At 62.6% G+C, this 57401-nt stretch carries 48 protein-coding genes and 2 tRNA genes (1 of these 50 running past the window's edge); 18 read left to right on the top strand and 32 right to left on the bottom strand.

The genetic code is table 11. The features are described from left to right. Positions 1-120 precede the first annotated feature (120 nt). The 9 genes from ACK5NW_RS03335 to ACK5NW_RS03375 form a co-directional block, all read right to left on the bottom strand. Positions 121-2235 (bottom strand): TonB-dependent receptor, encoded by a 2115-nt coding sequence (locus ACK5NW_RS03335; RefSeq protein ID WP_416925037.1) that lies wholly within the window; start codon positions 2233-2235, stop codon positions 121-123. Positions 2236-2554: 319 nt separating this feature from the next. Further along, positions 2555-3580, bottom strand: coding sequence for a helix-turn-helix transcriptional regulator (locus ACK5NW_RS03340; protein WP_416925039.1), 1026 nt, complete (start codon positions 3578-3580; stop codon positions 2555-2557). Then, complete coding sequence (locus ACK5NW_RS03345; protein WP_416925041.1) at positions 3577-4788, bottom strand: M20 aminoacylase family protein; 1212 nt, start codon at positions 4786-4788, stop codon at positions 3577-3579. The genes ACK5NW_RS03340 and ACK5NW_RS03345 overlap by 4 nt, the downstream gene beginning before the upstream one ends. Positions 4789-4808: 20 nt before the next feature. After that, the gene (locus ACK5NW_RS03350) at positions 4809-5795 is read right to left on the bottom strand and encodes a Bug family tripartite tricarboxylate transporter substrate binding protein (protein WP_416925043.1); all 987 of its coding nucleotides are present in this window, start codon (positions 5793-5795) and stop codon (positions 4809-4811) included. A gap of 67 nt (positions 5796-5862) precedes the next feature. Continuing rightward, on the bottom strand, positions 5863-7113 hold the full coding sequence (locus ACK5NW_RS03355; RefSeq protein WP_416925045.1) for an MFS transporter: 1251 nt from the start codon (positions 7111-7113) through the stop codon (positions 5863-5865). Further along, complete coding sequence (locus tag ACK5NW_RS03360; RefSeq protein ID WP_416925047.1) at positions 7110-11108, bottom strand: amino acid adenylation domain-containing protein; 3999 nt, start codon at positions 11106-11108, stop codon at positions 7110-7112. The genes ACK5NW_RS03355 and ACK5NW_RS03360 overlap by 4 nt, the downstream gene beginning before the upstream one ends. Positions 11109-11158: 50 nt before the next feature. Beyond that, positions 11159-11395, bottom strand: coding sequence for a phosphopantetheine-binding protein (locus ACK5NW_RS03365; protein WP_416925049.1), 237 nt, complete (start codon positions 11393-11395; stop codon positions 11159-11161). A gap of 3 nt (positions 11396-11398) precedes the next feature. Beyond that, positions 11399-13057, bottom strand: a complete 1659-nt coding sequence (locus tag ACK5NW_RS03370) for a (2,3-dihydroxybenzoyl)adenylate synthase (RefSeq protein WP_416925051.1) — start codon at positions 13055-13057, stop codon at positions 11399-11401. Positions 13058-13073: 16 nt separating this feature from the next. Next, complete coding sequence (locus tag ACK5NW_RS03375; RefSeq protein ID WP_416925053.1) at positions 13074-14303, bottom strand: MFS transporter; 1230 nt, start codon at positions 14301-14303, stop codon at positions 13074-13076. 211 nt (positions 14304-14514) lie between these two features. Between ACK5NW_RS03375 and ACK5NW_RS03380 the strand changes: the two genes are divergently transcribed. Genes ACK5NW_RS03380 through ACK5NW_RS03395 form a run of 4 tightly spaced genes read left to right on the top strand, consistent with a single transcriptional unit; the run spans position 14515 to position 18555 of the window. Beyond that, on the top strand, positions 14515-15744 hold the full coding sequence (locus ACK5NW_RS03380; protein WP_416925055.1) for an ABC transporter substrate-binding protein: 1230 nt from the start codon (positions 14515-14517) through the stop codon (positions 15742-15744). Beyond that, the gene (locus tag ACK5NW_RS03385; RefSeq protein ID WP_416925057.1) at positions 15741-16811 is read left to right on the top strand and encodes a FecCD family ABC transporter permease; all 1071 of its coding nucleotides are present in this window, start codon (positions 15741-15743) and stop codon (positions 16809-16811) included. Before ACK5NW_RS03380 ends, ACK5NW_RS03385 begins: the two co-directional genes overlap by 4 nt. Beyond that, positions 16808-17653 carry an ABC transporter ATP-binding protein gene (locus tag ACK5NW_RS03390; RefSeq protein ID WP_416925059.1) on the top strand — a complete coding sequence of 282 codons (846 nt, stop codon included), beginning with the start codon at positions 16808-16810 and terminating at the stop codon, positions 17651-17653. Before ACK5NW_RS03385 ends, ACK5NW_RS03390 begins: the two co-directional genes overlap by 4 nt. A 2-nt stretch (positions 17654-17655) precedes the next feature. After that, positions 17656-18555, top strand: a complete 900-nt coding sequence (locus ACK5NW_RS03395; protein WP_416925061.1) for an alpha/beta hydrolase — start codon at positions 17656-17658, stop codon at positions 18553-18555. A gap of 21 nt (positions 18556-18576) precedes the next feature. Here the strand turns inward: ACK5NW_RS03395 and ACK5NW_RS03400 are convergent, their stop codons facing one another. The 11 genes from ACK5NW_RS03400 to yegQ all read right to left on the bottom strand — a co-directional run bounded on the left by ACK5NW_RS03400 (position 18577) and on the right by yegQ (position 32497). After that, positions 18577-18972: a DsrE family protein gene (locus ACK5NW_RS03400; RefSeq protein ID WP_416925063.1), complete on the bottom strand. Its 396-nt coding sequence runs from the start codon at positions 18970-18972 to the stop codon at positions 18577-18579. After that, a complete protein-coding gene (locus tag ACK5NW_RS03405; protein ID WP_416925065.1) occupies positions 18969-19454 on the bottom strand; it encodes a glycine cleavage system protein H in 486 nt (161 codons plus the stop codon). Before ACK5NW_RS03405 ends, ACK5NW_RS03400 begins: the two co-directional genes overlap by 4 nt. 236 nt (positions 19455-19690) lie before the next feature. After that, a tRNA-Sec gene (locus ACK5NW_RS03410) sits at positions 19691-19786 on the bottom strand. 151 nt (positions 19787-19937) lie between these two features. Then, complete coding sequence (gene selB / locus ACK5NW_RS03415; protein WP_416925067.1) at positions 19938-21869, bottom strand: selenocysteine-specific translation elongation factor; 1932 nt, start codon at positions 21867-21869, stop codon at positions 19938-19940. 216 nt (positions 21870-22085) lie between these two features. Further along, on the bottom strand, positions 22086-23468 hold the full coding sequence (locus ACK5NW_RS03420) for an NAD(P)/FAD-dependent oxidoreductase (RefSeq protein WP_416925069.1): 1383 nt from the start codon (positions 23466-23468) through the stop codon (positions 22086-22088). 43 nt (positions 23469-23511) lie between these two features. Then, positions 23512-24987, bottom strand: a complete 1476-nt coding sequence (selA, locus tag ACK5NW_RS03425) for an L-seryl-tRNA(Sec) selenium transferase (protein ID WP_416925071.1) — start codon at positions 24985-24987, stop codon at positions 23512-23514. Beyond that, complete coding sequence (gene fdhE, locus ACK5NW_RS03430) at positions 24988-26019, bottom strand: formate dehydrogenase accessory protein FdhE (protein ID WP_416925073.1); 1032 nt, start codon at positions 26017-26019, stop codon at positions 24988-24990. Positions 26020-26115: 96 nt separating this feature from the next. Then, positions 26116-26775: a formate dehydrogenase subunit gamma gene (locus tag ACK5NW_RS03435; RefSeq protein WP_416925075.1), complete on the bottom strand. Its 660-nt coding sequence runs from the start codon at positions 26773-26775 to the stop codon at positions 26116-26118. 16 nt (positions 26776-26791) lie between these two features. Continuing rightward, positions 26792-27733, bottom strand: coding sequence for a formate dehydrogenase subunit beta (gene fdxH / locus ACK5NW_RS03440; RefSeq protein WP_416925077.1), 942 nt, complete (start codon positions 27731-27733; stop codon positions 26792-26794). Between the two features lie 13 nt (positions 27734-27746). Further along, the gene (gene fdnG, locus ACK5NW_RS03445) at positions 27747-30827 is read right to left on the bottom strand and encodes a formate dehydrogenase-N subunit alpha (protein WP_416925079.1); all 3081 of its coding nucleotides are present in this window, start codon (positions 30825-30827) and stop codon (positions 27747-27749) included. Between the two features lie 263 nt (positions 30828-31090). Then, positions 31091-32497, bottom strand: a complete 1407-nt coding sequence (gene yegQ / locus ACK5NW_RS03450; protein ID WP_416925081.1) for a tRNA 5-hydroxyuridine modification protein YegQ — start codon at positions 32495-32497, stop codon at positions 31091-31093. A 124-nt stretch (positions 32498-32621) separates the two neighbouring features. On the opposite strand from yegQ, the gene ACK5NW_RS03455 reads away from it, so the two are divergent. The 5 genes from ACK5NW_RS03455 (at position 32622) to ACK5NW_RS03475 (ending at position 38865) form a co-directional block, all read left to right on the top strand. Next, complete coding sequence (locus ACK5NW_RS03455; protein WP_416925083.1) at positions 32622-33260, top strand: DUF3617 domain-containing protein; 639 nt, start codon at positions 32622-32624, stop codon at positions 33258-33260. Positions 33261-33475: 215 nt separating this feature from the next. Continuing rightward, positions 33476-36388 carry an aconitate hydratase gene (locus tag ACK5NW_RS03460; protein WP_416925085.1) on the top strand — a complete coding sequence of 971 codons (2913 nt, stop codon included), beginning with the start codon at positions 33476-33478 and terminating at the stop codon, positions 36386-36388. Positions 36389-36482: 94 nt separating this feature from the next. Then, positions 36483-37682 carry an FAD-dependent monooxygenase gene (locus tag ACK5NW_RS03465; RefSeq protein ID WP_416925087.1) on the top strand — a complete coding sequence of 400 codons (1200 nt, stop codon included), beginning with the start codon at positions 36483-36485 and terminating at the stop codon, positions 37680-37682. Between the two features lie 98 nt (positions 37683-37780). Beyond that, positions 37781-38299, top strand: a complete 519-nt coding sequence (locus tag ACK5NW_RS03470) for an antitoxin Xre-like helix-turn-helix domain-containing protein (protein ID WP_416925089.1) — start codon at positions 37781-37783, stop codon at positions 38297-38299. A gap of 41 nt (positions 38300-38340) precedes the next feature. Continuing rightward, positions 38341-38865, top strand: a complete 525-nt coding sequence (locus ACK5NW_RS03475) for an RES family NAD+ phosphorylase (RefSeq protein ID WP_416925091.1) — start codon at positions 38341-38343, stop codon at positions 38863-38865. A gap of 124 nt (positions 38866-38989) precedes the next feature. On the opposite strand, the gene ACK5NW_RS03480 is transcribed toward ACK5NW_RS03475, so the two are convergent. The 4 genes from ACK5NW_RS03480 to ACK5NW_RS03495 form a co-directional block, all read right to left on the bottom strand. Further along, positions 38990-40561, bottom strand: a complete 1572-nt coding sequence (locus tag ACK5NW_RS03480) for a carotenoid oxygenase family protein (RefSeq protein WP_416925093.1) — start codon at positions 40559-40561, stop codon at positions 38990-38992. A gap of 12 nt (positions 40562-40573) precedes the next feature. Continuing rightward, on the bottom strand, positions 40574-41008 hold the full coding sequence (locus ACK5NW_RS03485) for a DUF2141 domain-containing protein (protein WP_416925095.1): 435 nt from the start codon (positions 41006-41008) through the stop codon (positions 40574-40576). 230 nt (positions 41009-41238) lie between these two features. Next, positions 41239-42621, bottom strand: a complete 1383-nt coding sequence (locus ACK5NW_RS03490) for a class II 3-deoxy-7-phosphoheptulonate synthase (RefSeq protein WP_416925097.1) — start codon at positions 42619-42621, stop codon at positions 41239-41241. A 93-nt stretch (positions 42622-42714) separates the two neighbouring features. Next, positions 42715-43620, bottom strand: coding sequence for an AEC family transporter (locus ACK5NW_RS03495; protein ID WP_416925099.1), 906 nt, complete (start codon positions 43618-43620; stop codon positions 42715-42717). 163 nt (positions 43621-43783) lie between these two features. Between ACK5NW_RS03495 and ACK5NW_RS03500 the strand changes: the two genes are divergently transcribed. From ACK5NW_RS03500 to ACK5NW_RS03510, 3 genes are all read left to right on the top strand, one after another. After that, positions 43784-44749, top strand: a complete 966-nt coding sequence (locus ACK5NW_RS03500) for a tripartite tricarboxylate transporter substrate binding protein BugE (RefSeq protein ID WP_416925101.1) — start codon at positions 43784-43786, stop codon at positions 44747-44749. 196 nt (positions 44750-44945) lie between these two features. Beyond that, on the top strand, positions 44946-45872 hold the full coding sequence (gene xerD, locus ACK5NW_RS03505) for a site-specific tyrosine recombinase XerD (RefSeq protein WP_416925103.1): 927 nt from the start codon (positions 44946-44948) through the stop codon (positions 45870-45872). A 61-nt stretch (positions 45873-45933) separates the two neighbouring features. After that, positions 45934-46010, top strand: a tRNA-Arg gene (locus tag ACK5NW_RS03510). A 113-nt stretch (positions 46011-46123) separates the two neighbouring features. Here ACK5NW_RS03510 and ACK5NW_RS03515 read toward each other — a convergent pair. The 6 genes from ACK5NW_RS03515 to ACK5NW_RS03540 form a co-directional block, all read right to left on the bottom strand. Further along, positions 46124-46420, bottom strand: a complete 297-nt coding sequence (locus tag ACK5NW_RS03515; RefSeq protein WP_416925105.1) for a hypothetical protein — start codon at positions 46418-46420, stop codon at positions 46124-46126. Then, complete coding sequence (locus ACK5NW_RS03520; RefSeq protein ID WP_416925107.1) at positions 46398-46847, bottom strand: hypothetical protein; 450 nt, start codon at positions 46845-46847, stop codon at positions 46398-46400. Before ACK5NW_RS03520 ends, ACK5NW_RS03515 begins: the two co-directional genes overlap by 23 nt. A gap of 36 nt (positions 46848-46883) precedes the next feature. Beyond that, complete coding sequence (locus tag ACK5NW_RS03525) at positions 46884-47552, bottom strand: hypothetical protein (RefSeq protein ID WP_416925109.1); 669 nt, start codon at positions 47550-47552, stop codon at positions 46884-46886. Positions 47553-47602: 50 nt separating this feature from the next. Further along, the gene (locus tag ACK5NW_RS03530; protein WP_416925111.1) at positions 47603-48988 is read right to left on the bottom strand and encodes a hypothetical protein; all 1386 of its coding nucleotides are present in this window, start codon (positions 48986-48988) and stop codon (positions 47603-47605) included. Between the two features lie 191 nt (positions 48989-49179). Continuing rightward, entirely contained in the window at positions 49180-49512 is a 333-nt protein-coding gene (locus ACK5NW_RS03535) for a hypothetical protein (protein ID WP_416925113.1), read from the bottom strand. A 179-nt stretch (positions 49513-49691) separates the two neighbouring features. Next, positions 49692-51113, bottom strand: a complete 1422-nt coding sequence (locus tag ACK5NW_RS03540) for a tyrosine-type recombinase/integrase (RefSeq protein ID WP_416925115.1) — start codon at positions 51111-51113, stop codon at positions 49692-49694. A gap of 337 nt (positions 51114-51450) precedes the next feature. Between ACK5NW_RS03540 and ACK5NW_RS03545 the strand changes: the two genes are divergently transcribed. Then, on the top strand, positions 51451-52080 hold the full coding sequence (locus ACK5NW_RS03545; protein WP_416925117.1) for a riboflavin synthase: 630 nt from the start codon (positions 51451-51453) through the stop codon (positions 52078-52080). Between the two features lie 25 nt (positions 52081-52105). Here ACK5NW_RS03545 and ACK5NW_RS03550 read toward each other — a convergent pair whose 3' ends face one another. Next, positions 52106-53077 (bottom strand): DUF808 domain-containing protein, encoded by a 972-nt coding sequence (locus ACK5NW_RS03550; protein ID WP_416925119.1) that lies wholly within the window; start codon positions 53075-53077, stop codon positions 52106-52108. A 40-nt stretch (positions 53078-53117) separates the two neighbouring features. Then, complete coding sequence (locus tag ACK5NW_RS03555) at positions 53118-54188, bottom strand: tRNA dihydrouridine synthase (protein ID WP_416925121.1); 1071 nt, start codon at positions 54186-54188, stop codon at positions 53118-53120. 177 nt (positions 54189-54365) lie between these two features. Between ACK5NW_RS03555 and ACK5NW_RS03560 the strand changes: the two genes are divergently transcribed. From ACK5NW_RS03560 to ACK5NW_RS03580, 5 genes are all read left to right on the top strand, one after another. Continuing rightward, positions 54366-54947: a FecR domain-containing protein gene (locus ACK5NW_RS03560; RefSeq protein ID WP_416925123.1), complete on the top strand. Its 582-nt coding sequence runs from the start codon at positions 54366-54368 to the stop codon at positions 54945-54947. Beyond that, entirely contained in the window at positions 54944-55528 is a 585-nt protein-coding gene (locus ACK5NW_RS03565; RefSeq protein ID WP_416925125.1) for an OmpA family protein, read from the top strand. The genes ACK5NW_RS03560 and ACK5NW_RS03565 overlap by 4 nt, the downstream gene beginning before the upstream one ends. A 17-nt stretch (positions 55529-55545) precedes the next feature. Further along, positions 55546-56052 carry a pyridoxamine 5'-phosphate oxidase family protein gene (locus ACK5NW_RS03570; protein ID WP_416925127.1) on the top strand — a complete coding sequence of 169 codons (507 nt, stop codon included), beginning with the start codon at positions 55546-55548 and terminating at the stop codon, positions 56050-56052. An 89-nt stretch (positions 56053-56141) separates the two neighbouring features. After that, positions 56142-56795 (top strand): RluA family pseudouridine synthase, encoded by a 654-nt coding sequence (locus ACK5NW_RS03575; RefSeq protein ID WP_416925129.1) that lies wholly within the window; start codon positions 56142-56144, stop codon positions 56793-56795. A 174-nt stretch (positions 56796-56969) separates the two neighbouring features. Then, positions 56970-57401, top strand: partial view of a Bax inhibitor-1 family protein gene (locus ACK5NW_RS03580; protein ID WP_416925137.1) — the 5' portion only. Its footprint extends 252 nt past the window's final position; only the first 432 of its 684 coding nucleotides appear in the window; it begins with the start codon at positions 56970-56972; the stop codon falls past the right edge of the window.

Genomic DNA, 57401 nt, shown 5'->3' on the forward strand with positions numbered 1-57401 from the left:
TCGGGCGGTCTGCTGCGTTGCAAATCCTCGCGATACCGCCAGGTATCGCTGCGGTTTGCGCCTTGCAGCCCATCCCGATCCGCATCCCACACCCCTCACGCTCAGACTTTGAACACGCTCTTAGAACGCTGCCTTGATGCCAACGCCAAACTGGCGTGGCGCAATGACCGAGGCGGCAATGCCGCCGGCTGATCGGTCATCGTATTTCCAGGTGGCGGTGCGCTTGTCAAACACGTTGTTGACCCAGGCGAACAGCTCCCAGTGCCTGCCTGCCCGGTAGGACATGCGGGCGTTGGCCACCGTGTAGGACGCGATGCGGTAGGCGGGCAGGTTCTCGTCGGTAGAGTGGTAGCCGTCGGTGTGACGCACGTCAAAGCCCACCATCCAGGCGGGCGTGATGAACCAGTCCACGCCCAGGTTGAGCATGTAGCCCGGTGCGCGGCCAAACTCCTTGCCCTCCAGCAGGTCGCCATTGGCGGCGGAAAAACGCGTGATCTTGGTTTTCAGCAAGCCCATGGCGCCGCGCAGTCGCAGACGATCGGTGGCTTGGTAGTCGGCGTTCATCTCCAGCCCGTAAGAGCGCGCCTTGTCGGCGTTGTAGACCACGTTGCCGTACAGCAAACCGTTCAGATAATCGGGCAGCAGACGTTGGGAATTTTTAAAGTCGCTATAAAACAGGTTGCCCGTCAGCAGTAGCTTGCCGCCCATCAGACTGGCGCGGCTGAACAGCTCATAATTCCAGACTGATTCTTCCTTGAAAGTGACGGTCTTTGCCTCGGCAAAGCTGACGCCCACGCCGCCTGGGTTGTAGCCCTTGTTGACCAGCGCACCGACGGTTACGTCCTTGCTGACGTCGTAGGCCAGCGACAACTTGGGCAGCACGGCGTCGAATGTTTGCCGGTAATCCATGGCCGTGCGCATGAAAGGTGTGGTGCCCGATCGCTCGATGCGGTCACGCTGATAGCGCAGGCTGCCGGTGAGTAGCCAGCGGTCGGCAAAGCGGCGACGCACTTCACCAAACAGGCCGAGATTGGTTTTCTTGTCGTCAAAGCTTGAAAAGCCGCGCGACCACAAATCGTCGTCGGATTTTGTGCGATTCAGAAACAGCCCGACCACGCCGCTCCACGGCGATTGCGGGGTGTCGAAAGTCAGGCGTGTTTCGTTGGACACGGTTTCCTGCGATATTTCGGCCCCGCCATTGGTGACCGGAATGATTTCCCGGCGCACGTTCAGATGTGAAAAATCGGTGATGTTGTTCAGCCGCAGGCCGCCACCAAAGTCGTACGACACATCGGCAATGGCGCTGTTGTTCCATTGCTTGAAGTTGGGCATGCTGGCCGTGCGGCTGTCGTAGTCGTCATAGGGCGGGGACGCCGCCTCTGAAGTGGGCCGATTGCCTTGCGTGTGCGACAGCGTCAACTTGGCTTGCAAGCCCGGCAGTGCTGCTGGTCGCCACAGTGCTTTGAAGCGGGCTTGCCTGGCACTGAAGTCGGGGTCCACGACGGCGGTGGCGAAAGCCGGGTTGGTGTAGTTGATAAAGGTATCGCGCGATGAATAATCCAGCGCCATGCGCACGGCCAGTTCCTGGTCGATCACCGGGCCTGACCAGAGCACCGAGGCGCGCCGCATCTGGTCGCTGCCGATCTGGGCCTGTGCGGCGATTTCGCGGTGAAAAGTGGGGTCTTTGGTGCGCACCACCATCGCCCCGGCAATGCTGTTGGCCCCTTGCGAGATGGTTTGCGGGCCGCGAAACACCTCGATTGACTCCACATCCCAGATCGATGTGGAACCAAACACCAACTGGTTGTAGCCCAGATAGCGTCCGTCCACGTTGATGGTGGCGCGCGGCACGGTGCCCGCCAGAAAGGCGGGGGCACCGAAGAGGGGGCCTTGCGTGTCCTGGCCTCGGATCACCGGCGCGCTGACCGTGTCGGGAAAGATAACGTTGGGCACGAAGCCCATGGCGTCCTGCACGGAATCAAGCTCTGGCCTCTGCGCGATGTCTTCAGCCCCGATGACAGTTACCGACGATGCGGTTTCTCGCAGGCTGCGGTCCATGCGCTCGCCAGTGACCACCACCGTATCGAGTGAGCGCACGGCCTCAGGCGACGAGGCCGTATTGGTGGGCGTGCTAACGCTGTCTGGCGTGGTGGTTTGGGCCATGGCGGCGAAGCAGCACAGCAAGGAAGCGGCCATTGCTGTGGCATTGAGCACAAAGGGGTTGAAAGTGGTCATGATGAAACGCTGAACGACTGTGAATGGCGCGCGCCTTGAGCAGGCACATGAGCCGGGATGCTTTGATCAGCCAAAGACAAATGAGAGTAATTCGCGGTTCATAAAAAATACCACCAAATGGGAAATATCAACCCCTCAGGCGGAAATTCGATGTCGCTCGCAAGCGGTGCAGGCAAGTGGATCAGGTGTCGGCCATCAGGCCTTTGAATGCACATTTGACACGCAAAAACAGGCTCTGTCGCCTATCACTTCAGGATAAGCAGCTATGAATTTTGTAGATTTTTATGGATGAGTGCGGCACTCCAGAGGTCAGTCGCTGCTACTGCAACGCTGTTGGCCGTATGCCATGTATGCGCTGGAAGGCGTCTGAGAACTTGTCGGCGCGCGCATAGCCGCAGGCCAGGGCGGCCTGCTGGATGGTGCATTGTCCCGATTCAATCAAGGCGCGCGCATGCCGCATGCGCAACTGCCGCTGATAACTGGCGATGGTGTGGCCGGTGCGCAGGCGAAACAGCTCTTTCAGGTAACACTCGTTGATGCCCACTTGGCGCGCCAGTTGCGCGATGGTGATGGCCTGGCTCCACTGCGCATCAATGATGTCAACGGCTTCGTCCACGGCGCTGTGCCAGCGCTGGGCGAAGGCTTTCCCAGGAGAAAAAACGGACGGGATGTTTTGCAGACTGCCATCAGCGCGAAGCAGCCGCAATAGCAAATCGAGGCCGAGCGCTTCCAGCTCCAGGCGTGCCAGCAAGTTGACATCGGCAGGCAGGCCCAGCATGCGGGTGGCGGTGTGGCGCAGATGGCGCCGCAGCTCGGCATGCGGGCGCAGCGTGGCGCAGCCCTCAGGCGGACTCAGGTGTGCAAGATTGACGCCTTGTTGCGCCAGCGTCTGCACCATGCTGCAGGGCAGCTCCAGCGCCACGGCCATCTGGTGGCTGCCATCTGCAAGCTGCCACTCCAGTGGGCCTGGATCACTGTGGCGCACCAGCACGTCACCAGCCTGCCCAGTCATGGGTTGGCGGTTGTGGGGGCGTAAAACGCCGGTGTCTTGCAACAGGATGTTCAGACGCAAGCTGTCGGGGAATGCTTGATAGCGCTCGGTGCGTGGGTGTGACAGGTGGCAGTCGATGCGGCTGATGGTCAGGCCATTGGCGAAAGCGTGCATGTCGATCCAGCCGCGACCCACCGCAGGATGTGGGTGGTAGCGGTGATACGGCTGGGAGCCGAGTTGGCTGGATGCGGGAGGCGGGGCCGGAATGAAGGGCGAAGTGCTGCGACTGAAATAGCTGCGGTGCTGCAAATCTAAAGCTACAGACTCTTGCGGCAAAGAAGGCGGTTGAGTCATGGGCGGCGTGATGTGGTGCGCGGCGCAGTCAGCCAGCGCTCGGCCAGGCGCACCAGGTAGCTGGCCCCCACGGGCAACAGGGCGTCGTTGAAGTCGTAGCTGGTGTTGTGCACCAGACAAGGCCCCTGGCCGTGGCCGGTGTCGCGGTGCGCGCCTTCGCCGTTGCCGATGAAGCAATAGCTGCCGGGCACTTGTTCGAGCATGAAGGCAAAGTCTTCGGCGGCCATGATGGGCGTTTGGGTAATCAGCCGTTCGGGGCCGACCAGATCGCGCAGAACCTCGCGCGCGAAGGCGGTCTCATGCGCATGGTTGATGGTGGCGGGGTACAGGCGTTTGAATTCAAAGTCGCATGTGGCACCGAAGGCGGCGGCGGTGCCGTGTGCGACTTCGCCCATGCGTTGCTCGACCATGTCCAGCGTCTCGCGCGTGTAGGTGCGCACGGTGCCTTGCAGCTCGCAAGTGTCAGGGATCACGTTGGGGGTGTCGCCTGCGTGGATCATGGTGACGGAAATCACTGCGATTTCGCTCGGTTGGCGGTTGCGGCTGATGATGGTTTGAAAGCCTTGCACGATTTGTGCGACGACAGGAATGGGGTCGACCGCCAGGTGCGGCATGGCGGCATGCCCGCCCTTGCCACGCACCAACACGCGAAACTCGTTGCTGGAAGCCAGCACCGGCCCTGCCGAGGCGGCAAAGTGCCCGGCGGGAATGCCGGGCATGTTGTGCATGCCGAACACGGCCTCGACGGGAAAGCGCTCGAACAGGCCGTCTTGCATCATCACGCGCGCGCCGCCGCCATGCTCTTCGGCGGGCTGAAAGATCAGCACCACGGTGCCGTCAAAGCGCCGCGTGCGTGCCAGCTCTTGCGCCGCGCCCAGCAGCATGGTGGTGTGGCCGTCGTGTCCGCAGGCGTGCATCACGCCGGGGTGGCGGCTGGCGTGGGCGAACTGGTTGGCCTCGGTCATGGGCAGCGCGTCCATGTCGGCGCGCAGGCCCACGGTGCGAGGGGCATCGCCGTTTTTCAAAATGCCGACCACACCGGTGCCGCCCATGCCGCGGTGGATGGGGATGCCCCATTGGCTGAGCAAATCGGCCACCAGATTGGCGGTGCGGGTTTCTTCAAAAGAGAGTTCGGGGTGGGCGTGGATGTCGCGGCGAATGCGTTGCAGCTCGGGGGTTTGGGCAACAATGTCTTCGATCAGGTTCATGGTGGTCGTGGTGGACAGGTTTAATTTGTTGGCAGGCCCATCTTTTTGAGCGCAGGCCCCCAAGTCTGGCGCTCGTCGCTGATGCGTTGGACAAAATCTGTCGCGCTGGCATGGTAGGGCAGCGCGCCGTGGCCGAGCATGGCTTGTTGCATGGCGGGGTCTTGCAGCGCTTTGGCCACTTCGTCGTTCAGGCGCTGCACTACATGGTCTGGTGTGCCCGTCTTGGCGATCAGGCCCAGCCAGACTGCATTTTCGTAGCCGGGATAGCCCAGTGATTTCAGCGTGGGCGCGTTGGCAAAGGCGGGCACGTTGACGTGCGGGCTGACGGCCAGCACGCGCAGTCGACCGTCCTTGACCATGGGTTCCACCAGCGAAGTGCCTGCAAAGTAGATTTGCACATTGCTTGCCACCACCGACGTGAGCGCCTGGGTGCCGGTCTTGAACGGCACGTGCACGATGTCGACGCCCATTTGGCCACGCAGCATTTCAAACAGCACGTGCGGTGGGCTGCCGGGGCTGGAGGAGGCGTAGTTGAGCTTGCCGGGTTCTTTTTTGGCCAGTGCGATGAGTTCAGGCAGCGTCTTGGCGGGAAGTTGGGGGTTGACGACCAGCGCCATGGGAATCACCGAAATCGGGCTGACAGCCTGAAAGTCGGTGGCTGGGTTGTACGGCAGTTGGGCGAACACATAGGGATTCCAGACCATGTGCGCATTGGTCACCACGGCCAGTGTGTGGCCGTCGGCAGGCGCTTGCTTGAGTTGTTGCAAAGCCACCATGCCGCCCGCGCCGGGTTTGTTGTCCACCACCACGGATTGGCCCAGCGTTGTGCCCAGCCGGTCGGCCAATGGGCGCGCAAACAGATCGGGCAGGCTTCCCGGCCCACCGTTGACCAGCAAGGTGATGGGGCGGCTGGGCCAAGCGTCAGCGGCCAGCGCGGGCAGGCCGCTCACCAGCGCAGCCGAGGCGGCCAGCGCGGCGATGAAGTGGCGTCGAATGCTTTTGTTCATGACGAACTCCTTGGCGAAGGTGGTGTGAAATAAATATGACGGACAGAGAAGGGCGGGCAGGGATGGTTCAGCGCAAGCTGTCCACGCTGGCCTGAATGCGCGCCCGGCCCAGCCCCAGCAGTAACGCTGTGCCCAGCAGGGCCGATGCGGCAAAGGCCACCAGCACCCAGGACGGGCCGTGGCCAGCCGCCAGAATCTGTCCCCCCAACACCGGGGCGGCGACTGCGCCAAGGCGGCCCAGACCCAGCGTGATCCCGATGGCGGTGGCTCGGTGTTGGGCGGGGAAGGCATCGGCCACCAGCGCGTTGACGAGGTTTTGTGCGCTGATGGCGCTCATGCCCAGTAGCGCTACCACGGCAAACAGCCCCCAGCCGGGCAGGCTGCGCGAGGCAATGGCCAACAGGCACGCACAGGCCACCAGGCCTGCGGCCATGGCCACGGGCCGCGTGCCCAGGCGGATGGCCAGCGCCGCCGTGCACAGCGAGCCGACGATGGCACCGATGCTGAGTGTGAACATGAGTTGCATGGCCCCCTGAAAAGGAATCTCGAACTCGCGCATGAGCTGCGTCAGCCAAGTGGCCACGCCGTACCAGGTGAGCAGGTCGGCCAGCGTGGCCAGCGTGCCGATCATCAGCACCGGCTTGCTGGCGCGGGTAAACACGGCGCGCCATGGGCCGCCGTCGATGCTGCTGGCCGTTGCAGCGAGATCGCGCGCAGCGCGGATGACCAGAGGTGCCACCACGACCACCAGCACCAGTCCCAGCACGCCCCCGGCCAGAAACAGCGGCCGCCAGCCGCCCGATGGAATGATCTCGCGCGAGACCAGCGCTGCCAGCATGCCGCCCAGCGGCAGGCCGGACATGACGATGCTGATGGCCAGCGCGCCGTGCTGAGCCTGCACGTGCCCGCGCGCCAGCGACAGCGCCGCAGGCAACACCAGCCCCAGCGCCAGCCCTGCCCCCAGCCGCAGCGCGCCAAGCTGCCACGCACTGCCGATATAGGCCACGGCTGCGGTGGCCGCCGTGAACACCAGAAAACCCGTCAGCATCACCCTCGCCAGGCCCAGCCAGGCCACCAATCGGCCTGCCATCAGGCCGCCCACCAGCATTCCTGCAAAGGCCATGCTGCCCACCACGCCCGCGCCCGATTTGTCCAGACCGATAAGTGCGTCGGTCAGCAGCGAGGGAATGGCGTTGCTGTAGATCAGCAGATCAAACCCTTCGGCCAGCATGATGGCGGTGCAGGCGGCGACCACGCCCCAGCGGTTGCGCGTGACATCGGTTGGCGTGGATGGCAAGGTAGCGTTCAGGGCGCTCATGGCGTTTCCTCGGCAGGGAGAGCGGTGGGTGTTGTTGGCCGTGAAGGTGCAGGGGCAGCGTCGAACGCCTGCATGCGTTCGAGCAGCATGGGGGCGATCAAGGCGGTGGCTTCGGGGCCGGTCATGTGGGCGTGCTGCAGGGGCACGCTGAGCCTTTCGATGTCCTGGGCGTAGGGTGCCCAGGCGTCGGGCTGCATTTGCGGTTGGCTGGCATGGTCCAACGCAGCGCGCACGTGCGTCAGCGTGCCGGTCATGGCGCGGTGCGGGTGCTGGCGGATCAGGCGATTGGTGTCCGTCACCACGCGCACCACGCCGGTCAGCGCCTCGGGTGGCAGGTGACCCAGCGCGCTGTCGCCCGCACGCAAAAAAGCGATGAGCTGGTCTTGCGTTTGAAGTTCGGGGTGGCCTTCGGGGTCGTAACCGGCAATGGCCAGCAGTGCGCGCAGGGCTTGTTGCGGGGTGGGTTCCGGCTCATTGCGCCAGCAGTCGGCAGGATAGGCGTCCAGCAAGGCCACCAGGCCCACGGGGCGACCGCGCTGCTCCAGCGCCACGGCCATGGCCTGGGCCAGAATGCCGCCGACCGACCAGCCCGCCAGGTGCACCAGTCCGTCTGGCTGTAGGGCCACCACGCGCTCGGCATAGGTTTCGGCCAGTGCGGTGATGCTGGCGGGCAGCGGCTCGTTGGGGTTGAGGGCGGGTGACTGAAGCCCCCACACGCTGCGTGAAGGCGCGGCGCGCGCGACGGCGCGTGCCAGCAGGCGGTAGCCCCAGGCAATGCCGCCTGCGGGGTGGATGACGAACAGCGGCGGTTGTGTGTGGTCGCCAGTAGCCAGTTGGATCAGCGGTTGCAGCCCGCTGTCAAAGCGGACCTGTTCGCTGTCGATGGCGGTGGCCAGCGCGGCGATGGTGGGTGCCTCAAACAGCGTGCCCAGACCGGGGTTGCGGTGCCAGCGCTCTTCGATGAGCAGCAGCAGCTGAACGGCGGACAGCGAGTCGCCGCCCAGGCTGAAGAAGTCGGCATCGCTGCCGATAGGGGTGTTGGGCGGCAGGTGCAGCAGCTCGGTGAACAGTGCCGCCAGCGCTTGTTCGGTGGGGGTGGTCAACGCGCGTCCGATGGCGGCACCTTCCAGGGTGGGGGCGGGCAGTGCCCGGCGATCGAGCTTGCCGTTGGCGGTGACCGGCCAGTCGGCCATGGCGACGATGGCGGTGGGCACCATGTAGTCGGGCAGGCGGGCGGCCAGATGCTGGCGCAGCGCGCTGGGCAGATCGCCGGTGTGACCCGATTCGGGCGCTGCCTGCACATAGGCCACCAGTCGGCCACCGTCTTGATGCCCTTCGTCCTTGCGTAGCAGGACTTCGGCGCGTGCCACCAGGCCGGTGGCCTGCAAGGCGGCCTCGATCTCGCCCAGCTCGACGCGCAGCCCGCGCAGCTTGACCTGATGGTCGCTGCGACCCAGAAAGACGATGGCACCGTCTTGCAGCCGCCAGCGGGCCACGTCGCCCGTTTTGTAAAGGCGCTGGCCCAGGCGGTGGGGGTCGGGTACGAAGCGCTCGGCGGTGAGGTCGTCGCGGCCCACGTAGCCGCGTGCCAGTTGCACGCCGCCCAGGTACAGATCGCCCGGCACACCGGGCGGCTGTGGGCGCATGTGGGCGTCCAGCACGAGCAGGCGCGTGTTCCAGGTGGGAAAACCGATGGGGGTGGGGCGGCTGTGGTCGTCAGGCCCGGCGGGCCACCAGCTCACGTCCACGGCGGCTTCGGTGGGGCCGTAGAGGTTGTGCAGCTCGCTGTGCAGGGTGGTGTGAAAGCGCTCGCGCAGTGCGTCGGGCAGCGCTTCGCCGCTGCAGAACACGCGCTGCATGGTCAAGCCGTGCGAGGCTGGGTGCGCCAGGAAGGCGGCCAGCATGGAGGGCACGAAGTGACAGGTGCCCACGCGTTGCTCGCGGATGATGCGGGCCAGCCAGGCGGGGTCGCGGTGCGCCTCGGGTGGGGCAATGACCAGGGCGCAGCCGGTGATTAGCGGCAGAAAAAATTCCCAGACCGAGACGTCGAAGGTGGCCGGTGTTTTTTGCAGGATGCGCTCGCCTGGCGCAAAGCCGTAGTGCGTGCGCATCCATTGCAGGCGATTGACGATGGCGCGGTGCTCGATGAGCACGCCTTTAGGCTCGCCAGTGGAGCCGGAGGTGTAGATGACGTAGGCGGCGTCACCGGGTGCAGGCCTGGGATCAAGCGGCTGGTCGGTGTTGGCTGGCCAGTCCTGAGGGGGCAGTTGTGACAAGTCGGCGGGCAGACAGTCAGTGTCTTGTGGTCGCACCAGCGCGCACATGGGCCGGGCCAGTTGCACCACGCGCGCCAGTCGCTCTGGTGGGTGCGCCAGATCCAGCGGCAGGTAGGCACCGCCGGCGCGTAGCACGGCGACCAGGGCGACAAGAAGATCCAGCGAGCGTGGCAGGGCGACAGCCACCAGCCGGTCTGCCCCCACGCCCTGAACACGCAAGACCAGTGCCAGCGCGCGTGTGCGTTGCTCCAGCTCGGCGTAGGTCAGGCTTTGGCCTTGGAATTCGAGCGCCACGGCGTTGGGATGCTTGGCCATTTGTTGCTCGATCAACGCGGCCAGTGTGGTGTCGGGCACGGGGTGGTCGGTGGCGTTGAGCGTGAACAGGTGTCGTTGGGTTTCTTCGGGGCTGGCCAGCGGCACGTCATCGGTGGCACCGCCTGCCGTCAACACGGCAAGTGCCGCTTGCAGAAAGTGCGGCAGGCGATCCAGATGTGCCTGCACGGTGGGCAGGTCGTACAGGTTGGGGTTGGCCTCAATCTCCAGATCCAGGCGCGCCGCGTGGCCGCGAAAGCCGATGGTCAAGTCATCAATGGGGCCGGTGCCCAGCACTTCAAGCTGGGTGTCCAGACCTGGCAGCGTGAGTGGTTGGTAAAAGGGCTGGACGTTGATCAACGCCGCATGCAAGCGGCGCTGCCCGCCCAGCAGGCCCAGATCACGGCGCAGTTGTTCGCTGCGGTAGCGGCCGTGGCGGCGGGCCTGGGTCTGGGCGCGGGCACTTTGTTCAACGAAGTCGGCCAGCGGCTGGCCCGGTTGCGCCGCCACGGGCAGCGGCAATACGTTCATGACGATGGCGCTGGCGCGTGCGCTGGCGTTGCCCATACGGCCCATGAAGGGAATGCCAAGCACCGTGGATTCAGCCCCTGCCATGCGCTGGCAATACAGGCCGGTGAGGGCGGTGAGCAGGTCGGGCCAACTTACTTCGGATTGCTTGGCTTGTTCGCGCAATTGGGCGAACAGAGCGGACGCCAGCGCCGCGCTGAGGCGGTGGCAGCGGTGTGCAGCCACGGCGCGGCCGCTGGCCAATCCGGCGACTTCGGACAGGGGCGTGAGGGCATCGCGCCAGTAGACCGCGTCTTGCGTGCGCTGTTTGCTGTGTTGGTAAGTTTGATCGTCGGCGATGACGGGTGCCAACGGTGCGAGTGGCGGGCGCTTGGGGGCGCTGGCCACCTGCTGCGCGTACAGATCGGCCACGCGCTGGCTCCACAAAGCCATGGCGTAGCCGTCGGTGACCAGGTGGTGGGCGCGCTGGTACCAGCAAAAATGCTGCGCGCCCAACTCGAACAGCACCTGACGGCCCAGCGCGTCGCGCGTGGGGTCGATGGCGGTCAGCATGTCGTCCCACATGGCCTGGCGGGCGGCGGCTTCGGGGTTGGGTTGGTGGCTGAGGTCTACGCGTTCCAGCGCAGGGCTGCGGTGCGTGTCCAGCCACTGTTCGGGGCCTTCGGGCGTGTCGCGCATGACCAGTGCCAGCGATTCGCACTCTTGTGCGACCTGCGTGGCGGCGATGGCGAAAGCGTCAACGTCGATCTCGCCGTTGATCCACAGCGCGTGGCCGCAGTTGAAGCTGGGGTTGTCAGGGTCCAGGCGCTGGGCATACCAAAGACCTTGCTGGGCTTCGGTGAGCGGCCAGCGGGTCGGGGTGGCGGACGCTGATGCCACGGGCGCTGAGGCCACGGGCGTTGACGATTTAGGCGTAAGAGGCTGCCCGCTCACTGCGCCTGCCGCTCCTGGATGATGCGCCACCAGCCGTTGAGCGAGGTTTCTTCCACGACCTCCATCACATCGACGTTCAGGCCATCGGCGTTCCAGGCCATGAACAGATCGAGCAGGCGCATGGAGTCCAGGCCCCAGTCCATCAGGTTGTCGTCCAGGCCAATGGCCTCGGGTGCTTCGCGCAGCATGCGGGCCACGTCAGTGTGCATGCGCTCCAGGGTGACGGTACTCATGTGTCAGCTCTTTGGGGTTGGTTGGTCGAGGAACTCGGCACGCAGACGGGCACGCAGTTCCTTGCGGCTGGTTTTGCCGACGGCGGTGATCTCGAAGGCTTCGACGAACACCACCTGGTCAGGAACCTTGAAGGCCGCTACGCCGCGCTGGCGCATCCAGGCTTTGATTTCGGGCACGCGCGGCTTGACATCGCTACGCGCAATGACGAAGGCGCAACTGCGCTCGCCCAGGTAGTCGTCGGGAATGGAGACCACGGCCACGTCGAACACCTGCGGGTGAGCGAGCAGATGGTCTTCGACCTCTTCGGCCGAAATTTTTTCACCCGCACGGTTGATGTGGTCGTACGCGCGGCCTTGCACCACCAGGTGGCCGCTGGGCAGGCGCAGCACCATGTCGCCCGTGCGGTAAAAGCCGTCTTCGGTGAACGAACGGGCGTTGGCCGCCGGTTCGTTGTGGTAAGCGCGGATGGTGTAGGGGCCACGCGTGAGCAGGTGGCCAACCTCACCATGAGGCACGGGCTGCCCGGCGTCGTCCACCACCAGCACTTCGTCGTCCGCGCTGATGGGGCGGCCCTGGGTGGTGAGGATGGTGTCTTCGTCGTCGTCCAGTCGGGTGTAGTTGACCAGGCCTTCGGCCATGCCGAACACTTGTTGCAGCTTGACCGGCAGGCCAGCCACCACCCGGCGTGCCGCTTCGGGCGTGAGCTTGGCACCGCCCACCTGCAACACGCGCAGGCTGGACAGGTCATGCTTGGTGGTCGCCGCCGCCTGCGCCCACAGCAGTGCCAGCGGTGGCACCAGGCCCAGGTCGGTCACGCGCTCGCGCTCAATCAGGGCAAAGGCCACGTCGGGCGAAGGCGAGGGCGACAACACCACTGTGCCACCGGCGTAGAACGTGCCCAACGCGCCCGGCGAACTCATGGGAAAGTTGTGTGCCGCGGGCAGCGCCACCATGTACACCGAATCCTGCGTGATACCGCAAATGTCGTTGCTGGCGCGGAAACTGTAGATGTAGTCGTCGTGTGTGCGCGGAATGAGCTTGGACAAGCCGGTGGAGCCGCCTGAGATTTGCAGGAAGGCGACCGACTGCGGATCAGGGTCTGTAGTGGGCAGCAGCGCGGCGTCGCCCTGCAAGGTGCTGAGCGCGGTGAACTCGGCCGCGTCGCCCGCAATGAAGATGTGGCGCAGCGTGGGTACGTCGGGCAGGGCTTTCAGCTCGCGTGCCAGCAGGCGATAGTCGTAGCCCTCGCAACGCTCGGGGGCGATGTACGCCGCTGCTTCGGCTTTGCGCACGAAGTGGGCAATTTCGGTGATGCGGTGTGCTGCCAACGCGTAAACAGGGATCAGACCGGCGCGGAACAGCGCCCACACCACGGCGTAGAAGGTGGCGGTGTTGCCCAGTTGTACCACCACGCGCTCACCTGGTGTCAGGCCGTGCGCCAGCAGGCCAGCGGCCAGATTTTCAGCGCGTTGCCACAAAGCGGCGTAGGTCCAACGATCGTCGCCAGCGACCACGGCGATGCGCTCGGCAAAACGCCCGGCGCATGTGCGCAACATGGCCGGAAAAGTGTCGCTGCGCCAGTGGCCCGCCGCACGGTAGCGTTGCTGAAACTCAGGCGGCCAAGACAGCTTGAGTGGCAAAGGGGTGAAGGTTTCAGACATGGTGGTGCATGCGGTTTTAGGGTGCCTGGGTCGCCCGGTCAGCGGCTTGCAGACGCCAAAAAGTAAACAGCGCCAACGCCCACAGCCCGGCAGCCACCAGCAGATAGGGCAGGGCAGGCGATTGCGTGTACAGCAAAGTGCCGACAATGGGCCCCAGCACCATGCCAAAACCTTGGGCGGCCGACAGCGTGCCAGCGGCCGCGCCTTGCTCGTGCGGCTGCACGGCGTTGGCGGCCATGGCCTGGAAGTTGGGAAAGATCAGTCCCATGCCAAAGGCCATGACGGCGTAGCAGGCCAGCAGCATGGCTTGTGACTGCGCCGCAGCCACACCGGCGAAGCCGATCCCGGCAATAGCAGCGCCCACGGTGATCCACTGCGGTGGTGATACCGTTTTCAGACGCATGACGAACTGCTGCGCCACCATCAGCGTGCAGCCAACGCACGTCAAGGCCAGGCCCGCCACGCGCGCGCCTTGGTCTACAGGCAGCTTAAAGCGGTCAATGGCCAAAAAACCCACCAGCACCTGCGCAATGGCCACCGCGCCCATGGCGGCAAAGCCGGTCAGTACCGCAGGGCGCAAGCGGGCATCCAGCAAAGGCATGGGCTGGGCACCGGGCGGACGCTGGGATGCCGCAGGAGGGGTGTTGGGCAGCCACAGCCAGACCACGGTCAGCGCCAGCACAGGCAGTGCGGCGGCGGCATACAGCGACCAGGCTAAATCGATGCCCGCCAGCCAGCCCGCAGCCGCAGGCCCCAGCACCATACCCAGTGCATTGGCCGAGCCGAGTTTGGCCATGGCACTGGGCCGCTCGGCCGGCAAGGTGTGGTCAGCAATCAAAGCGGCTGCGGTGGGCGGCACGGCAGCGTAAAAAGCACCAATCAGTGCGCGAGCGGCCACTAATATGACCGTCGCACCCAACGCGCCGATGTGATGGTGCAGCGCCCCATGCATGCCTAGCGCCAGTGCGCCGTACACCAGCGCAAAAGCGGCAAACCCGACCAGCAGCACCGGCTTGCGCCCACACTGGTCGCCCACGCCACCCCACCAGCGGGCCAGCAACATCCACAGCACGCCGCCTGCGGTGACGGACAGGCCCGCCACCCATTCGGGCAGGGACAACTGGCGCACCAAGGGGCCAACCACGGCAACAAAGGCCATCATTGCCATGGTGCCGGTCAGGGCCGCAAATGCCAGTGGGCCGATGGACAATGAGGCCGTGGCCGGTGTGGGGACGGTGGTCGTCATTGGCTTGGGCTGGTGCCGGGGGAAAACCATCTTTGGGGGAAGCGCATCAAGTTTGGTAAATAGGAATACTTCTCACAATCGAGTGTAAATCAAGCGGTGCCATGATTTTTAGGTTTGTCATGACTGCGCACGGCAGGAGCGATTGGCCAAGGTCTGCGCTGTTTGTGTTTTGTGGCAACATGCCCGCCATGGTTGTAATTGGGAATCGTTTGTGACTGTTGTGGATCAAGTATTGGGATGGTTTTCGGGCAGCGGGGTGTCGCAGTCAGGCGGGTGGCTGCCCGGCCAACGCCAAGGCGTGGCCCGCCAAAGTGCGCGTCGTCGGTGGATCAATCGGCGCATTGGTTTTCGCGGGTTGATGCTTGGTTTGGCGATGGTGTGTGGGCCGTGGGGGGCTGGATCAGCGGCCACGGCGGCGCAATTGACTGACTTGAAAGGCCGGGTGGTGGCTGTACCTGATCGGGCGAGCAAGATATCTATCGACGATGGCCGCTTTCTGGTGGCATTGGCGCTGATCCAGGCTGATCCGGTGAAGCATTTGGCCGCCTGGCCGCGTGATATTCACCGCATTGGCGCGGCCACTTACGCACAGTACAAGGCCAAATTTCCGGCGCTGGACAAGCTGCCGCAGGTGGCCAGTTCAGCCGGCAGCTTTAATCTGGAAGCGGTGTTGTCCGCTGCGCCTGATGTGGCCGTGGTGTCGGTTGGTTCGGGGCCAACCGATGCGCAGATGGCGCAACTGAAGGCTGTCGGCATTCCGGTGGTGTTCATCGACTTTTTCGACAACCCTTTCAAGAATCAGGAAACCAGCCTGCGCATTCTGGGGCAATTGACGGGCAGCGAGGCCAAGGCGAGCGAGTACATCGCGTTTCGCCGACAGCGACTGGACAAGATTGCGCAGCGCGTGGCCAAACTGCCGACCAAGGATCGGCCCACGGTGTTTCTGGAAGCCCATGCGGGCATGACCCGCGATTGCTGCAACTCGCCCGGCCGCGGCAACATGGGTGAATACATTGATTTCGTGGGCGGGCACAACATTGGGGCTGACGTGCTCAAAGCGCCCACCGGCAAGCTGAATCTGGAATACGTGATTTCGCGCGACCCCAAGGTCTACATCGCTACCGGTGGTGCGCATCTGGAAAAAGCGGGCGGCCTGGTGCTGGGCGCGGGTTATGAGCAGGCGCAGACTCGCGCCTCATTGGTCAAGATTGCTCAGCGACAGGGGATTGCCCAGTTGTCGGCCATCGAGCAAGGGCGTACCCACGGGCTGGCGCATCAACTGATTAACTCGCCCATCGACATCGTGGCCATCGAGGCGTTTGCCACCTGGGTGCATCCCGAATTGTTTGGCGATGTCGATCAGGCCAAAACGCTGGCCGAGATCAACCAGCGCTTTCTGGCCGTGCCGTACACCGGCACCGGCTGGGTGAGTTTGAAATGAATCAGGTGGCTACTGTGGGCAGCGTCAGCGCTGCCGAGGTGCTGGTGCGCTACCGGCGTCTGGTGTGGCGCAGGGTGTGGATGGTGCTGGCGCTGGCGCTGCTGTGCGCCTGTGCTTTTGCGCTTGATCTGGTCACCGGCCCTTCGGCGCTGACGCCCGTGCAAGTGCTGGGCGGGCTGTGGTCGTCCGACGGGCTTTCGGGGCCGCAACAGGCCATCATCTGGCAGGTGCGCCTGCCATACGCGCTGATGGCCGTGCTGGTGGGCGCGGCGCTGGCGCTGGCCGGTGCGGAGATGCAGACCATTTTGAACAACCCGCTGGCCAGCCCGTTCACGCTGGGCGTGTCTTCGGCGGCCTCGTTTGGGGCAGCGCTGGCGATTGTGCTGGGACTGAGCTTGCCCTGGGTGTCTGGCGAGTGGATGGTGCCGCTGAACGCTTTTGCGTTTGCCTTTGGTTCGGTGTTGCTGCTGCAACTCATGGCGCGCCAGCGCAGCTCGGGCGTGGAGACGGTGGTACTGCTGGGTATTGCGCTGGTGTTTGCCTTTAATGCGCTGGTGGCGCTGGTGCAGTTTGTGTCGTCGCAAGAGGCGTTGCAGCAACTGGTGTTCTGGAGCATGGGATCGCTCTCGCGCGCGACCTGGCAGCACGTGACGGTGCTGGCGCTGGTGCTGGTGCTGGTGACGCCGTTTTCGTTGCTGGCGGCTGGGCGGCTGACCTCGCTGCGCCTGGGTGAAGACCGCGCCCGCAGCTTTGGCGTGGACGTGGGGCGTTTGCGCTTTCTGGCGCTGATGCGGGTCAGCTTGCTGGCGGCCACGTCGGTGGCGTTTGCGGGCACTATTGGCTTCATTGGCCTGGTGGGGCCGCACATGGCGCGCATGCTGCTGGGCGAAGACCATCGTTTTTTGCTGCCCGCCAGCTTGCTGTGTGGAGCGCTCATCATGTCGCTGGCCTCGGTGGCCAGCAAGGTGCTGGTGCCTGGCGCGTTGATGCCGGTGGGCATTGTGACGGCCATTGTGGGTGTGCCGGTATTTTTGCTGTTGATTTTTCGCAGGAAGGACAGGGCATGAGCATCGTGCCGATTAGCGCTGCTGCCGCGCTGCAAGTGCACGGGCTGTCCACGGGCTACCGCAACCGACCCATCATCCGCAGCGTGGATTTGCCCACGTTTCATCCTGGCGAGGTGGTGTCGCTGCTGGGGCCGAACGCGGCTGGCAAAAGCACCTTGATGCGCGCGCTGGCCGGTTTGCAGAGCGCGACAGGTTCGGTGCGGCTGGGCGAGCACGAGTTGTTGGGCCTGCCCCTGGCCGAGCACGCGCACTGCGTGACCTACATGCCGCAAACCCTGCCGCAGGGCGTGGCCCTGAGTGTGCTGGAAAGCGTGCTGGGTGCGCTGCGCGCATCGTCTACGGGGGACAATCCGGCCCGCGATACGCATGCCGCCAGCGAACAGCGGGCCGTGGCCATTTTGGAGCGCGTGGGCATTTTGCATTTGGCACTGGAGGGGCTGGATCAACTGTCGGGCGGCCAGCGCCAACTGGTGGCACTGGCGCAGTCGCTGGTGCGCGAGCCGCGCGTGCTGCTGCTGGACGAACCCATCAGCGCGCTGGATTTGCAGCACCAGCTTCGCGTCATGCGACTGGTGCAAGCGCTGACGCGCGAGCGCCGCATGATCGCCATTTTGGTACTGCACGACTTGCAAATCGCCGCGCGTTGGTCAGAGTGCATCGTGATGCTGGCGCGTGGTGCCGTAGCCGCTACCGGCACACCTGCTGAGGCCATCACGCCGGACACGCTGGCGCAGGTGTATGGCGTACAGGCGCGGGTGGAAACCTGCTCGCACGGCGGCTTGCAGATCATGGTGGACGACGTGTTACCGCTGCCCGTGCATGCAGCCGGTATGGAGCCATAGCCTTGCCGAACGCCACTGCGCCTGCACCCTTGCCTGTGTCAGACACTTGGTCTGCGCTGATGTGGCCCGGTGCCCAGGTGCGCAGGTGGTGTGCCCAAGCCAATGGCACGGCATACCGCGTCATGGTGTGGTGCCCGGAGGGCGAGCCGCCGCCGGATGGCTTTCCTGCCGTTTATGTGTTGGATGCCAACGCGCTGTTCGGCACCTTTGTCGAGGCGGTGCGTCGATCCAGCCGCCGGACAGACGCCACTGGCATTGGCCCGACGGCGGTGATTGGCATTGCGCATGACAGTGCGGATTTGTTCGCCAACGCTCAGCGGCAGCGCGACTACACCGTCGGCCCGCCCGCGCATGGTGCAGCACCGACGGCAGAGCAGATGGGCGGTGCTATGGATTTCCTGTCTTTCATTGCTGACGAGTTGATCCTGCAATTACGCCGCGAGCTGCCTTTGAGCGCAGCGCGGCAAACCCTGTTTGGCCATTCTCTGGCGGGGCAGTTTGTGTTGCAGGCGCTGGCCAGCAGGCCGCAGGTGTTTGCCCATTGGGCGGCCATCAGCCCTTCTGTCTGGTGGGACGAAGCGGGTCTGCGCGCCAAGCTGGCCGCGTTGGCTGCTGCACGGTGCGGACAGCCGGGCAGTGCTCCGCGCTTGTTTCTGGCCGTAGGTGAGTGGGAAGAGGCGGTACCGCCCTGGCAGCGCCAGCAACCGGGCTATGCGCAACTGGTGGCGCGGCGGGCGCAGCGGCGCATGGTGGGCAGTGTGCGCGATTTGGCCGCACTGTTGACGGCGCATTGGGGTGCTGAGCGTGTGCGCTTTCACGTCTTTGCGGACGAAGACCATGCGTCCATCCTGATGGTGGCCGTGCAGCGTGTGCTGCGCTTTATGTGGGGCGATGCTGGATAGAGCGATTGCCAGAAAACCTGTTCAGAACACCAGCGCCCGCCACCTCAGATCGCTGGCCCGCGCCATGAACTGCACCGCGCCGCCGCGGCCGTGGCATTCGGCGATCAACTCAGCGTGTTCCAGCCCGTGTGCGTGCAGGGCGTCGCTGCACGCATAGCAGCGCGCGCCCAGGGCGACGGCTTCGCGGATGTTGTCGTGGATGGTTTTGTTGACCCGGCTGCTGGCGCGCAAGGACGCAGCCACGCCGTGCGCGAGCAGGCGCACACTGGCAGCGGTGAAGTAGATTTCCACCGGCACATCCATGGCGGCAGCGGCGGCGGCCATGAAAAAAGGCGTGGCCAGACGTTCGGGCGCACTGGCATCGGCGGCCCACAACATGATGGCCACGCCGTCGGCACCGTGTTCAACAAAGCTCATGGCTGGTGGGGCTTGCCGTCGCCGGGCGGGTGGGTGGTGCCGCTGGTGGCAGGCACCAGCGCCTGTCGGTACAACCAGGCATGGTGGGCCATCGCTGGGGCCAGGGCATCGCCCGTGAGCAGGGCGGTTTGGTCGGCAGGCCAGTTGGTCAGTTGCAGGCGGGCGATCCAGCCGCTGCCATAGGGGTCGCGGTGCACCAGCTCGGGCTGGTCTTGCAACGCTTCGTTGATGACCAGCACGGTGCCGCTGACGGGCGTTTTGACCGGCACCACGGATTTGGACAATTCCACCACAGCTACCGTGTCGCCTTGCATCAACGCGGTGCTGATGCGCTTCGGGCGGCACATGTAAACCTCGCCCGACAGGCGAATTCCCAGCTGTGTGATGCCTACGGTGGCTGTGCCATCACCTTCCAGCCGCGCCCAGACCTGGTGCGCCATCAGGTAGTGCAGCTCGGGTGGGGACAGCAAAGGTGTGGTCATTCGGCCCTGTTCAATACGTGATGATTGCTTTTAAAACGATAGCTAATAAAGATTTTTTTACCTGCGTCATAGGCTGTTTTTTTGTGAGTTGCTCGGTTACTGCTTGAATGACCGCAGAGCACGCCGTTCGCCTGGCAGTCGTGGCCGGGGTAGCCCCGGCCAGTGGCGGCACCACTGGAGATGGGGGTGGTGATGCGGAACGACGCAGTCCGCGCAGCCTGGGGGTAAACGTGTGCTGGCGGAAGGGCATGGGAGTCGAACCCACCCGGCGACGCATGGCGCCGCCCACCGGGTTTGAAGCCCGGCCCACCCACCAGGATGGTTGCCCTTCCGACATAAAAACTCCCCCCTGAGCGGCTGACGCCGCTTCCACCTCTCTCTTCGGGAGGGGGACAACGCCGATGCTCGGTGCAAGCCCGAGCATGGCGTTCGCTGGGCTGGCTTGCTCCGCAGCCGTTCGTTCGCAGCATGCGTGACAAGGGGTCATGACTGAAACAGCGTGCATTCTGCCCGTAGCTTGTGCACATCGCCCACGCGGCGGGTCAGGCCGACGCGGTCGAAGTATTCCAGAATTTGAATGGCCCGCTTGCGGCCCAGGCCGGTGGCGTCGCGAAAGTCCGATGCCTGTACGTCGCCGCTGTGATTTGTGGCGACTTGGCGCACCAGTGCGGCGGCGCGCTGCATGGTGGTGGGCGGATAGTACAGATCCTTGACGACCTGGTGCAGATCACCGCGCCTAGCCAGCCGCGCCAGCGTGGCGCGTACCAGCGGCTCAGCCTCATTCGCGTGCTTGGCCAGATCGCGCGCCCAGGCACCTTCAAAGCCTGCGGTGTCCAGCATGGGCTGCACTTTTTGGGCAATGCGGGTTTCGGTGGCCGACAGTTGCACGCCGTGCGCGGGCAGGTGTACGAATGCGCCGTGCAGCGTCACCTGGCCGTCTTCGGCCAGTCGTGCCAACAGTGCGTTCCACAACGGCAGGGACAGACGCGGTGCGGCCAGGCGGCGCAGGCGCGCGGTGTCTGGCCCCAGTTCGTCCGGCTGGGCCTGGTGAAAGGCTTGCAGAGCGGCCAGGGCGGCCGCGTTGAATGCTTTAACTTGTGTAGCGCCTAGCGCATGTCCATCATGCTCTAAAGCCTGATTTGGTTTGGAAATATGGGCTGGGGTAAGCAGCCCCTGTGCTGCGCCAAAGCGCACCAGATCAATGCCTTGTGGTGCCACGTCGACCAGTGCGGCCAGCCGCTCAGCTGCTGCCGGTAAGGCCAGCGCCGCCAGCTCGGCCAGGCGCTGCGGCGTGCGGCGGTAGCGGATGGGTGCAAACGGGTCGAGCACGCGCCCACCGGCCAGCGCGCGGCTGGCGGCTGCGTCGCGCAGCAGCAGGCGTTCGCCGTGCCAGGCGGCCACGGGTGCGTCCAGCACAAGTTGTACGCGCGCGGTGCCGCCTGGAGAGATTTGATCGACGTCCAGCACCGCGACGGAGGCGGTAAGGTGCGCCGCACCGATATGTGCCTGCACCCGCGTGCCGGATCGCAGCGCCTTGGCTTCGCCTTGCCACAGTGTCAGCTCGGCATCGAGCCGTTGGGTGGATAAGGCGACCGACGGCGTGACCAGCCATTGGCCGCGTGCCACCGCGTCTTTGGGTAGGCCCGCCAGCGCTACGGCGCAACGCTGTCCGGCGTGGGCCTGGGTAACCGGCTGGTTTTGCGCATGCAGGCTGCGCACGCGCACGTGCAGCGGGTTTTGGCCGGGTGCGCAGGGCGTCAGCGCCAGTTCATCGCCCACTTGGACGCGGCCGGCGTGCACGGTGCCGGTGACTACGGTGCCGGTGCCTGTCAGGGTGAAGGTGCGGTCAATCGCCAGGCGGAAAGCGACTTGTTGTTGAGAATGCTCTTGGCCTTCAGCGCGTGCCGTATCAGCGCCTGAAGCTTCGAAAAGAAGAGCGCGCAAGGCATCTACGCCGTCGCCCGTGGTCGCTGATGCCGCCAGTATGGGTGCCCCGGCCAGCGTGGTGCCTGTCAACAGCGCCGCCATTTCGGCTTGCACGGTTTGTACTCGCGCGGTGTTGACGCGGTCAGTTTTGGTGACCACCACCGCACCGCGCGCAATGCCCAGCAGGCTCAACACCGCCAAGTGTTCCAGCGTTTGCGGCATGGGGCCGTCGTCGGCAGCGACTAAAAGCAGGGCAAAGTCGATGCCGCTGGCACCCGAGACCATGGTGTGCACCAGTCGCTCGTGCCCTGGCACATCAATGAAGCCGATGCGCTGGCTGCTGCCGGGCACATCCACAAAGGCGTAGCCCAGCTCGATGCTGATGCCGCGCTTTTTTTCCTCAGGCAAGCGGTCAGTGTCCACCCCGGTGAGCGCGCGCACCAGCGTGCTCTTGCCGTGGTCGATGTGCCCTGCGGTGCCGATGATCATGGGTTTAGCGGTTGCCGGTTGCTAGGGTTAAAGCAGCTAATCGCGCTTATCAGACGGGCGTGAAAGCATGTTTTCAATGGATTTTTACGTGTTTGCAGCTTGGAATTCACTCACCGCAGAGGCGCAGAGAACGCAGCGCTTCGCAGAGAAAACCATCCGTGAATACTCTGTGTGACTCTGATCCCTCTGCGCCTGTGCGGTGAAATCTCTTGTGGTTCACGTGAACAGCTCGCCCATCTTCAGCGAGAACCAGCGGAAGTCTTCGGCCACCAGCGATTCGCGGCGGTCGTTGTCGTCGATTTGGGTTTGCCAGATGATGCCTTCGTCGTTGACTTTGTAGTCGAACTGCACCGCAATGGCCTCGCGCGGGCTGCCGTTGACCAACATGTAGCACAGGTTGTCGGGCAGGGCGGTTTGGGGTGTGCGGCCAGCCAGCCGCTCGGCGATGTAGCCCGCCACGATCTTGCCGTGGGCATTGGCCACGTGACCGGCTTTTGGGTAGAAAAGAAAGTTTTTCTGTGGCGACACTTGGCCCACCGCATCGCCAATTACATACACGTTGGGGTCGGAGGTCATGGTCAGCATTTGTGGGTCGACCTCGGCCCAGCCGGTCGGCTTGCCATCGGCTCGCGTGCCCACGGCACCAGCCTTCCAGGCCAGATCACCCGCCTGGTGCGGGGCCATGAACACGCCGTGGTCAAACTTCATGTCGCCCGCGCTGGTTTTGATGCGTTTGGCAAAGGGATCGATCTCTTGCACGTGCGCGTTGGGTACGTAGTTGATGATGTCGCCGTACAAATCGCGGAAGGCTTCACGAAAGCCCACGCCGATGGGGCGCACGCCATCTTTGTGGTCGAGGATGGTGACACGGCCCTTGATCTTGTGGGTCTTGATCCACCAGGCGACCATGCAGGCGCGCTCATACGGGCTGGGCGGGCAGCGTTGGGGCGGCGGCGGCAGGGTCATCACCCATTCGCCGCCTTTAAAGCTGTGCAGCGCTTGCTTGAGGGCAAAGTGCTCGGCATTGGGGATGTAGGCACCGGGAAAGCGTGCGCGCGTAGCCTCAGCAGCGCGGCGATCATTACCGAACCAGCTTTCATAGTTGTAGCGGATGCCGGGGGCCAGCACCAGGAAGTCGTAATCCAGATGTCCCAAGCTGGTGTGCACGCGCTTCGTATCGCGGTCGATCTGGTTGATCTCGCACTGGATAAAGCGATAGCCGTGACGTTCGCTGACTCGCAGGTAATCGTAGGTGAGAAACTGCGTATCCACCACGTCGATGAGCCACTTGTTGCTCATCGGGCAACTGAAAAAAACGGGGTTGCGCTCCAGCACCACCACTTCGACTTGCGGAGCCAACTGGCGCAGGTTTTTGGCCACGCTCAGGCCGCCCCAGCCGCCACCGCACACCACCACGCGCGTGGCCTTGCCTTTGGCGATCAAAGGGTCTTGCGGCTTGCCCACCAGAAAAGGCGCAGGTGCCGATTTAAAACTGCCAGAGGCTGTGGCGTTGGGAGCCGGCGTAGCGGTACAAGCGGCCAGCATGCTGGCGGACGCGCCCGCCGCACCGGCGAGGAATTGGCGTCGATCAAGGGTCATGGTTGATACCTGTAGGGAGTTGGGTTGAGATGGCTTGGCGATATCAGGCCAGGATAGCTTTGAGCTGGGGCAGTTGTTCGGTCAGTTGTGCAGGCTGCTCCAGCCCGCGCAGATCCAGCCACAGGCGGTCGTCTGCCACGCGCCCAATCACCGGGCGGGGCAGGGTGCGCAGGGCGGCTGTCAGATCGTGAAGCGCATGACCAGCACCTTTTTTGCCGCTGCTGGGGCGGATGGTCAGCCCGGCAGAGGGCAGTCGTTCAATGGGCAGCGAACCAGAGCCGATTTGGCCCAGCATGTCGGCCACCTCAACCTCGTAGCGCGGGGCCACGGCTTGCGCCATGGCGGGTTGCAACTGCTGCGCGAGGGCACGGATATCCGCCACCGGGCGGGTCAGCAGACGCAGCGTGGGCACGTCTTGCGTCAGTCGTTCGGGGCGCAGGTACAGCATCAGCGTGGCCTCCAGCGCGGCCAGGGGCAATTTGCTCATGCGCAGGGCGCGCTTCATGGGGTGTTTGCGGATGCGGCCCACCACGTCTTTGCTGCCGACGATCAAGCCCGCCTGCGGGCCACCCAGCAGTTTGTCGCCGCTGAAGGTGACCACGCCGCAGCCTGCGGCCAGCATGTGCTGCGGTGTGGGTTCCGCGGGCAAGCCGTAGGCGGCCAGCTCGATCAGCGAGCCGCTGCCCAGATCAGTGGCCAGGGGCAGGTTATGGCGTTGGGCGATGGCGGCCAGATCAGATTCAGCCACGGTGCTGGTAAAGCCCTGCACGGCGTAATTGCTGGTGTGTACTTTCATCAGCAAGGCGGTGCGCTTGTTGATGGCGCGTTCGTAGTCGTGCGGGTGGGTGCGGTTGGTGGTGCCGACTTCGACCAGTCTGGCCCCGGCGCTGGCCATGACGTCGGGCATGCGGAAGGCCCCGCCAATTTCGACCAGCTCGCCGCGCGAGACGATGACTTCCTTGCCACGCGCCAGCGCGGCCAACGTCAGCAACACGGCAGCGGCATTGTTGTTGACCACGGTGGCGGCTTCAGCGCCGGTCAGCGTGCACAGCAGGGCCTCGACGATGCTGTCGCGCTCGCCGCGGCTGCCGCTGCTCAGGTCGTATTCAAGGTTGTTGGGGGCGGCCATCATGGCTTGCACATGGGCCAATGCGGCTTCGGGCAGCAGGGCGCGCCCCAAGTTGGTGTGGATGACGGTGCCCGTCAGGTTAAGCACGGTGCGCAGGCGCGGTGTGAGTTGGCAGGTGATGCGCTGGGCCAATTGGGTAGCCAGGGCATCTGGGGCGGTGGCCTTCAGAGGCAAAGCGCCGCTCAACGCTTGCAGGCGCAATTGATCGAGCAACGCGCGGGCCTGGGTGGCCACCAGGGTATGGCCGTGCTCGACGCTCAGTGCGGCTATCGACGGCTGGCGCAGCAACCGGTCAATGGAAGGCAGGTCCTTGGGGGCGGCAGCAAGAGCGCAAGGCTGGGATGTCGGGGCCTGCGAGCCGTGAACCACGGATTCTGAGGGCCGGGCCATTTATGCGCCCCCGGACGAGGGATCGGGTGGGGCGGCTGCGCCCGCAGCGTCACCATCGCCAAACAGCAGCATCAAGTTGGTGCCGTGACGGGTAAAGCCCGCTTCGGCCACCAGTAAATCCAGCGTGAGCGAGGCCAAGTCATCGGCCACGGGATCAACGTGCAGGTCTTTGTCCATGTGCACGATTTTGAGGTAATGGCCGCAGGTGTCGCAAGTTTCGGCCTGAACGGCTTCGCGCACGGGTTTGTGGGCCGCATTGGTCGATTCAGTTTCGGCCAGCGCGCGCAGCGATCGGTATTGAATGCCGCCGGTGCTCAGGCAGTGCGTGCACTTGATGCGCACCATGTGCCATTCGGCATTGCACAGCGAACAGTGCAGGAAACGGTGGCCTTCGGCTTCACCGCCCACCCGCGTGACGCTGGCAGTGGGCAAGCTGCCGCAGCAAGGGCAACGGGTAGCGTCTTGCACCACGCCAAAAGGGCTTTTCTGTGCAGCGCTGGTGGTGCGCACCAGATCAGTCCAGTACGACTGCAAGCCTGCGGCCAGCAGGGGCGCAGCAGCCAGGTCAAGACCCAGGGTGACGCCGGTGAGCAGGCGGCAGGCTTGTTGTTCCATTTGCTCGTCGCTCCAGTCGCAGACTGCCTCTATGCTGGCGCGCGCTGGGCTGTCTGCGGGCAGGCGGTCCAGCACGGGTTCGAGCAAGCTGCGGGTTTGTTCGCACCATCCTGGATGGCGCTGCCAGGTGTTGACATCCAGCAAGGGTTGGCCCGCTTGCGAGGCCGCGTCGGCTTGCTGCGCGCTGGGCAGCGACGCATTGGTGAAATGGCTAAAGTTATAGTGCTGCTCCTCACAGATCATGGCCATCAGCAGCAGGTAGTCGCGCATGGCGTGGCCTGCGGCCAGCTCGCGCAGGCGCAGTGCGCGCTGCTCAAACACGTTGGCCGGTGGCAGCAGCAAGCGCGGAAACTGCACACCCACGTTGAGTGCAATTTCTTCAGGCGTGCGCAAGCGGGTGTTGGGCGTGAGGGTCATGGTGGTCACCAAAAAAACTGCCGCTTGGGTGTGAAGCGGCAGTAGGGATGATAGGTGCGAGCGGGTCGCGCATTCAAGCAGTGATCAGACGTTCCTTCAGTGAGGACGGGCAGATGAATCGCCAGACGGTGCAGCTTTACCCATCATCTTGCGATACCACAACAGGTGATGGCGTTTGGCCCAACCTGCGCTGACGGTGCCCTGGGTCATGGCGCGCAAGGTGCCTTTGACCCAGATGGCGGCATAGATGTGCACCACCGCTGTCAACGACATGACGAACGCGGCCAGCGAATGCAGCAACACGGTCACGCGCTGCACCGGGATCGGCACGCTGTCGGCGAACCAGGGTTGCCAGAAGCTTAGGCCAGTGACCAGCAGCACGATCAGCGACAGCGTCATGCTCCAGAACACCAGTTTTTGGCCTGCGTTGTATTTGCCCACGGCTGGCATTTGCGATTCATCGCCTTCAAACACCAGTTTGGGCGCTTTTTCCAGCCATTGGCTGTCTTCACGCCGCCAGGTGTTGACGCGCCAAAAGGCCACAAACATCAGCAAAAACAGCACAAACACTGCAATGCCCAGGTAGGGGTGCAAAATGCGCGTCCACTGCGGCCCGCCAAACAGGTTGGTCAGAAAGAACATGCTGGGGTGAAACAGCGCCAGCCCGGAAAAACCGGCCAGGCCAAAGAGCACCACCACGAGCCAGTGGTTGATGCGCTGGTTGTCGGTGTAACGCTGGATAAAAAGCTTTTTCATGGCTTTCAGTCTCCTTTCAGGCGTCGTGGGTTTCGGCGTGGCGTGCTGAATCAGCACCGATCACGTTGGGCTGGCCGTCGGGTACGTGGTCTTCTTCGTCCTCGGACACTTCCAGCGGGCCTTGCTTCATGTGGTGGAAAAAGCCCACCACCGCCGCACCAATCATGGCGGCCAGCGCCACCGGCTTGGCCATGCCTTTCCAGATGGCGACCATGGGGCTGATGCTGGGGTTGGCGGGCAGGTTGTTGTACAGCTCGGGTTTGTCGCCGTGTTGCAGCACGTACATCACGTGGGTGCCGCTCACGCCATCCGGGTTGTAGACAGAGGCTTTGTCATAGCCACGGGTTTTCAGCTCGGTCACGCGGCCTTCGCCGTAGGTCAGCATGTCGTCCTTGGTGCCGAAGCGGATGGCACCTGTGGGGCAGGCTTTGGCACAGGCCGGTTCTTGCGAGACGGCCACACGGTCAGCGCACAGCGAGCATTTGTAGGCTTTGTTGTCTTTCGTGCTGATGCGCGGCACGTTGAACGGACAGCCTTTGACGCAGTAGCCGCAGCCAATGCAGTTTTCGCTGATGAAGTCGACGATGCCATTGGCGTACTGGACGATGGCCCCCGGCGAAGGGCAGGCCTTCAGGCAGCCGGGGTCTTCGCAGTGCATGCAGCCGTCTTTGCGGATCAGCCACTCCAGCCGACCAGGGGTGACTTCGACTTCAGAGAACTTCATCACCGTCCACGACTGTGGTGTCAGATCCATCGGGTTGTCATAGACGCCGTGGTTGGTGCCGATGTCGTCACGCAGATCGTTCCATTCCATGCAGGCCGACTGACAGGCTTTGCAGCCGATGCAACTGGACACATCAATCAACTTGGCTACCTGGGGTTTTTGGTGGCGCACGTTGGGCGTGGGCGTGGTGACGGCCGAACGCTTGGCGATATCGAGGGTTTGAAGAGTGGACATAGCAGGGTTCTCCTCAAGCCTTTTCGATGTTGACGGTGAACGACTTGTACTCGGGCGTCTGGGTATTGGCATCACCCACGAATGGGGTCAGCGTGTTGACCAGATAGCCGGGCTTGGTTTGCCCCACAAATCCCCAGTGATTGGGCAGGCCCACCGTGTGCACCTTGGTGCCGCCGCAGTCGAGCACCGGGATGCGCTTGGTGACCACAGCCACGGCCTTGACGAAGCCCCGGTTGGAGCTGACCTTGACCCAATCGCCCTGGGTAATGCCTTTTTCCTTGGCCAGTTCTTCGCTGATTTCAACGAACTGCTGCGGCTGCAAGATGGCGTTGATCTTGGCTTGCTTGGTCCAGTAGTGGAAATGCTCCGTCAGGCGGTAGCTGGTGGCTGCATAAGGAAACTCCGCAGGCTTGCCAAAGGCATCCATGTCGCTTTGGAACACGCGCGCTGCCGGGTTGGATTTGGCGCGCGGGTCTTGGTAGAGCTGGTTGGATTCCAGTGGTGTTTCAAACGGCTCATAGTGCGTGGGCAGCGGCCCTTCGGCCATGCCAGTGGGGGCGAACAGGCGTGCCACGCCTTCGGCCGTCATGATGAACGGGCGTACCGCGTTAGGCGCAGTGGGGTCGGCGGTGAGTGCCATGTCAGGCACGTCGGCACCGCCCCAGTTTTTGCCGTTCCAGCTTACCAGCGGTTTGTCGGCGCGCCAGGGTTTGCCAGTGGCCGGATTGACCGAAGCGCCGTTGTACAGAATGCGTCGGTTTACGGGCCATGACCAGGCCCAGTTGAGCGTCTGGCCAATGTCCCACGGATCGCTGTTGTCGCGCCGCGCCATCTGGTTGCCCGCCTGTGTCCAGGCACCAGAATAAATCCAGCAGCCGCAGGCGGTGCTGCCGTCGTCGCGCAACTGGGCAAAGCTGGCCAGTTGGTCGCCCGCCTTGACCAGCACCTTGCTGGGGTCTTTGGGATCGGTCACGTCGAGCAGGGCTTTGCCGTTGTATTCCTTGGCCAGTTCATCAGGGCCTGGTTTGTGCGGCACTTTGTAGGGCCACGTCAGGTTGACAATCGGCTCAGGGAACGCGCCGCCGTCTGCCCGGTACAGCGTGCGCAAACGGATGAACAGCTCGGCCATGATGTCGATGTCGGTCTTGGCCTCGCCCGGTGGCGGTGCGGCCTTCCAGTGCCATTGCAGCCAGCGGCCAGAGTTGGTGATCGAGCCTTCGTCTTCGGCAAAGCAAGTCGATGGCAGACGGAACACTGTGGTCTGGATGTCTTCGGGCTTGACATCGTTGTGCTCGCCGTAGTTTTGCCAGAACTCGGACGTTTCAGTGTTGAGTGGGTCGATGGTGATGAGGAACTTGAGCTTGGACAGCCCGGCAATCACCTTCTTCTTGTTGGGGAAGGAGCCGACCGGGTTGAAGCCCTGGCAGATGTAGCCGTTCATCTTGCCCTGGTTCATCATCTCGAACGCGCGCAGCACGTCGTAGCCCGCGCCGGGGGCGTCCAGCTTGGGCAGGTAGTCAAAAGCCCAGTTGTTTTCAGCCGTGGCTGCATCGCCCCACCAGGCTTTTTGCAGGCTGACGAAGAACTTGGGATAGTTCTGCCAGTAGCTCATCTGGTTGGGTCGCAGTGGTTTGGGTGCGCGAGAAGCCAGATAGGCTTGGAAGTCCTGTTCATGGTCGCGGGCCACACTCAGGTAGCCGGGCAGCAGGTTGGACAGCAGCCCCAGGTCGGTCAGGCCCTGGATGTTGCTGTGACCACGCAGTGCGTTCATGCCGCCGCCGGGCACGCCGATGTTGCCCAGCAGCAACTGCATCAGCGCCGCACAGCGCAGCATTTCCGATCCGGTGCTGTGCTGTGTCCAGCCCAGCGCGTACATGATGGTCATGGTGCGCTCGGGCGTTGAGGTGCTGGCGATGTGCTCGCATACCTGCTGGAACTGCTCAGGCGTGGTGCCGCAAATCTTGTGCACCATCTCAGGTGTGTAGGACGCATAGTGCCGCTTCATCACCTGGAACACGCAGCGCGGGTGCTCCAGCGTCATGTCGATCTTGGCAAAGCCTTCCTCGTCCTTTTCGTAAGCCCAGCTTGAGGGATCGTAATTGCGCTTTTCTTCGTTGTAGCCGCTGAACAAGCCGTCGTTGAACTGGTACGCCTGGCCCACGATGAACGGAGCGTTGGTGTAGTGGCGCACGTATTCAGTCTGGATCTTGTTGTTACTGAGCAGGTAGTTGATGACCCCGCCCAAAAAGGCGATGTCCGAGCCGGCGCGCAGTGGCGCGTAATAGTCGCTCATGGCGGCCGAGCGCGTGAAGCGCGGATCCACCACGACCAGCTTGGCCTTGTTATTGTTGCGGGCCTCAATCGCCCATTTAAAGCCAACAGGGTGCGCCTCTGCGGCGTTGCCCCCCATCACCAGCACTACGTCGGCGTTTTTGATGTCCTCCCAATGGTTGGTCATCGCGCCTCGGCCAAACGTCGGAGCCAGACCGGCTACCGTCGGGCCGTGTCAAACACGTGCCTGATTGTCGAATGCAAGCAGTCCCAGGCTGCGCATCACCTTGTGGGTGATGTAGCCTGCTTCGTTGGAAGATGCCGATGCCGCCAGCATGCCAGTCGACAGCCAACGGTTGACGGTTTGCCCGGCGTCGTTTTGGGCGATGAAGTTGGCGTCGCGGTCATCTTTCATCAGCTTGGCGATGCGCGTCATGGCTTCGTCCCAGCTGATGCGCTTCCATTCCTTGCTGCCCGGCTCGCGCACCATGGGATGCTTCAAGCGGGTGGGCGAGTGCACAAAGTCCAGCAGACCAGCGCCTTTGGGGCACAAACTGCCACGGCTGACAGGGTGATCCGGGTCGCCTTCGATGTGGATCACCTCGCCCAGCGCGTTCTTGGCGCTGTCGCCCAGGCTGTACATGAGCAAGCCGCAGCCGACCGAGCAGTAGGTGCAGTTGTTGCGGGTTTCAGTGGCGTGGGCAAGCTTGTAATGCCGTGTTTCGGCCAGCGCTGCCGTGGGCGAAAAGCCCAAGGCCACCAGGCTGGACGCTGCCAGTCCTGCGCCGCTTACCCGGAAAAATTGCCTCCGGTTCATGTCCATCGTGGGTGCTCCTTCGTGATTGGATGCTTTTCAACAGCCCGTTGTTGTGTGAGCTTTGACTGTTGGTGGGGTCAGTATAAGACGCTGTTCTTTTTTGTGGTTGACGAAAACCCTGATAGCCCGCCTCTACTTCTTGCTATCAATCATGCACAGAGTCGCCCTGAGCAGGCCGTCATGCAGGCGACAGTGGCACGGGCCAAAAAGGCACTGCCCCAACTGCCATGCAGGTGCATGCACAAAGGGTTGGAATTAACGCACGCGTCTCAGGCCACTTCACTGGCGTCGGCAGGCGCTTGCGATAAGCGCGCAATCAGTCCGTTTTCGGCAGGGCCTTTCACCGGAATCCACACCCGCATGGGATTGCCTGCGGCCACGGCAACCGGCAGGCCATCGGTATTTTTCATTTGATCCAGGCGCACGGTGCGGTTGCCCTGGGGATGGATGATTTCGATCCAGTCGCCCACGGCAAAGCGGTTTTTGGTCTCGACTTCGGCCCAGCCGTCCTGCACCGATTTGACTTCACCCACAAACTGGCTGCGGGTGGCCACCGAGTGGCCGGTTTCATAGTTCTGGTAATTCTGTGCCGGACGGCGCTCCAAAAAGCCGCTGGTGTAACCCCGGTTGGCCAGGCCCTCCAGCTCGGTGATCAGTTGCGGGTTGAACGGGCGGCCAGCCACGGCGTCGTCAATGGCGCGGCGATAGGTCTGGGCCGTGCGTGCCACGTAGTACAGGCTTTTGGTGCGGCCTTCGATCTTGAGCGAATCGACGCCGATCTTGGTCAGTTTCTCTACCAGTTCCACGGCGCGCAAATCCTTGCTGTTCATGATGTAGGTGCCGTGCTCGTCTTCCACGATGGGCATCAACTGGCCGGGACGGCCTTCTTCTTCGATCAGGTACACCTTGTTGGCCGATGGATGTCGTTGGCCATTGCCGCAGGTTGACGTGCCACTTTCAGCCGCTTCTTGCTCGGCGCTGAAATTAAAACCTTCCAGCCGCTCGCCGCGCGCCAGTGCTTCGCCGGTGTTGGGGTCAACATCGGCGTCCTGCGTCTTGTAATTCCAGCGGCAGGCGTTGGTGCAGGTGCCCTGGTTGGGGTCGCGCCGGTTGAAGTAGCCCGACAGCAGACAACGGCCCGAATACGCAATGCACAGCGCGCCGTGCACAAACACCTCCAGCTCGATGTCGGGGCATTCGTTGCGGATTTGTTCCACTTCGGCCAGGCTGAGTTCACGCGAGAGGATGATGCGCTCCACACCCGCGCGCTGCCAGAACTTCACCGCCGCCCAGTTGGTGCTGTTGGCTTGCACCGACAGGTGAATCGGCACATGCGGCCAGCGGCCTGCCTCCATCTCGGCGCGCACCAGCATGATCAGGCCCGCGTCGGCCATGATGAGCGCATCAGGCTTTAATTCGACCACCGGCTGCAAATCGCGCAGGTAAGTGCGCACCTTGTCGTTGTGGGCAATCAGGTTGCTGGTGACAAAGAGCTTTTTGTCGCGTGCGTGCGCTTCGGCAATGCCTTGGGCCAGTTGCTCCAGGCGAAATTCGTTGTTGCGCGCGCGCAGGCTATAGCGCGGCTGACCGGCGTACACCGCGTCGGCACCAAAGTCGTAGGCGGCGCGCATCTTGTCCAGGCTGCCTGCGGGCAGCAGCAATTCAGGGGATTTCATAGGGGCGGTATTGTCCCAGTTCTGCCCGCTGCGTGCCAAGCTGGCGAATGGCCTGCGCTAACATGCGCAAACTTGTTGATTTGGAGCATTCATCGTGATGAAAAAAGCCCTTGTTCTTGTTGCAATGTCTTGGTGTGCTGCGGGCGCGGTGTACGCCGAAGCAGACACTGGCCTGAAAGCCGGGCTGTGGGAAACCAGCACCCAAAAGATGGTGATGGATGGCAAAGACATGTTGCCCGAGATGCTGGCCGCGCAAAAGCAAATGCGCGAAGAGCTGGCCAAGATGTCGCCCGAGCAGCGCAAGCAAATGGAGGCATTGCTGGCAGGGCAAACCCAAGACCCATTGACGCAGCGTATGTGCGTCAGCGCCGCCATGGCCAAACGCAACCAGCCCATGCTGCCCAAGCCTCAGGGCGCAGACTGCGGCGATCCCAAGATGGAGCGCCAAGGCAACCGCATGGCGTTCGACTTCAGCTGCAAGCAGGCTGATGGCAGTACGGTGGTGGGCAAGGGCGAGGTGGTCAACGCCGATGGCCTTGTCAGCACCAAGATCAACACTACCACCACGATAAAAGGCGGTGCCAAGCGCTCATTGATGGCCGAGACGACAATGAAGTTCCTGGGTGCCGATTGCGGTGGCCTCAAGCCGATCGACCAGTTGGCCAAAGAAGCCCAAGCCCAGATGGCAGCCCATGCCGAAGCCTCGCGCAAAGCACAAGCCAAGGCAGAGGCGGCGGCCAAGCGGGTCGAAGCCCAAAAGTAAGTGCTGTAAGCCCCTTTGCCTGCGGAGTATTTGCTCTGTTTGATATAGCGCCTTTCGCTTGCCAGTCAAGCGCTGAAGGCGTTTTTTGTTTATAAATAAATTTCCCTGCAAGCGACTGCTGTGGCGCGGTGTGCGCGCACCTGCCAAAATGATCGTGCCATGCATGTACCAAGGTGCATGCATGGCACGGCTTGTCTACCTTTCAAGGAATTTTCATGGCCACTAAAAATACCCACGCTTTCGCTTCCACACTCAAATCCTTCAAGACCGCGTCCGGCAAATCCGGCAAGCTGTATTCGCTGCCTGCGCTGGCCAAGCAGTTTCCCAACGTGGCGCGGCTGCCGGTGTCGCTGCGGATCGTGCTCGAATCTGTGGTGCGCCATTGCGATGGGGTGAAAGTCACGCCTGAGCATGTGGCGCAATTGGCAGGCTGGAAGCCCAAGGCCGCGCGCACGGACGAAATTCCGTTCACCGTGGCGCGCGTGGTGCTGCAAGACTTTACCGGTGTGCCGCTGTTGGCCGATCTGGCGGCCATGCGTTCGGCCGCGCAGCGTTTGGGTAAAGACCCCCGCAAGATCGAGCCGCTGGTGCCGGTCGATCTGGTGGTCGATCACTCGGTCATGATCGACTTTTACGGCAAGAAAAACGCGCTGGACTTGAACATGAAGCTGGAATTCCAGCGTAACCGCGAGCGCTATGAGTTCATGAAATGGGGCATGCAAGCGTTCGACACTTTTGGCGTGGTGCCGCCGGGCTTTGGCATCGTGCACCAGGTCAATCTGGAATACCTGGCGCGCGGTGTGCACCAGCGCAAAGACGGGGTGTATTACCCCGACACCCTGGTTGGCACCGACAGCCACACCACCATGATCAACGGCATTGGCGTGGTCGGCTGGGGCGTGGGCGGCATCGAGGCCGAGGCTGCCATGCTGGGCCAGCCGGTGTATTTTTTGACGCCCGACGTGGTGGGCTTTGAGCTGAAAGGCCAATTGCGCGAAGGCTGCACGGCCACCGACCTGGTGCTGACGGTGACTGAAATATTGCGCCGCCACAAGGTGGTGGGCAAGTTTGTTGAATTTTTTGGCGAAGGCACACGTTCGCTCAGCCTTCCCGACCGCGCCACCATTGGCAACATGGCACCCGAGTACGGGGCCACCATGGGCTTCTTCCCGGTGGATGAGCGCACCCTCGAATACTTTGCGGGCACTGGCCGCACCAAGGCCGAAATAGAAGCCTTTGAGGCTTATTTCAAAGCCCAGGGCTTGTTTGGCGTGCCCAAAGCCGGGCAGATTGATTATTCGCAGGTGGTCACGCTGGATCTGGGCGATGTCACCCCCAGCCTGGCTGGCCCCAAGCGGCCGCAAGACCGCATCGAAATCGGCCAATTGGCGACGCAGTTTGAAGCGCTGTTTTCCAAGCCCATGAGCGACAACGGCTTCAACCGTCCCGCGATGGCGCTGCACCAGCGCGTGGCTGTGGTGAAAGACGCTTTTCCCGATGCTCAGGAGCAGGCCCCTGCGCCCAAGCCCACGCGCAATGGCGCGCCGCGTGCTGTGGTGGAAATGCAGGCCAACCGTCCCACGCTGGAATCAGCGCTGGCCGAAGCCAATGTGGTCGAACCCGCCTCACCCCACGGCTACACGCTGGGCAACGGCGATGTATTGATTGCCGCCATCACCAGTTGCACCAACACCAGCAACCCCAGCGTGCTGCTGGCGGCGGGCCTGCTGGCCAAAAAAGCGGTGCAAGCGGGCTTGACGGTCAAGCCGCACATCAAGACTTCGCTGGCTCCCGGCTCACGCATCGTCACCCAATACCTCACCGAAACCGGGCTGCTGCCTTATCTGGAAAAACTGGGCTTTGACGTGGCCGCCTACGGTTGCACCACCTGCATTGGCAATGCGGGCGATCTGGCACCCGAGATCAACGAGGCCATTGCCAAAAACGACCTGGTGTGCGCCGCTGTGCTGTCGGGCAACCGCAACTTCGAGGCGCGCATTCACCCCAACATCAAGGCCAACTTTCTGGCCAGCCCGCCGTTGGTGGTGGCCTACGCCATCGCGGGCAACGTGATGGTCGATCTGATGACCCAGCCGGTGGGCAAAGGAAAGGGCGGCAAAGACGTGTATCTGGGCGATATCTGGCCCAGCAGCGACGAGGTACAAAAGCTTCTCAAATTTGCCATGAAGGGCAAAGCCTTCCGCGACAACTACGCCAAGGTCAAGACCGAGCCGGGCAAGCTGTGGGAAAACATTCGCGGCGTCAGCGGGCAGGTGTATTCGTGGCCTGTCAGCACCTACATTGCCGAGCCGCCTTTCTTTGATGATTTTGCTATATCAAATGGAGCATTTGATGCAGATCAGAAAAGCGCCGGAGGCCAAAAAGGCACTGAATCCGTGCGCGGTGCGCGCATCATGGCGCTGTTTGGCGACTCCATCACCACCGACCACATTTCGCCCGCAGGCAGCATCAAGGAAAGCTCGCCCGCAGGGCAGTGGCTCAAGGCCAACGGGGTGCAAAAAGCCGACTTCAACAGCTACGGCTCGCGCCGCGGCAACCATGAGGTGATGATGCGCGGCACCTTCGCCAACGTGCGCATCAAGAACCTGATGGTGTCGCCGCTGGCCGACGGCAGCCGCGAGGAGGGTGGCGTCACCATTTATCAGCAGCCTGGCGCAGAAAAAGGCAGCAAGCAGTTCATCTATGACGCGGCCATGAAGTACCTCGCCGCCGATGTGCCGACGGTGATTTTTGCGGGTGAGGAATACGGCACCGGCTCCAGCCGTGACTGGGCGGCCAAAGGCACGCAACTGCTGGGCATCAAGGCGGTGGTGGCCAAGAGTTTTGAGCGCATTCACCGCAGCAACCTGGTCGGCATGGGCGTGTTGCCCTTGCAGTTCAAAACGGGTGAGTCGTGGGAAAGCCTGGGGCTGAAGGGTGATGAACAGATCGACATCACCTGCCACACCCAACTCAAACCCCAAAGCGACGCCCGTTTGCGCATCACCCGCGCCGATGGCCGTGTGCAAGAAACCATTCTCACGCTGCGCATCGACACGCCGATCGAGGTGGATTACTTCCGCGCGGGCGGCATCCTGCCTTACGTGCTGACGCAATTGATTGGTTGAAAAGATTGGCTGAAGCCGTGAGCACAGTCTGCCTGGTTGCACCGCTGACCTGCGTCAAGCAGCAGCGAGCAGCGCTCGCGCACAATGCGGGGCCATGAATTCACCACATCAACTGTTGATTGCAGGCGGCGGCATTGGCGGGCTGGCAACGGCGCTGGCGGCAGCCCGCCAGGGCTGGGGCGTGCGGCTGTTTGAGCGCGCGCCCGAGTTTTCAGAAGTCGGCGCGGGTATTCAACTTGGCCCCAATGTCACCCGCATCCTGCGCGACTGGAAGCTGGAAGAAGAGTTGGGCACGGTGGTGTCGGTACCCAGCAAGCTGGTGGTGCGCAACGCTGTCAGCGGTGCCGAGGTGGGATCGCTGGAGCTGGGTGCGCGCTGCATGGAGCGCTATGGCGCGCCTTACGTCACCATCCACCGGGCTGATTTGCACCGTTTGCTGTGCCGCGCTGTGTACAACGAAGCTGAAGTCGTGCTGCGCCTTGGGCAAACCGTCAAATCTTTCAACGACCACGGCAGCGCCGTCACGCTGACTACCCAGGCGGGCCAGCACGTTGAGGGCGATGCGCTGGTCGGCGCGGATGGCGTATGGAGCGGTGTGCGCCAGCAATTGCTGGACGACGGCCCGCCCAGCGTGACCGGGCATCTGGCCTACCGCACCATGCTCAGCCAGGACGCGCTCACGCCTTCGCTGCGCACCACGCAGGTAACCGTTTGGCTGGGGCCGCGTTTGCACATCGTGCAATACCCGGTGCGACAAGACCAGTGGATGAACGTGGTCGCCATCGTGCATGGCCTGCCCCCCGAACACCCGGATGACTGGGATCACAGCGCCAACGCGGCTGATCTGGCGCGCGCCACCGGTGCGCTGTGCTCGCCATTACGCACTTTGCTGGATGCTGTGCCCTCGGCCACTATTAACTCCTACCCTTGGCGTTTGTGGGCGCTGGCGGGGCGCAGCCCGGTCGCCAGTGCCGAACAGATGGTGTGCGGCAACGTCGCGCTGCTGGGCGATGCCGCCCATCCCATGCGCCCTTATCTGGCGCAAGGCGCAGGCATGGCCATTGAAGATGCGGCCGAGCTGGGCCGGTCACTGGCGATGGACATGGTGGACGTGCCCACGCGCCTGCAACGCTATGCCATGGCGCGCTGGCAGCGTGTCGGGCGGGTGCAGGCGCGATCGATGCGCAATGGGCAAATTTTTCACTCCACCGGCCTGATGCGGGTAGGGCGTGACGCTTCCATCCGCCTGCTGGGCGAACGCGTGCTCGACGTGCCTTGGCTGTACGGCGGTTGATGGCTGGTTGATCTTTTGTCAGCAGCGATAGCGCAACCGATGATTGCGTGATGATTCAGTTGAGATTAAAATTTATCTCAACTGAACAGGTGATGCCCATGTCTGCCCACGCCGCTACTTTCACCCACTCTGTCCAAGAAGGTTTGCCCAGTTACGTCCTGCGCCGCCCCAGATTGCAGGAGCCGCAAGCCAAGCAAGGGCAAATGTTTTATCTGTCGCCCATTGAGCGGGCGGGCCTGGTCAAGCAGGGCGTGCCCGCGCGCACGGTGGCCGAGCTGTCGGTCGCCATGGGCGTGCCACGCGATCAACTGCTGCGCGTGCTGGGGCTGGCACGTTCCACGGTGGAGCGCAAGATTTCAGCCAAACGTGCTTTGTCGTCGGATGAAAGCGAAAAACTCGTTGGCCTGGCGCGCCTGATTGGTCAGGTGGCGGCCATGGTGGGCGAGGGCGAAGATGCCCCGGCCGACTTCGACGCTGCCCGCTGGTTTGCCCGCTGGATGGCCGAACCGGCTGCCGCGCTGGGCGGCATGCGCCCTGATGCGCTGCTCGACACCGCAGATGGGCGCGAAGCCATTAGCCATCTACTTTCTCAGATGAAATCTGGCGCTTACGCTTGATAGGGCTGCGATAATAGCTATTAAATAAAGAGCGGTTGCGCATGTCAAAAACCTTGGCCGATGCACCGGTCAGCGTCTGGCGCATCGCCACTGATACGCCCGACTACACCGCTGACGACGTTACAGGCAAAGGCGCAGAACTCTCAGGTGGCCGCTGGAACGCGCGTGGCACACCCATGCTGTATGCCAGCAACACACGCGCGCTGGCCTGCCTGGAAACCGTGGTGCACCTGAGCAGTGGGCTGGCACTGCCGCTGAACCGCTATCTGGTGCGCATCAACATTCCTGCCGATTTGTGGGCTGCCCGCACCGTGTTCGATATGCAGCAGCACATTGGCTGGGACGCGCTGCCGCCCGGCCGCGTCTCCATCGCCTGGGGCACCACCTGGGCGCGCAGCGGCATCAGTTGTGTCGCCCAGGTACCCTCGGTCATCGTGCCTGAAGAGCACAACCTGCTCATCAACCCACAGCACCCGGATGCCGCCCGCATCGCCATCACCAAGCAGCGCCGCTGGCTGTACGACCCGCGTGCGGCGCGGGGTGTGTTGTCAACAAAGCCGTCGTGATGTGAGTTTGTCCACCATTTACGCGGCAGGCGGTATGGGCGGGCTGCGCGGTGCGCAACGCGACCGCATGAATTTGTCAACGGTGCAAATTCGAGCGACGTAGCGATCTGGATCTCCTGCACAGTCAAACTGCGCCACTTTCCGGCACCCAAATGGCATGCAGCCCATGCGGCATCAGTCGCGGTGCGCTGGCTTGGGCGATGGGGCCGCCATTCAGGTGTTGGGCGTCGAACACCGACAGCAGCATGCGCTGGCGCGGGATGTCGAGCGCGGTGCCGACGATCCAGGCGTCGCTTGCACGTGCACCCTTGCCGGTGCGTGGCACCACGATGTGTTCTTCGGCGATGACGCCGCTGGCGTAGCGCCAGCGTTGCAGGTGGCCGTTGTCCACATCCAGCAAGCTGACGGTGTCAAACCCAATGCCGCCTTCGCTGGCGGGTGCCAGGCGCTGCACCATCGCCACCTGACGGTGGCGCAGGCCCACGCGGCGCGGATCGACGCGCGGAAACTCCACGTTGCGCAAGCCCGCTTGCTGCGTGGCGCGGCCTTTGGCCAGATCCAGCGTCAGCAGGGTGTGATGTGCCTCGGCGTTCAGCTCAGGCTGCCGACCGCGCATCATCTCGCGCAAGCCGTGTTGCACCAGATCGGCGTTGGGCGAGCGCACGTAGTCGAGGTGGATGGCGCGTCCGCTGGCATCGTCCCATGCATTGCCTACATGGAATGTGAAACCAGCGGGCAGTTGCAGCCACTGCGGTTTGTCCAACTGGTCTTTGGGCAGCACCAGCACGCGCATGCCCAGGTCAGGCCGCCAGACGTGCGAATCCAGAAACGTCGCGCCGTCCTGCGCACGCGCCTGCTCGTACACCAGAGGCGGCATCAGAAAGACCAAGTGTCGCCGGGTGATGGCAAAGTCGTGAATCATCGGCGTGTTGGGCACCTTCAGGTTGGCAGTCTTGAGTAACTGGCCCTGGGCGCTGATGTGGTAAATGGTCAGTAGGCCCACGCCTGAACTGACGCCAAAATTCCACACGCTGCCGTCGTGCGGCTCAGTTTTTGGGTGGGCTGAAAACGCCATGCCTGCGTAATCAGGTGCCCAGGTCTTGAAGCCGCGCGTTTGCAGTGTTTCGGGATCAATCTGCATGGCCGATCCGCCTTCCCACAGCGCGTACAGCGCGCCGCCGTTCATCATCACGCTGATGTTGGCCACGTTGATCTGGTCGGGCGATTGCAGGGGTTCGGCGTTCGCCGGGCGGGTGCCAAAAGCGTCATACAGCAGGCGGCCAGCGGCGGTTTCAGCCTGGAACTTGGGCGTGCGCACAAAGCGCCCGGTGTGGCTGATGCCTTGTGCGCTGACGCGGTAGCGCTGCACCATGCCATCGCCGTCGAACCAGTGGTGGTAGCGCTGCCCGGCCAAGCCAAAGCGCGTCGCGCCGTTACGGTACAAACTGCCGCGCAAATCATGCGGCCAGCGGCCTTGCACCGTCATGGGCAGGGTGGGCGCGTCGGTGGCCACGCCTGCATAAGCGGCCAGCCAGGGGCGCTGGGGCAGGGCGGCGTCAAATTCAGCCTGCCATGCGCCGGGGGTGCTGTCGTCGGGTGTCAGCGCGTGGGCGGGCCAGCCCAAGGTGCCCAGGCCCGCTGCGCCCGTCAGCGCACGCAAAAAGTGCCGTCGTGGGATGTGTGCTGGGAGGTGCATGGCGTTGGCCTTTCACTCCAGGTGAATGACCAGCGTGGTGTCGCCTTGCACGTCGACCACTGCGTCGTCCCACGCAGGCGGGCCCATGCGGCCGCGCGCATCGCGGCTGGTGCCGTAGGCTTCGGTTGGCAGGCCGACGACATTGGTGTCCAGCTTGTCGTTGGCGTTTTGATCGTGAAAGACCGAGAGGGCGTAGCGCCCTGGGGTGACGTTTTTAAACACCAGTACTGATTTGGGTGCTGCGGCCGGGGCCGATTGGCCTGACAGCATTTGCGGCTCTTTCATCCAGGTGTCGGCGCTGCCGTACAAAGCGGCGCGCACGTTGCCCTGGGCACTTTGGATGCCCAGCAGTTCCACCGTGACATCGGCGGCCCAGACAGGCGAACAGGCCAGGGGGATCAAAAACAGGGAAGTGGCCAAGTGGCGCAAAGGGGTGGTTGCAGGCATGTGCAGCTCCTTAAAGTAGATACGGGTTTGCCAATCCAAGGGGATTGATCTGTGTGCACTGTGCCCGTATCGCCTGGGGCTTGACCACCGTTTTGCGACGAAGCGCACCCACAGTGCGTGAAATGCGTATCTGGCCCGATGCGTTGTATCGCGCGCAACGATTCGCAGCGTGCGCACCAGCGCTTGCGCGTGGGTCTGACGGCTGTGGCCGGTTTAGGCCCAGTGTGGCTTCAAGCCCGCTGGGCTTTGAGCAAATCGGCCACCAAAAAGGCCAGCTCCAGACTTTGCGAGCCGTTCAGGCGCGGATCGCAGGCACTGGTGTAGCGCTGTTGCAGGCTGTCGTCGGTCAGGTTTTGGCTGCCGCCGCGGCATTCGGTCACGTCCTGGCCGGTCAGCTCGACGTGCAGGCCGCCTGCCGTGGTGCCCGCCACAGCGTGAGCAGCGAAGAATTCGCGCACTTCCTGCACCACACGGGCAAAGTCGCGCGTTTTGATGCCGTGTGCGCTGGTGACGGTGTTGCCGTGCATGGGGTCGCAACTCCAGATTACGGGGTGGCCGCTGGTTTTGACGGCGGCCAGCAGCGGCGGCAGTTTGGCGGGCAAGGTGCCTGCGCCCATGCGGGTGATGAGCACCACGCGGCCCGGCTCGCACGCTGGGTCTAACGCGGCCAGCAGGGCCAGCACATCTTCGGGCGTGGCGCTGGGGCCGATTTTGACGCCCACCGGGTTGGCAATGCCGCGCAGATACTCGATGTGCGCACCATCCAACTGGCGCGTGCGCTCTCCCAGCCACAGCATGTGGGCCGAGGCACCAAACCAGGCGCCAGCGGCGTCTTGTCGCGTCAGCGCTTGTTCATAAGGCAACAGCAGCGCTTCGTGCGAGGTGTAGAAAGCCACTTCGCGCAACTGCGGCGTGTTGCCTGATGTGAAGCCGCAGGCGGCCATGAAAGCCAAGGTTTCGCCAATGCGCTCGGCCAGTTCTTGGTAGCGCTGGCCTTGCGGGCTGGCGCGCACAAAGTCGGCCGTCCAGCCGTGCAACTGGTGCAAATCGGCAAAACCGCCCTGGGCCAGTGCGCGCAGCAAATTGAGCGTGGCGGCGCTGGCCGAATAGGCGCGCAGCAGGCGTTCGGGCTGCGGCGCGCGGTCAGCGACGGTGAAGGCTGCGCCGTTGACGATGTCACCGCGGTAGCTGGGCAGGGTGACGCTGCCTTGCGTTTCAGTGTCGGCCGAGCGCGGCTTGGCGTATTGCCCCGCGATGCGCCCCAGCTTGACGATGGGCCGTGCGGCGGCGTAGGTCAGCACCACCGCCATTTGCAGCATGACACGGAAGGTTTCGCGCGCAGCTTCGCCATCCAGCGTGTCAAAGCTTTCGGCGCAGTCGCCGCCTTGCAGCAAGAAGGCGCGGCCTGCAGCCACTTCAGCCAGTTGCGCGCGCAGCGCCTGCACTTCGCCGCCAAAAATCAGCGGCGGAAACTGCCGCAATTGTGCGCAAGCGGTATCCAGCGCCGCAGGGTCGGGGTAGGTGGGCATTTGCCGCGCCGGGCGCGTGCGCCATGAATCCGGCTGCCAGTCCAAGGCGTGGGGGGCGCAGGCAGGAGCGGTGGACGTGGTCATGATCGGGCGGAAAAAAAAGAAAACGATAAAAGCGCCGAGTGGCAAGCTAGGCGCGAAAAGCTTTCAATCGTATAGCTTTTGGATGGTGGCGCTTTAACGCAGCACGCCCAGCGCAAAAGGCAGGCTCAGCATGCCCAGCAAGGTGGACAGGGTGACCAGGCCCGCCACATAAGGGCCGTTGTAGCCCATGCGAGCGGCCAGCACGTAGCAACTGGAGGCGGTGGGCAGGGCAGAAAAAGTCAGCAAGATCAGCGTCTCCGGCGTGCCCAGCGCAAACAGGCGCGACAGCGCCCAAGCCACCACCGGCAATATCAGGTGTCGAATCACCAGCACGCTGGTGCCGAGCAGCTTGCCGCTGGCCAGGCTTTGTATGTGCATGCCCGCACCGGCAGCCATCAAGCCCAGCGCGATGGACGAGGCCCCAATGCGCGAGACCGTGGGCGAGAGCCACTGCGGCACGGAAAACCCGGCCAGATTGGCGATCAGCCCGGAAGCGGTGGCAATGATCAAGGGGTTGCGCACGATTTCGCCCAAAAAGCCCCGCTGGGCGTGGCGCGCCATGGGCCACACCGCGCCCACGTTGAACAGCGGCACGCACACCCCGATCAGCACTGCAATCAACTGCAAGCCTTGCGCGCCCGCTAGTCGCTCGGCCAGCGCCAGGCCGATAAAGGAGTTGAAGCGAAACGCAATCTGCGCGCTGGCGGCGTGATCGCGCCGGTCAATGCGGCCTTTCAGGCCCGGCAGCAGGGGCAGGGCGTAAGACAGGGCAATGCCAATTACCCCCATCGCCAGCCCCGCGCCAGCCAGGCTGGAAGCTGCGCCCAAATCCAGCGGCGTGCGTACGATGGACTGAAACAACAGTACCGGAAACAGAAAAAAATACACCAGCCCTTCCACCGCCTGCCACACCGGCCGGTTGAGCGCGGTATGGCGGCACAGCAGATAGCCGATCAGGATGAGCGAAAAATCGGGGAAAAGAAGCTGGGCGTAGTGCACGGGGCGAGCATACTGGGTTATGTGATGGTTTGTTATGCAATGGTTTGCTGGACACCGCTGCAAACGCCACCGCCTTACGGCAAACCCTGAGCCTGCTGCCACCCGTTAGGATGTACGCTGCGCACCGGATAGTTACCCATTTTGAACACAGGAGATTTTCTTCATGCGTCGACGCCACCTGATTGCCTTGGCCTGCCTGTCTACCGCCGTGTCTGGCGCGGCCTGGGCACAGTCCTACCCCGCTAAGCCGATTCGGCTGATCGTGCCGTTTGCCGCTGGCGGCACCACCGATTTGATTGCCCGCATCGTCGCCGAGCCGCTGGGCAAGCAACTGGGCCAGACGGTGGTGGTAGACAACAAGGGCGGCGCAGGTGGGGTCATCGGTGCCACTGAGGCTGCGCGCGCCGCACCCGATGGCTATACGCTGAGCGTGGCCACCGTTTCGACCACGGCCGCTAACCCGGCCATCAATACCAAGATCAGCTACAACCCGGTGACCGACTTTGCGCCAGTGATCAACATTGCCGCCACGCCCAACCTGATCACGGTCAACCCCAGCTTTGCCGCCAAGGATTACAAAAGCCTTTTGGCCTTGTTGAAAAAAGAACCCGGCCAATACTCTTACGCCTCGTCGGGCACGGGTGGCATTGGTCACTTGCAAACTGAGCTGTGGAAGAGCATGACCGGCGTGTTCATCACCCACATTCCATATCGCGGTGCAGGCCCGGCATTGAACGACGTGGTGGCCAATCAGGTGCCCATGATGTTCGACAACGTGCCCTCGTCGCTGCCCTTTATCAAGAGCGGCAAGCTGGTGCCTATCGTGGTGGCCGCGCCGCAGCGCCTGGCCGACTTGCCCAACGTGCCCACCTTCAAAGAGGTGGGGCTGGAGCCGGTCAACCGCATGGCTTACTACGGCATTTTGGCCCCCAAGGGTACGCCCACGGATATCGTCAACCAGCTCAACGCGGCGCTCAAGAAGGTGCTGGCTGACCCGGCGGTAAAAAAGCGCATCGAAGACACTGGCTCTTTCGTCATCGCCAACTCGCCCGAAGAGTTTGCCAAGCAGATCAAAGACGAGTTCGAAGTTTACAAACAGGTGGTGGCCAAGCAAAAGCTGTCGCTGTAAGGCGCTGGCTGTAAGGCACTGTGGCCAGCGGGAATTGTTCTCGCGCAACTTGCCAAAACCTGCGATACGCTGCTTCGCTCGTGTCGCAGGTTTTGGCTTTTATTTTGATAGCTTCTTGCGCTTTATTCGTAGGCTCTGGAAACCAATTTAATGCTTGATTCAAAAGGCGTTTTTCCTGGCGCATTGTGGTCTGCACATGTCGTCCACTGAGGCTGCGGGTGCTCTGGTGCTTGACCCCAGTCTTGACGCCTTCATCGATGCGCTGTGGCTTGAAGACGGCCTGGCTGCCAATTCGCTGGCTGCTTATCGGCGCGATTTGACGCTGTACGCACGCTGGCTGTATGAACAACACCAGCAGGCACTGCCCGCCACGCAAGAGCAGCATCTGCGCGCTTACTTTGCGGCACGCGCGCAGGACAAGGCGACGTCGGCCAATCGGCGGCTGACGGTGTTCAAACGCTACTTTCGCTGGGCATTGCGTGAGCGGCTGGTGGGTGCTGACCCGACGCTGAAGCTGCTCACCGCCAAGCAGCCTCTGCGCGTGCCCAAAACCCTGACCGAGGCCCAGGTCGAAGCGCTGCTGGCCGCGCCCGACGTGGGCACACCGCTGGGTCTGCGCGATCGCACCATGCTGGAGCTGATGTACGCCAGTGGCCTGCGCGTGAGTGAGCTGGTGTCGCTTAAAACCATTCATGTGGGTTTGAACGAAGGCGTGCTGCGCATCATGGGCAAGGGCAGCAAGGAACGTCTGGTGCCGTTTGGCGAGCTGGCGCGTGAATGGCTTCAGCGCTATTTTGCTGAAGGCAGGCCAGCCTTGCTCGGCCAGCGTCAGAGCGATGACTTGTTTGTCACCAGTGCCGGCCGCACGCCGGGTACGGCCATGTCGCGCGTGATGTTCTGGGGCATCGTCAAACGCCACGCGCTGGCCGCGGGCATCACCGCACCCCTGTCGCCGCACACGTTGCGCCACGCCTTTGCCACGCACCTGCTCAACCACGGTGCCGACTTGCGCGCGGTGCAAATGCTGCTCGGCCACGCCGATATTTCCACCACCACCATCTACACCCACATTGCACGCCAGCGGCTGAAAGACCTGCACGCGCAGCACCACCCCAGAGGGTGAGAAAAGGCGATGCATCGGGCGCCAATATTGGGAAAATGCGTGCTACAATTTACGGCTTCGCGCGGCTGTAGCTCAGTTGGATAGAGTACTTGGCTACGAACCAAGGGGTCGTGGGTTCGAATCCTGCCAGCCGCGCCATATGTGACAAGGACTTAGCTTCGCAAGGAGCTAAGTCCTTTTTCACTTTTGGAATTTGTGCCCAACAATGTGCCCAACAGATTGATTTGGTAGGGCACTCTGGCCGATACGGTTCACGCGGCCTTGAGTGACAAGCTGGTGATCGGGTGCATGGTGCCAAGCGCTAAGCCCGTGCGGATGGCTTGGCTTTGCTCAGTGGTCAATCGTTCGTGCATCCCCATGGGCAGATTTTCAAACGCGGCCTTGTCCTGTGCATAGGCTTCCAGCACCAAGCGCCATAGTTCTGCCGGTGGCATGAGTAAGAGTACCTTCGCTGCATGCTCGTTGCGCAAACCCTTCGCTGCCAGCACCATGGCCGTGAAGATGGATGCTATCGGGTGGGGTATCTCAATGATGGCGTGTTGCTGCATGGATCGGTTCCGGTGGTAGGCGGCCTTCGGCAATCAGTTCATCACACGCCCATTCGAGGGCTTCGCACAGACGATCATGTGAGGCTTGTTCTGGTGATGGCGCTGGCGCTGGTTCGGCTGGTGTCGGCAGGCTGTTGGTAGCCTCTAGAACCGTTCTGATGGCCTGTAGCTTGACTGATGGGGGTGCGTTCGTCAGCAAGGTTGCAAGCTCTTCCAATGCCCGCATGCGCTGCCCTTGCAACATGGTTGCCGTGGCTTGGTGGGCATCCCCGATGATGGCCTGCACTTCCGCACGGAAAGCCGGAAGCTGTGCCCACACGTTGACGGTCTGATACGTCACGCCAATGGCCTTGGCTACCTGCCTTTGCGAGCGCCCACCAGCAATCAGGCTTGCGGCTTGAATCTGGCGTGGCGTAAGCGCTGGCATGTTCGGCATCGTTCTGGTTTGTTCAACCCTTGAAGGTCACGCCTTCAGGCTGGCACCACTCACAGCGCGAAAGCCGGTGTTTGTGGGCAGGCGGGTTTCGTCCTTGCGGGTGGTGCTGTTCAGCACGGATGCTGCCAAGCGGCCACCAAGATTCCGAAGTGCATGGGCACTGCCAAGGCCCCCGCCTTGCACCTCGCTTTTTTTGGTGGGTGCAAGGCGTGCGAAGGCGCTACGGCCTGCATTGAACGCTTCCGCCTTGGCTTCATCGCGTTGCTTGCTCAGGGCGGCATCAATCGCGGCCTGAAGGTCTTTGAATTCAACCGCGTTGCCACGTTCGGCGCGTAGCGGCTCCTTGGGACGGTTGAACGCTTGGGGAAGGGGCTTGCCCACGCTCGGGGCCGGTGTGTCTCTCGGGGCCGGGAATGGCTTGACGGTCGGAGCGGGAGCAACTGGAATGGCTGGGGGTGCGTCACCAACGTTGCGGTTCACGCTGCCCGCCAAAATCGCCGCGAATCCGGGCAGATTTGCGGCTTTTCGGGCTGGTTCACGATGGCCGGTCTTTAGCGTCTTGACCACTTGGGAAGGGGTGCCAGTCTCCACGCTGGTGCTTTTGGTGATCCGCATGGCCTGCTGGAAGCCGGGCATGGCGAGGAAGTGCGCCTGAACAGATGCCGGGCATTGGTCGAGGGTGAGAACCTGGGTCATGATTGGGGCTCCATGCGTTGGTGATGATGTGCTATTTTAGCTGAAATCTATCACGAATGATATCTTGATATATTCTTGCAATTGATTGCAAGTGCATGATTTGACAAACCATTTATCTTGTGTACCCCAGCGTGATAAGCCTCTAGGGCATCCTCATACGTTGGATATTTGCCATCCAACCACCATAGCGAGGCGGTTACTTCGGCATCCCCGGCAACGGTTATGACTGGCGGGGGTTCGGGTGGTGCTGGTGACGTTGGAGGTGGTGCAGGAACCGCCACGGGGGCGAGTGATGCGGGTTTGTGGTGGAAGCCTTCGGGGACTGGAGGCTTGCCTGTTGCGTGCGGGTTGATCTCGGCAATAAGCTTGCCGGTGGCCTTCTCATGAAGTTGCTGAAGGCGGTTTTTCAACCTACGCTGGAAGTCCAGAACGGCGGTTAGATTTGCTTCCAGTTGATCTATCAGTACCACCCCATGCTTAGGGTTTACTTTGCGCCAATACGTCAATTCGCGTTGAAGCTTTTTTTCTAAGTGGGTGGTGTGATCGAGTTGGAGGAGGATATTTGGTAGCCAAGGTTTGGACTGCTTCACCTTATCCCATTCGATACCAAGGCCGTCCATAAGCGGCTCGTCTTGGATGGGGTCACCCGACTTCTGGGTGATGGCGGGAACCTTCAGCCGCTTCAGCAATTCGGCGTGGATGGCTTCAGGCGTTGGGAATCTGGCCTTGTCATCTTTGTCGGTGGCGGCCTTGATGCGATAGCGCATCTGCTTGATAGATGCGGGGGTGTGGGGCTGGCCTTGTTGATTGAACACTCCCAGCTTGGCAAGCTCTCCTGATAACTGCGCATCGGTGATGGCGATGTCATTCCATACGTTCTTGCGGTTGCGGCGCTGGTTTGCTGCCTGGGTGGCCCTATCTGTCCACCGTAGATTGCCCCAAACATAGGGCTTGGTGGGGTCAATGCGGTCAATGGAGAGTTTGCCCGGATCGGGGTTTGGGCCAAGGTGCAAAGCAAGGCCACCCCACACCATGAATTCGGGCGATGGTTCGCCCCATATGGCAGTGTCTTCCGCTCGCTGCTTGCGCTTGTTGAACCACTCTGCCAAAGGCTTCAGGTGGGGTAGTGCTGAAGTCTTGAAGCTGTTGGCAGTGGCTCCAGAGGCCAGCTTGGCCTGCATATCCAAGTAGTCGGTCAGGTAACCGGGATCGGTTCTGCATAGCAGGTCGCACTGCTCAGACATCTTTTCCGGGCAGGTAACGCCGTTACCAATGAGGAAGGCGTCTTCCGGCGCGTTCCACACGTCCGTACTACCTGTTGGGGACTGTTGAAGATGTTCCTTCTTGTCTTCCTTCGGAGATGGGGTAACGGTGCCATTTTGACCACCATGCGCTATTGCCGTGGGGGTGGGTTTTTTCTGAATGTGTACGGCCATTTTTGACGCTTTCAGGGGTTCGGGTTGTCTCGATGTGTAGGTAACGCACCGTTCAATTTAGGTAACGGTTTTCGGGCATTGATCGGAGGTCACCACACCAGGACAATTCGGGGTGTCGATTCATTCCATCGATGCCTGCTCAGGGCAACTTTCCCCCAGTATTGTGGTAAATGCCGGGGGATTTTTTTTGATTAAGCGCTTGGCTGAACGTGCGGTCGAATAGTCGCACTGAACCAGAATGGGCGACGCCCTTGCTTACCATCCGGTTCGGGGAACTTGCCTTCGTCAATCCAACGGGCCAGGGTGGTGTCAGTCGTTTTCATGAATGACAACACGTGACCCATCAAAAGGCGCTGATCGGTTTGGAGGTCGATTCCCTGAATATCCAGCGCACGGGAGTGATTATTCCGCTTGCGTGGTTTATCTGGTGTGGTGGTTTCAACCGGGATATTCGCCTCGGGCGAGGTGGTGACGGGTTCCGCTTGAGTTTCAGCGGGGACGGTTTTTTTGATGGTGACAGCCATGGCCGTGTTTCCAGAAAGGGTTGTGTTGTGCAACCGTTTCCGCTTGAACCATGGGATTCGGCTCAGAGTGCAGAAAGCGGCGTTGCGCCGATTCCCTTTGTCCCGATGATCGGGTCAACACTCCATTGCCAAAGGTGAACGCGCATTCTCGCGGTTCACCATGTTTCCGTCAAGGCGGGTCAAGCTGCCTTGGTCGGGAAGGCGATGACCTTCGCCTCGGTGCCGTGTAGCAGGCGGTCTAGCTCGGCTCCCAACTTTGTCCACGCGGTCACCAGTTCGGGCCAACGGTCGCTTTTCTGGTACGTGCGAACCAGCTTGTTCGGAACGTGGTTGATCGCCCTTTCGACAAGCTCCCCCGATACACCACACGCGCCCATGATCGTTGCGGCAGTGCGCCGGGTGTCGTGCGGTGTCCAAGGGCCACCACTCAAGCACAGTGCGCCGGTCGCCTTGCTGCGGTTCTTCATTGCTTCCGTACGCTGGCGATCCTTCACTTGCTTGCCGATGCTCTTCACGCAGACATGTGAGGTCGGGTTACCGTCCGCATCCCGCTTGTTGTCGGCAGGGAAGCACCATGAGGTATGACCCGTGAGACTGTGAAGCTCCTTGAGGTATCTCAGGGTGAAGTCGGACAGATAGACATCGTGCGGCACTCCGTTTTTAGGAGCAGGGATATGCCAGCGTCGATTGGCGAGGTCAACATGCTCCCAGCGTGCGATGCTCAGTTCACCGACACGGCACGCGGTGCCCAGCATGATCCATAGCGCGAGTTCGGTCGTGCGCTGCAATCTCGCGTTTGTCAGCTTTTCCCGTAGTTCCAACAGTTCGGCGTGTGGTGTGGGCGACTTGGAATCCCACAGCACGCGCTCGCGCTCTTTGTACGCTGGTGCGATGTCATCGCGCTTCAATTTGTGTAGCGGGTTGACTTCGATGTAATCGCGGCGGGAACACCAGTCAAGGAACTGGCGGGCATCGGCAAAGAGGCGCAGCGCCATACGAGGGGAGCGCACCTTCACCTGATCGAACAGTTCCGCCCACTCAGCACGCTTGATGCTGGCGAGGGGTCTATCCCCCAGCGTGGGAAAGATGTCGCGCTCAAAGCTGCGGATGACTTCGGTGCCGTTGTCCTTGCGGCCTTTGGTGCCACGCTTCACCAATTCGGCTTGCTGCCAGCGCTCCGACAACGCGCGGACGGTCTCCTCGGTGTAGGCGCGTGCCAGGGTGGCTTGGGTGTGGGCGGCTTGGGCCTTGGATAGCTGGCGCTCAGTGCTGGGGTTCTTGCCCGCCTTGTGCTGATCGATGGCCCACGCATGGGCTTCGCGGATGTCCTTGAGGCTGTCACCCGGCCAGGAACCCGCCGTGAAGTCCGCCAGCTTGTTGTCATGACGGAACCGCCAGCGGAACATCACGGACGGGGCTCCGTCCTTGCCACGACGCACGACGCCATAGAGTCCCCCGGCTTCGCTCACTCTGGTGATGGCTGGGTTCTTGAGGGCGGCCAGGAGTTCAACGTGTGCCCAGCGCTCGCCCTTGGGCTTGGCTGTTGTCGCGCCCTTGGAGGCGTCGGGGTTGTCGGTGGTGGTCGAGGTAGGATCGGTCATCGTTCGCTCCATGGGTGGCCTCGGGCTGGCTTTGTTGGTGTACTTGGTTGCTGGTGCACATTCTAATTTGTGCCCAAAAATGTGCCCAACAATTTTGCGCGGTAGAGTGCGGGACTTGGGGATGAACGAAGGGATGGGGAAATAACAAATTTCCCTTGTTTGTCAAATACTTAGGATCGTTGTGCGGTGCTTCTCGCAGTGGATCAAAATCGAATCGTACTTACCTACGAACCAAGGGGTAGTGGGTTCGAATCCTGCCAGCCGCGCCATCTTTATTGCTGAAAGCCCTGCAAATTCAAAGTTTGCAGGGCTTTTTTCTTTGACCCAAGGAGCCATCATGTTCACCGGAATCATTACCGCTGTCGCCAGCATTGCTGAAGTGCGTGATCTGGGGGGTAGCCACGCGCATGGCAAACAGGTGCAGGTACAGGTGGTGCCCGACTACTTGGCCGACGTGGGCCTGGGCGACAGCATTGCCATCAACGGCGCTTGCATGACGGTGACAGCATGCGATGCGACTGCCGGGACGTTTCAGGTCGATGTCTCTGCCGAATCGCTGGCCCGCACGGCGGGACTGGATCGCGTGGGTAAGGTCAATCTGGAAAAAGCCCTGCGCGCTAATGACCGGCTGGGCGGGCACATCGTTTCGGGCCATGTGGATGGACTGGGTGTGGTGACCCAGTTCGAGCCGGTGGGCGAAAGCTGGCTGCTTGCCGTGCGTGCGCCGCAGGTGCTGGGCAAATACCTGGCTTACAAAGGCTCGATCACCGTCAACGGCGTGAGCTTGACGGTAAACACGGTGCAAGATGAGTCAGAAGGTTGCATCGTGCAGATCAACCTGATTCCCCATACGGTGCAAAACACAGCGCTGGGCACGTTGAAGGCAGGCGATGTGGTTAATCTGGAAATCGACCTGATCGCCCGCTACGTGGAGCGCATGCTGAGCGCAGGCCATGCACCACGCTGAACGCCGCGCGGTGAGTGTGTACGGATCAGTGCGCGGCCTTTGAGCCACCCCGCAGCCGCTGAAAGCCGCTGACCACGGCCACCACCACCGCGCCAGTCAGCAAGCCCACCACGGCGTTGAACAGCATGCCGATCAAGCTGCTGCTCAGACCGCCAGCACCTGCCGTCCAACCTTGCAGCAAATGGTGCAGCCAGGCAAAGCCGTGCACAATGATGCCGCCACCGACCAAAAACATGGCGGCGGTGCCAGCCACGGAAAGCCCTTTCATCAACCAGGGAGCCAGCCACAGAATGCCCCGGCCCAGCGCCTGCGCGGCGCTGCTGGCGCGCTGGCTGAGCCACAGGCCCAGATCGTCCAGCTTGACGATGCCGCCCACCAGACCGTAAACGCCCACTGTCATTAGCAGGCTAATGCCAACCAGCACGGCGGTTTGTGTCCAGATGTCTTGCCCGGCCACCGTGCCCAGGGTGATGGCGATGATTTCGGCCGAGAGGATGAAGTCGGTGCGGATTGCACCCTTGATCTTGTCTTTTTCAAGCTGCGCCAGATCCACGCTGGGATCGGCCAGGGCGGCATGCAGCTCAGCCTCGTGCGCGTCGGCTTCGTCCTTGTGCAGGAATTTGTGCACCAGTTTTTCAGCGCCTTCAAAGCACAAGAACGCGCCGCCCACCATCAGCAGCGGCGTGACCAGCCAGGGGGCCAGAGCGCTGATGGCCAGCGCGGCGGGCACCAAAATGGCTTTGTTGATGAGCGAGCCTTTGGCCACGGCCCAGACCACCGGAATTTCGCGATTGGCCGACACGCCCGTGACCTGCTGGGCGTTGAGCGCCAGGTCATCGCCCAGCACGCCTGCGGTTTTTTGCGCCGACATCTTGGTCAGCACGGCCACATCGTCGGCCATGGCGGCGCTTTTGCGGGCAGCCACCTTGGTCATCACGGCCACGTCGTCGAGCACGGTGGCAATATCGTCAAGCAGGGCGAGCAGGCTGGAGGCCACAGTCAGTTTCCTTGAAGGTGAAAATTCAGAGCGCTGAATTTTATGCGGTAATTTCTGCCTTTGGTGCTTGGTGCATCTGCGGGTGATGCTCCTGAAGTTGAAGCAACCAGACACCGATGGCCGCAGGGTCGTTGACGGCGCGCAGCGCATCAAACGCCTGCTGCGCTTCAGGGTAGGCCAGGCGCAGGTAGTTCAGCCATTGCTTCAGGCGACCGGCGCGGTGGCGTCGCTCGACGCGCTGGCACACGTCGGCCCAAAAGTCGGCCAACAGCGGCACCAGCAGCGGCCAGGGGCAGGCAGCGACGGCGGCGTCTGTTGGCACATCCACGCTGTTCTGATGCGTTATCAGGGGGGCAGGTGTGGCTTGACGGATGGCGCTCGCCAGCCCTGGGCGACGCACCATGCCGCGGCCCAGCATCAGGGCGCGGCAACCCGTAACTTGCGTGCAGCGCGCGGCGTCGGCCACGCTCCAGATGTCGCCGTTGGCGATCAGCGGCAGGCGCACGTGCTGGCCCAGCGTGGCAATGTGTTCCCAATAGGCTGGGGGACGGTAGCCGTGTGCCTTGGTGCGGGCATGCACGGCCAGTTCGCTGGCACCGGCCGCTTCGATGGCCAGTGCACCGTCGAGCATGCGTGCGTGATCTTCAAAGCCCAGCCGCATTTTGGCCGATACCGGCACGTCAGGCGGTACGGCACAGCGCACGGCCGCTACGATGCGGTGCAGCAGATCAGGTTCGTCCAGCAGCACGGCACCGCCCCGGTGGCGGTTGACGGTTTTGGCCGGGCAGCCAAAGTTGAGATCGATTCCGGCAGGCTGCAATTCGGCCAGACGGGCGGCGTTTTCGGCCATGCAGGTCGGATCAGCCCCCAGCAACTGGGGCCGCACAGGCACGCCCGAGCGGGTGCGGCTGCCGCGCAGCAGCTCAGGCACTACGCGGGTGAAACTGCGTGCGGGCAACAACTGGTCGGTGATTCGGATGAACTCTGAAACGCAGCGATCCACCCCGCCTACGCGCGTCAGAATGTCGCGCAGCCCGTGATCGAGCAGGCCCTCCATGGGAGCGAGCACCAGCGTGGTGCGCACATGGTTTTTGTCAGTGCCCGCACTCATTGGCGGGTAGAGTGAAAAAAGACAGTCACAAAAGTCAACTAAAAAGCTAGGATTTGAGTTAAGTCGATAGTGTGACAAATTTCCTGATGTAGTATCCAACCCGCACGCCAGTGCGTCGTTCGACCATCATCACTGCACGCCACACTGCACACAAGTTACCCCAGCGGAGAAATCTGAATGTCCTTGAATTTTCATCGTGTCCTGGTCGGCACTGTGTCTTGCATCGCCTTGCTAGGCGCGCAAATGGCCATCGCTCAGACGGCTGTACCAGACAGCACGACTGCCCCTGTAACCCCTGCGGCAACGCCCGTGGCTGCTGAGCTGCCTGTTGCCGAAACGTCGCTCAAAGAACCACCAACCCTGGTGCCTACACCAGGCGATGCGCGTGAAGGCACCTTCAAAACCGTCCGGGGCGAGGTGACCGTGGTGCGCAACAACACCCGCATGGCGGCCGTGGTGGGCGGCGGCCTGAAAACCTCCGACACCATTTTGACCGGCACCAACAGTGCGGCCGCCGTCACGCTGAAAGACGGCACCGTGCTGTCAGTCGGCCCAGACAGCTCGGTGGATTTGAAAGACTTTGCCTTCAACAGCACCACGCAAGACGGTAATGTACTGGTCAACCTGATGCGCGGCACGCTGCGCATGGCCACCGGCCTGATTGCCAAAGTCAAACCCCAGAATGTGAAAGTCACCACCCCTACCACGGTGGTTGGCGTGCGCGGTACTGACTTCATCGTCGAGGCCAACCCATCATGAAACTGCTGGCTACGGGCTTGGTTGCCACCCTGCTCGTTGCAGGCTGCGCCCCGGCCGCGCGTGTGACGCTGCTGCCACAAGAAGGCGGTAAAACGGGCGCAGTGGAAGTCAACGCCAATCAAAAAGACACCGTGCTGTCGCAGCCTTACCAGTCGGCGGCGGTAGGCCGCAGCGATGTCGAAATCGAGCAGCTCGATGCCAAGGACGTGCAAAAGCGCTACGGCACCTTGCTGTCGGTTCAGCCAGGTGGGGCCGAGCGCTTTACGCTGTACTTCATGCCCGGCGGGACGGAGTTGACGCCTGAGTCGACCAGCGAGCTGGCAGGCATCCTCACACACGCCACCGAGCGGCCCGGGGGTGAACTTATCATCACTGGCCACACCGACCGCGTGGGCAAGCTGGAGGCCAACGATGCGTTGTCACTGTGGCGTGCACAGACCGTGCGCGAACTGGTGATTGGGCGCGGCTTCAACGCGTCGCGTGTAGATGCCGTAGGCCGTGGCGAGCGCGAACCGGTGGTGCCCACCGAAGACGAAGTGGACGAGCCGAAAAACCGCCGTGTCGAGATTGTGGTGCGCTGAAGGGGGCGAGCGCTCGCATGCCCTCTACGCACCTGCCTCGTCTGGGGCACGCACTGTGTGAGTTGCTGTGCACGCGCAGAGTTGCGGCGCTGTCGACGCTGGATGTGGCCAGCGGCGGCCCGTTTGTATCGATGGTGCCGTTTGCCGTGGATGGCGCTCAGCGCTGCATTGTGCTGCACCTCAGCGCATTGGCGGCTCATACGACCAACTTGAATGCTGATGCACGCGCGGCTTTGCTGGTCACTGCGCCTGAGCCTGAAACCGGGGCTGTGCACGATCTTCACCGCGTGACGCTGATGGGCCGGGCCAGCACGCCAGAGCCTGACTCGGCCCTTGCACGCAGTGCCCGCACTGCTTATCTGGCCCGCTTTCCTGAGGCAGCGCCCATGACCGGGCTGCTGGATTTCCACTTTGTCACCCTGAGACTGACGGAGGCACGTCAAGTGGCCGGTTTTGGTACAGCGCGCCATGTCGGTGCAGACGAGTTGAGCGTCGTGCTGTCTGCTGCTCATGCAGGTGCATGAGCCGTCGTCATCAAGAAATTCTGATTTGAACAGCGTTGTGGACAGATGGTGGTTGCGCCAAAAACCAAAGTTGTCAGCATCCGACAGCCATGCAGTTGATCTATGAAGATGCTTACCTGTTAGTCCTTGACAAGCCTGCGGGCCTGTTGTCCGTGCCTGGCCGGGGTGCAGACAAAGCCGACTGCCTGAGCGCCCGCGCGCAGGCACGCTGGCCTGACGCACTGGTGGTGCACCGGCTGGATCAGGCCACCAGCGGACTGATGCTGCTGGCGCGCGGGGCTGAGATGCAGCGCCGTCTGTCCGCGGCTTTTGCCGAGCGTTGTGTGGAAAAACGCTACGAAGCCTTGGTGCATGGCCAGCCGAGCGCGCCAGTCGCGGCAGACGGCTGGGGCGAGATTGATTTGCCGCTCATCATTGACTGGCCGCGCCGCCCACGCAGCAAGGTCGACCACGTCGTGGGTAAACCCAGCCGCACGCGCTGGCAACGGCTGGAGACGAAATGTGTGGAAGGAGCGGAGGGTGGATCACCACAAATCAGCCGCCTGGCGCTGGCGCCGGTCACCGGGCGATCGCACCAGTTGCGTGCGCACTTGCAGGCCATTGGCCATCCGATTGTGGGCGACCAGCTGTACGGGCCGCAGGACGATGATGCACCTCGCTTGATGCTGCATGCCTGCGCCCTTCGGCTCGCGCATCCCGCGCATGGTCAACCGCTGGCGTTGAGCAGCCCAGTGCCTTTTTAAGCTGCCACTGCCTCACGATCGCATGCAACAGCACGATACCAAGCCATTGATTTACAGGAATTTTTCTCCATCTGAACAATCTACGTAGAATGTGCCATTACAAGCCACCGTGGTGGTGGCCCTTACACCTCACTTTTTAGGAGCACCCGACCAATGACTGATCGCTTGCATGCCATGAACTACACCGACGCCGCGCATCAAGGTGGCCTGGCATCCCTGCAATTGCGCAACAAAGTGCTGCGCAACACCTACTGGCTGTTGGCACTCAGCCTGCTGCCCACCGTGCTGGGAGCCTGGATTGGTGTCAGCACCGGCATCACCCGTGGTTTGACCGGCGGCCTGGGGTTGGTCGTGTTCTTGGGCGGCGCGTTTGGCTTCATGTTCGCCATCGAAAAAACCAAGAATTCGGCCGCAGGCGTGCCTGTGTTGCTGGCGTTTACCTTCTTCATGGGGCTGATGCTGTCGCGCCTGATCGGCGCAGTGCTGGGCCTGGAGCGTGGCGGCCAACTGGTCATGACCGCCATGGGTGGCACGGCGGGCGTGTTCTTCGTTATGGCCAGCCTGGCCAGCGTCATCAAGCGCGATTTGTCCGGCATGGGCAAGTGG

Source organism: Ottowia sp. (assembly GCF_047975795.1).
Lineage (GTDB): Bacteria > Pseudomonadota > Gammaproteobacteria > Burkholderiales > Burkholderiaceae_C > Ottowia.

Bases quoted from the DNA above. Each gene is read 5' to 3' on its own strand.
- selA (WP_416925071.1), bottom strand. From the start codon at position 24,987: ATGGCCCGGCCCTCAGAATCCGTGGTTCACGGCTCGCAGGCCCCGACA.
- ACK5NW_RS03565 (WP_416925125.1), top strand. From the start codon at position 54,944: ATGAAACTGCTGGCTACGGGCTTGGTTGCCACCCTGCTCGTTGCAGGC.
- ACK5NW_RS03365 (WP_416925049.1), bottom strand. From the start codon at position 11,395: ATGAGTACCGTCACCCTGGAGCGCATGCACACTGACGTGGCCCGCATG.
- ACK5NW_RS03455 (WP_416925083.1), top strand. From the start codon at position 32,622: ATGTCTTGGTGTGCTGCGGGCGCGGTGTACGCCGAAGCAGACACTGGC.
- ACK5NW_RS03390 (WP_416925059.1), top strand. From the start codon at position 16,808: ATGAGCATCGTGCCGATTAGCGCTGCTGCCGCGCTGCAAGTGCACGGG.
- ACK5NW_RS03500 (WP_416925101.1), top strand. From the start codon at position 43,784: ATGCGTCGACGCCACCTGATTGCCTTGGCCTGCCTGTCTACCGCCGTG.
- ACK5NW_RS03435 (WP_416925075.1), bottom strand. From the start codon at position 26,775: ATGAAAAAGCTTTTTATCCAGCGTTACACCGACAACCAGCGCATCAAC.
- ACK5NW_RS03355 (WP_416925045.1), bottom strand. From the start codon at position 7,113: ATGAGCGCCCTGAACGCTACCTTGCCATCCACGCCAACCGATGTCACG.
- ACK5NW_RS03570 (WP_416925127.1), top strand. From the start codon at position 55,546: ATGCCCTCTACGCACCTGCCTCGTCTGGGGCACGCACTGTGTGAGTTG.
- ACK5NW_RS03460 (WP_416925085.1), top strand. From the start codon at position 33,476: ATGGCCACTAAAAATACCCACGCTTTCGCTTCCACACTCAAATCCTTC.
- ACK5NW_RS03545 (WP_416925117.1), top strand. From the start codon at position 51,451: ATGTTCACCGGAATCATTACCGCTGTCGCCAGCATTGCTGAAGTGCGT.
- ACK5NW_RS03475 (WP_416925091.1), top strand. From the start codon at position 38,341: ATGTCAAAAACCTTGGCCGATGCACCGGTCAGCGTCTGGCGCATCGCC.
- ACK5NW_RS03385 (WP_416925057.1), top strand. From the start codon at position 15,741: ATGAATCAGGTGGCTACTGTGGGCAGCGTCAGCGCTGCCGAGGTGCTG.
- ACK5NW_RS03345 (WP_416925041.1), bottom strand. From the start codon at position 4,788: ATGAACCTGATCGAAGACATTGTTGCCCAAACCCCCGAGCTGCAACGC.
- ACK5NW_RS03520 (WP_416925107.1), bottom strand. From the start codon at position 46,847: ATGCCAGCGCTTACGCCACGCCAGATTCAAGCCGCAAGCCTGATTGCT.
- ACK5NW_RS03515 (WP_416925105.1), bottom strand. From the start codon at position 46,420: ATGCAGCAACACGCCATCATTGAGATACCCCACCCGATAGCATCCATC.
- ACK5NW_RS03470 (WP_416925089.1), top strand. From the start codon at position 37,781: ATGTCTGCCCACGCCGCTACTTTCACCCACTCTGTCCAAGAAGGTTTG.
- ACK5NW_RS03540 (WP_416925115.1), bottom strand. From the start codon at position 51,113: ATGACCGATCCTACCTCGACCACCACCGACAACCCCGACGCCTCCAAG.
- ACK5NW_RS03535 (WP_416925113.1), bottom strand. From the start codon at position 49,512: ATGGCTGTCACCATCAAAAAAACCGTCCCCGCTGAAACTCAAGCGGAA.
- ACK5NW_RS03485 (WP_416925095.1), bottom strand. From the start codon at position 41,008: ATGCCTGCAACCACCCCTTTGCGCCACTTGGCCACTTCCCTGTTTTTG.
- selB (WP_416925067.1), bottom strand. From the start codon at position 21,869: ATGATCATCGGCACCGCAGGGCACATCGACCACGGCAAGAGCACGCTG.
- xerD (WP_416925103.1), top strand. From the start codon at position 44,946: ATGTCGTCCACTGAGGCTGCGGGTGCTCTGGTGCTTGACCCCAGTCTT.
- ACK5NW_RS03525 (WP_416925109.1), bottom strand. From the start codon at position 47,552: ATGACCCAGGTTCTCACCCTCGACCAATGCCCGGCATCTGTTCAGGCG.
- ACK5NW_RS03350 (WP_416925043.1), bottom strand. From the start codon at position 5,795: ATGAACAAAAGCATTCGACGCCACTTCATCGCCGCGCTGGCCGCCTCG.
- ACK5NW_RS03420 (WP_416925069.1), bottom strand. From the start codon at position 23,468: ATGACCCTTGATCGACGCCAATTCCTCGCCGGTGCGGCGGGCGCGTCC.
- ACK5NW_RS03400 (WP_416925063.1), bottom strand. From the start codon at position 18,972: ATGAGCTTTGTTGAACACGGTGCCGACGGCGTGGCCATCATGTTGTGG.
- ACK5NW_RS03575 (WP_416925129.1), top strand. From the start codon at position 56,142: ATGCAGTTGATCTATGAAGATGCTTACCTGTTAGTCCTTGACAAGCCT.
- yegQ (WP_416925081.1), bottom strand. From the start codon at position 32,497: ATGAAATCCCCTGAATTGCTGCTGCCCGCAGGCAGCCTGGACAAGATG.
- ACK5NW_RS03335 (WP_416925037.1), bottom strand. From the start codon at position 2,235: ATGACCACTTTCAACCCCTTTGTGCTCAATGCCACAGCAATGGCCGCT.
- ACK5NW_RS03490 (WP_416925097.1), bottom strand. From the start codon at position 42,621: ATGACCACGTCCACCGCTCCTGCCTGCGCCCCCCACGCCTTGGACTGG.
- fdxH (WP_416925077.1), bottom strand. From the start codon at position 27,733: ATGTCCACTCTTCAAACCCTCGATATCGCCAAGCGTTCGGCCGTCACC.
- fdhE (WP_416925073.1), bottom strand. From the start codon at position 26,019: ATGACCCTCACGCCCAACACCCGCTTGCGCACGCCTGAAGAAATTGCA.
- ACK5NW_RS03530 (WP_416925111.1), bottom strand. From the start codon at position 48,988: ATGGCCGTACACATTCAGAAAAAACCCACCCCCACGGCAATAGCGCAT.
- ACK5NW_RS03340 (WP_416925039.1), bottom strand. From the start codon at position 3,580: ATGACTCAACCGCCTTCTTTGCCGCAAGAGTCTGTAGCTTTAGATTTG.
- ACK5NW_RS03405 (WP_416925065.1), bottom strand. From the start codon at position 19,454: ATGACCACACCTTTGCTGTCCCCACCCGAGCTGCACTACCTGATGGCG.
- ACK5NW_RS03560 (WP_416925123.1), top strand. From the start codon at position 54,366: ATGTCCTTGAATTTTCATCGTGTCCTGGTCGGCACTGTGTCTTGCATC.
- ACK5NW_RS03465 (WP_416925087.1), top strand. From the start codon at position 36,483: ATGAATTCACCACATCAACTGTTGATTGCAGGCGGCGGCATTGGCGGG.
- ACK5NW_RS03480 (WP_416925093.1), bottom strand. From the start codon at position 40,561: ATGCACCTCCCAGCACACATCCCACGACGGCACTTTTTGCGTGCGCTG.
- ACK5NW_RS03375 (WP_416925053.1), bottom strand. From the start codon at position 14,303: ATGACGACCACCGTCCCCACACCGGCCACGGCCTCATTGTCCATCGGC.
- ACK5NW_RS03370 (WP_416925051.1), bottom strand. From the start codon at position 13,057: ATGTCTGAAACCTTCACCCCTTTGCCACTCAAGCTGTCTTGGCCGCCT.
- ACK5NW_RS03555 (WP_416925121.1), bottom strand. From the start codon at position 54,188: ATGAGTGCGGGCACTGACAAAAACCATGTGCGCACCACGCTGGTGCTC.